The sequence below is a fragment of the Empedobacter sedimenti genome (genome assembly GCF_030005555.1).
GTDB lineage: Bacteria > Bacteroidota > Bacteroidia > Flavobacteriales > Weeksellaceae > Empedobacter > Empedobacter sedimenti.
This window is the reverse complement of record NZ_JASCQG010000007.1, coordinates 1-57,671: the sequence shown is the minus strand read 5'-3', so window position 1 is coordinate 57,671 and position 57,671 is coordinate 1. Positions and strand designations below refer to the sequence as shown.

Genomic DNA, 57,671 nt, shown 5'->3' with positions numbered 1-57,671 from the left:
AAACAAAAACAATCACAATCATTTAATCTACAAATCTTTAATAATCTATTTACGTGAAATTTATAATGAAGATTACAAATACATGATTAGAGTGATTTTGGATAATCTAACAAATATAAATCCTACAAAATATTCAAATGTTGAGTATAATAATTGTCGAAATACTTTTAATATTAACTTATCAAAAAAAGAGAATTTATTCAAATTATATGCAGTATTATCATTTTTAAAAGATTCGGAATATCTGGAAGGATTATCTAAACTACTTCCTAAATTATTGGCAAAATATCTAAATGTTAATTCAGCAAGCGAACAATCAATAAAAAATTACATTTTTTTGAATAAAAATTCCAATCAAATAATTGATAATTATAAAAACCATCTTTGTAAATTAATCAATTAATACACTGATTACTTGATAATTAAAAACTAGGTGTAATATAGGTGTAAGCTTTATTTTTGAAATCATTCTAAGTTTGACTCAGTTAAAAACAATTAAAACTTTTTATTATGAGTAACAGATTTGTAGACAAAGGAGTTGATAATAATTCTGCTCCTGAAAGAAAAAATGAAGCGATAAAATTTATTGAAAAAACTAGTTTTCCTATAAAGGAAGATCGATTGAAACAGGCAGAAGTAGCTGAAATGTTTGATACAACTGTTCAAACTATTATTAACTGGAGAAAAGCAGGGAAATTACCATTCTATAAGATTGGACGACATATTATCTATTCAAGAAGTCAATTAATCAAAATCGCTTCACAAAATCAAGATTTAGTAAAAGCATAAAAAAAGAGTTTAATCCCAAATTAAACTCTCATTTATACAAATAACTTACGTTATGTTTTGCCTAAATCCTATGGCAAATATAAGACATAACAATTAATCAAACAATTTATTATGAACTTAGATTCTGCCGAATTTATTCGAGTGGGCACATCATATTTTGCTATAATTGAGCGTCCTACCATCTCAAAAGATACCGAGAAAATTATGATTTCTTGGAACAAAGAAACCATTGTAAATGATCTTGGTAAAGATTATATATCCGCTATCAAAAAGTATTACGGATTTTGCTGTATTCCTCAACACATCAATTATGAACGAGAAATAGGAGATTTCTATAACATCTATCATCCTTTAGATTATGATATCGAAATTGAATCAGAAATTGATTTACAAGAACTACAATCAAAGATTCCTTATACACTTCAATATATCAAACATATATTCGGAGAACAATATTTATTAGGTTTAGATTATCTCAAAATATTGTTAGAAAATCCAACACAAATTTTACCTGTTCTTGTATTGGTTTCTTCAGAACGTGAAACAGGAAAAAGTACTTTTCTTAAATGGCTTCGTAAAATTTTCTCTTTCAATGCTACTTTTATCAATGCAGATTCGTTTGTAAACAACTTCAATTCAGATTTAAATGGTAAACTCTTAGTTTTGGTTGATGAAATTATTACCGATAATCAACAAGTAACAGAACGTATTAAATTTCTTAGTACAGCAGACCGAAATAAGATTGAAAGCAAAGGAAAAGATAAAGAAGAAGTCGAGTCATTCTACAAATTTGTGATGACTTCCAACTTTGAAAAGAACTTTATCAAAATAGATAAGAAAGAAACTCGATTCTGGGTTCGAAAAATCCCTTCGATTATTAAAAACCCTGAATTTGATAAGCATCTATACAAGGAAATCCCTTTCTTTTTGAACTATTTGATTAGAATACCACATTCAACACCAAAACAAACTCGTATGTGGTTCACTCCTGAGCAAATTCGGACAAAAGCATTAACAAGATTAATGGATTATGAGAATGAAAATGCGAAGCAAAAAGTATTTGAAATTTTGAATGAAATTCATGAAAATTTTAATGAGGATGAGATTTTGATTGCTCCGAAAGATATTCAATCTATTTCTAAACGAATTCATGGACGAAACTCTATTGAGATAAATGACGCGAGAAACATATTAAAAAATCTTGGTTTGATACCTTCAAATAATTCAAATAAATATGAAGGATATGAATTTTTACCACATGGTGAATTCGTAAAAATTGATCGTAAAGGAAGATACTATTCTATAATTTTCAGCGAAATACGTCATTTTTTTGATGACAGTGATGACAGTTATATAACTATTTGAAATATAATAAAATACTGTCATCAAAACCATCATCAAACTGTCATCAAAATTTAGTTTGATGACAGAAATAGGAAAATAAATTTTGAGTTTGATGATTGATGACAAAGTGATGACGGCTTATTTTGTTGATAATAAACTTAATACAAGCTTCTGTCATCAATCATCAAAAATTTTGTAAAATCTTAACCACACAGAAAATGAATTGCAAAACAATAAATAAACAAATAAGAATAATTGATTATTTAGCTCAAAAAGCTATTTATCCAATAAGTATTAAACAGAATATTTATTGGTTTTTAAGTCCATTCAGAAATGAAAAAACAGCTTCATTTAAAGTTGATATTTCTACCAATCATTTTTATGATTTTGGAGAAGGTTTTGGAGGAACTTTAATTGATTTAATTTCTAAACTTGAAAAACTTTCTATTAAAGAAATCATTCAAAAATTCAACGATAATTATTTTTCTTTTCAAAAGCAAAATGATTTTCAATATCAAAAAGTTCAAACAAAAAATGAATACGAAATTTTGGAATTGAAAGAAATTTCATCGTTTCCTTTGATTCAATATTTGGAAGAAAGAAAATTGCCTTTAGAAATTGTAAAACGATATTGTAAAGAAATTCATTACAAATTGAATGAGAAAAAGTATTACGCAATTGCATTTCCAAATGTTCAAAAAGGTTTTGAAATACGTAACAAATATGTCAAAATGTGTTTGGTCAAAAAAGATATTTCTTTGATAAAAAACAATCAAAATCAATTAAAGATTTTTGAAAGTTGGAGCGATTTTATAAGTTATCTTTTTCTATTTAAAACCAACGAATTTGAATCTGATTTTTTGATTTTAAATTCAATTGCTTTACTTCGAAAGAATATAGAATTGATAAAAAAATATGAATCTATTCTGACTTATTTTGATCACGATGACGCAGGAAAATCAGCAACAAATTTCTTAGAAACGGAAGTAAAAACTAAAGTAAAAGATGATTCAAATTTCTATAAAAATTATAAGGATTTGAATGAATTTATAATTTTTGAAAAATAGCCAAAAATTATAGTTTTTAGTAAAATTAGGAAATAGCAAGCAGTAATCGCGGGTAACCGATTCTAATTGCATATTTCCTTAATTTTCATATAATTATAAAATAAAAGTAGTATTAAGATTCTTTTAAAAATACTACTTTTAGATATAATACATTAAATATCAATAGTATTAACAATGTTAACAAAATAGTAAAATGAAAAATAAGTTAGTAACTTTTAAATTAGATGAGTCAATAAGAGAGCATGCAATTAAGATGAAAAGATTATATGATTATCCAACTTATGATGATCTTTTTCGAGATATTTTTAAGTTTTTTATTGACAATGAAACCTCTCCAAGAGATGCTAATATTTCTTTGCACAAACAAATTTTTGAACTCAAAAGAACTATATCAAAAATTCATTGTGAGTTTATAAATAAACGTTTAAATCCTACACTTTTTGAAATAAAAACGCAGTATATAAACACAAATAAAACGATGATTGACATGATTAATCAGACCAATTCCAATACACATAAAGTAATTGAAATTGCAGAAAGTTTGAGCGTTGTTCCTCAAAAAGAAATTCCTCAAAAAAATATTAATTTAGATGATATAAAATCTAAAATTTTGGAATTAGATCAGTCCAAAAAAAGTAAATTTAATGGAGAAAAAAATGTTGTAGAAATTGATTTGGTTGAATATAATCGATTGATGGATCAGCTCAAATTACAATTAAATAAGATTTAAAATCGTGTTAAAGAAAACTAGAATATTCATTTGATTTATTCAAAAAATAATCTAATTTATTTTCATATTCTTCTTTAGAAATACGCTCATTTTCAAATTTGATATCATAAACATCATGAAAATAAAAGTATAAAAACATTTTAATTCTATAATCTTGTTTATTATTATTTAGAAAATTTTCAAAATCATCGAATGTATAAGAAACTAAAGAGTCAAAATTTAAAGAATTTCGAATTAGTAAATATTCTGTAATCGTCATTAATTTTGGCGATTTAACTATTAAATATGTTATCGCAGTTTTAATTGAAGGATTATCAATTAATAAGAATTCATTAACTTTATTAAGTAGATATTGATTATCAACTCCAATATCATTGGTTTTTTGATACAATTTTACTTCGCTTATAAAATCAGGATTGAGTTTAGTATAATTTTCTTTTTCTATAGATTCGTTGTGCTCTTCAAATAAAATACGATTGAAAATAAGATTGATTACTTGCAATGGACTTTTTCCTTGTTCAGATAATTTTTGTAAATATTCCATAAATAAAAATGGCGTGAAACTAAATTCAATCCGTTCAAGAGGTACTCGGATACCCTAAACCCAGAAAGACTCAGCCCACGCCACTATATGGCATGAGCGTAAGCCTATCGAAGAATTTAGGTTTATGAAGATTCCGAGTTTTCTTGAACCAATTTCCGACAGCTTACGCGTACGTAATTACTATTTTAATGATGTAAAGATAGAAAATCCTTATCTTTAATCCAAAGTAGAATATTATGTGTTTTCATGTTAAAGTTACCAAGTCAAAGGAACAAATTGAGAAGAAATCAAGATTGAAATTCAAGCCTGAAGTGACATTTACTCCAAATCTGCATTTCAAAGGATTTGATCACCCTAAACTTCCTGTTATTACAAATCAACAAGATTACATTCACTTATTTGAGTGGGGATTAATACCACATTGGGCTGGTAATGATTATAACTCAAATAATACGTTGAATGCAAGAATAGAAACACTCGAAGAAAAACCATCTTTTCGTGATGTTTTCCATAATCGTTGTGTAATTTTAATAGATGGTTTTTATGAATGGCGACACGAAGGAAAAGACAAAATCAAATATGATATTGGAATCAATCATAATTTGATGTGTTTAGCTGGTTTATATTCAGATGAAACATTTACTATCGTGACAACTGAAGCAGTCGGATTTATGGACTTTATTCATAACACAAAACATAGAATGCCTGTTGTATTAAATGATGGTGAAAATTTAATGAATTGGCTTAATTGTAAACCTGTTGTCCCTTTCAGTGACTTTAGTTATCAACGAGAAAATGGGCAAGTATCATTGTTCGGATAAAATTTAACACATTTCCGCGACACTATGTAGCGTTTAAAATCTTCAACTTTGTAAGATGATGTATGCTTTAGTTGATTGCAATAATTTTTATGCTTCTTGCGAACGTGTTTTTAATCCAACATTAAATGGAAAGCCTGTTGTTGTGCTTTCTAACAATGACGGGTGTGTTATTGCTCGATCAAATGAAGCCAAAGATTTAGGTATTCCGATGGGTGCTCCTGCATTTGAATTTGAAAATAATTTTAGATTAAATCAAATCAATGTTTTTTCTTCAAACTATCCATTATATGCCGACATGAGTAATCGTGTAATGACGATTCTGAAATCTTATTGTCCTGATATTGAAATCTATTCGATTGACGAATCTTTTCTTCTTTTTAAAGGATTTGAGAAATATGATTTGGTAAAATATGCACAAGAAATCAAGCAAAAAATATATAAAATTACCAAGATTCCAGTCTGTATAGGAATTGCACCAACCAAAGCATTAGCAAAAGTTGCTAATCGAATTGCAAAAAAGTTCCCAATCCATCACAATGGCGTTTATATGATTGATTCGAAAGAGAAAATACATAAAGCACTAAAATGGCTAAAATGCGAAGATATTTGGGGAATTGGCAGACGATTATCAAAGCGTTTATCATATATTGGATGTAAGAATGCTTATGATTTTACATTACTTGAAGATGAATATATTAGACGTAATTTTTCTGTAGTAGAATTACGTTTGAAAAAAGAATTATTGGGTGAAAGTGTTCTTAAATTGGACGAAGTACAACGTAAAAAATCAATTGCAACAACGCGAAGTTTCGAGAAAACAATCAATGATTATGAAAACTTGAAAGAACGAATTTCTACATTTGCAGTTTCTTGCGCAGAAAAACTGAGAAAAGAAAAGTCGAAATGTAATATTATTTCAGTTTTTGTGATGACAAATCGTTTTGATGACAAACAATCTTTTGTTTCAAAAACATTGAGTACAACGATTGATTTTGACTCAAATTCGAGCATTGTATTATCTAAAACTGCATTGTTTTTACTTGATAAATTAGTTCCATCAGAAGGAAAAGTTCCAGATTATAAAAAAGCAGGTGTTATTGTTTCTGCAATTACGCCCGATAATCAAGCTCAAATGAATTTATTTCAAACCGAATCACCTAAACACAAAGCATTGATGAATGTAATGGATAAATTAAATTCTACTTATGGCGATCATATGTTGAAATTGGCTTCTCAAGATATAAGAAGAAAATGGAAAATGAAGCAAGAACGTTTATCCCCTTGCTATACAACACGATTTACAGATATTTTAAATGTTTATTAATATGGTTCAGTTTATTAAAGCACCTAAATTTTCGGAGGAATTGGTAAATATTCCGATCAAAACAGATGGAGAAAAGCGATTTGTTCAATTTTTTGGTGATGTTTCAGCTGGTTTTCCTTCACCTGCTGCCGATTTTGTTCAGAATAATATTAGTTTAGATGAAGTTCTACTTAGTTATCCTGAAGCAACTTATCTTAATCGCGTCGGTGGAGATAGTATGTTTCCTGAGTATTTAAAAGGAGATTTATTAATTATTCGCTCCGATTTTGAACCCAAACATCATGATGATATTATTGTCTCTGTAAACAATTCAGAATATACTTTTAAACGCTATGATGCAATTAATAAACAGCTTATAGCTCTCAATCCAAAATACAAAAATTGTATTCAATTACAAGACGAAGATGTCGTAGTTATTTTGGGTGTTGTTACAAGTTTGGTTAGACAGAAAAGGAAGTGATCCTTTTACTTTAATTTAAAAAATGTTTATTACAACACACAATTAATGCAATTATTTTACTTTTGTGTAATATTATTTACTTTTATGCTTGATTCTATAACAATTAAAAATGTTAAAAAAACGAGCCAATTAGAAATACTAATCGGCTTAACTATTATTTTATAAATTAAAATTTTGTGTAATATCTGCAAACATTTCTCTATAAGTTATTTGAAACAATATCATTTCTGTATAATTCATCAAGAATCAGAGAAAGATAAATAGATTAATCATGAAAGCTCAAATCCAACTTACAAATAAATTATATTATAACTAAAAGTCCAATTCAATTATGAAATTTTTCACAACAATAATATTACTATTAAGTAGTATAATATCTTATTCTCAATCAATTAAAAATTCCGATAAATTTATTGGATTTAATTCAGAATTAATAGAAAATAATCTTATCAATTCCTTTGGTTTTCTTAAAGCCAATCCTAAAGATGGTTCTCAAGAATATTATATTAAATACAAAGATATTAATGTAAATGAGGAAGTGGAAGAATTAATATATCTAAGAAAGGATGAAAATAATATTTTAACAGGTATAAGATACATACCAACTACTCCAGCCATTTTATTAACTTACATTAAATACCTTAAGGATAATGGATTTATTCAAGTTAGTCTGGATGATCTAAATTATGATAAGGATTTGAATCCCGACATATTTGTTTTATTTATTAATAAAGAAAGTATAATAGTAGCCATTGACGGTAAAAAAAGTGGTATACATGCTGCTAATATTTACAAACACAAATAATAAATCAATCTAAATCAACATCACTTTAACGCATTTTAATTCTTTTTAATTTAAACTAAAATATTGTAATTTTATCACAACACATATTTTACAATAAATGTCTCTATTTCAAAAGGCTGTACTTAATAAATATTTAAAGTCAGCACATCAAAATATATTAAAAGAAAAGTATTCTATTTTCTCAACTCATTTTCTGAATTCTAATATTCAAGAAAATATTCGCAATAGTAAAGAAGAACAATATCAAGAAGGATTTCTGAATGATTTGTTTGTAAATATTTTTGGTTATACAAAAAATCCAACCCCAAATTTTAATCTTACAACTGAGCTTAAAAATATAAAAGACAGTAAAAAAGTAGATGGTGCTATTATTATTAACAATAATACAAAAGCTGTAATCGAGTTAAAAGGTATGAATACAACTGATCTTTCTTCGATAGAAATACAAGCTTTTGGATATAAGAACAATCACCCTGAATGTACCTATGTTATCACTTCTAATTTTCAGAAAATTAGATTTTATATTGATAATGCAATTGAACATTTAGAATTTGATCTTTTCAATTTGACTTTTGAAGATTTTCAGATTTTGTATTTATGTTTAGCTTTTGAAAATATTAACAAGGATATTCCAAAACGCATAAAAGATGAATCTTTAACAGAAGAAAGTGACATTACAAAGAAACTTTACAAAGATTATTCAACTTTTAAAAGAGAATTATATCAGAATATTTTAGAACAAAATTCGACTTTTGAACCTTTACTTCTTTTCAAAAAAACGCAGAAATTAATCGACCGATTTTTATTTTTATTTTTTGCGGAAGATCGTGGTTTATTACAGCCAAACTCAGTAAGAACAATTGTAGATCGTTGGAAAAAATTAAAAGATTTAGATGCCTATTCTCCTTTAATTGATAATTATAGAAAATATTTTGGATATCTAAACACAGGTTACACCTCTAATGACTTGGTAGTTTTTGCATATAACGGTGGTTTGTTCGCTCCTGACGAAGTTTTAGATGTAATTAACATTGACGATGATTTATTAAAAAAACATACCTTAAAACTTGCTAAATACGATTTTGCATCAGAAGTTGATGTAAATATTTTAGGTCATATTTTCGAAAATTCATTAAATGAATTAGAAGAAGTTCAAGCAGAGATAAAAGGTGAAGTAGTAGAGAAAACAAAGACGAAGCGTAAAAAAGATGGTGTTTTCTATACGCCAAAATATATCACAAAATACATAGTAGAAAATACAGTTGGTAAACTTTGTGATGAAAAGAAAGCTCAATTAGAACTTATAGAAAGTGAATATCACAGCGAAGTTACAGCCAAAAAACTAACGAAGAAACAAAAGGAGGAAAAGAAACATTTATTAGATAAATTAGATGTTTACAGAAACTGGTTATTACAATTAACTATTTGTGATCCAGCTTGTGGTTCTGGAGCTTTCCTTAATCAAGCCTTAGATTTTTTAATTGCGGAACATAGATACATAGACGAATTACAGGCTAATTTATTTGGGGATTCTTTGATACTAACAGATATAGAAGGAAGTATCTTAGAAAACAATTTATATGGTGTTGATATTAATGATGAATCCATAGAAATTGCAAAACTTTCGTTATGGTTGCGTACGGCTGAACCCAATCGTAAACTAACCTCTTTATCTAATAACCTAAAAAGTGGAAATTCATTAATCGATGATCCTACGGTTGCAGGCGATAAAGCATTCAATTGGGAACAAGAGTTTCCACACGTATTTGCCAAAGGTGGGTTTGATGTGATTATTGGGAATCCGCCTTATGGTGCTCAATTGACAGATAAGGATATCAAATATTATAGAAAAGAATATAAAACAGTAGTAGGTCATAGTGAGATTTATTATTTATTTACAGAATTATCTTTGAGTAAGATTTCTCATAAAAAAAGTCTAATAGGTTTCATCACACCTAACTCTTGGATGTCAAATAAATACGCTAAAGAGTTGAGGAGGATTATGTTGTTTGATAATAATATATATAATTTAATCAATTTCAATAGGAAAATGATTTTTGAAGATGCAAATGTAGAAACTTCAATTTTTATTCTAAATAAAGATTTAGATAATGACAATTGTTTAGTAGGACAAGATCTTGATAATAAGTTTTTTTATGATAAAAATGAATGGAGAAATAATTTGAATTATATAATAACATTTGCTGAAAATGAACATATTAATAGGATAATTCAAAAACTGAATAAATCGGAATATAAGTTATCTGATATATTAGATGTTTCTAATGGTTTTAAACCTTATCAAGTAGGTTATGGTAAGAACTTAGAAAATCTACCACTAAATAAACTTGATGTTGAAAATAAGATATATCACAGTAGTCAGAAACTAAATGATAATTATAAAAAAGAAATAAAGGGTAAAGGAGTAAAGAGATATAATCTAATTTGGGAAGAAAATTATATAAATTTTGGACCTTGGTTAATGTCCCCAAAAGATTCTCGATATTTCGAATCTAATAAAATACTTTTAAGACAAGTTATTAGTGATTATTTATTTTCTTATGTAGATTCTGAAAAATATTATGCTGATCAAACTTTATATGTTATAACTAATTATGAGAATAGGAATGAGAATTTACATTATTATTCAGCACTTTTAAATAGTAGATTATATGGGTTCTATTTTCGAAAATTTTATTCAGAAGAAGATGACTTATTTCCTAAAATTAAAGTTAATGAATTGAAAAATTTACCATTTAAACACACTACTTCTGAATATCAGAAACCATTAATAGAAATGGCAGAAAAAATGTTGGCTTTAAACAAAGACTTACAAAATACAAGTACTAAATTCAGTAAACTATTAGCATCAGAATTAGGATTAACAGAACCATCTAAAAAATTACAAGAATGGTACAATTTAGAATTTGCTGATTTCGCTAAAGAACTTAAGAAAAAGAAAATTGAATTATCTCTTGCCCAAAAAGCAGAATGGATGGATTTCTTTGAAACTGAAAAGCAAAAAGTAAATCAAATTCAAGCAGAAATCCAAGCTACTGACAAACAAATAGACCAAATGGTGTATGATTTATATGAACTTACCCGAGAAGAAATAGAAATAGTTGAAAACGCTTAAAATTTTTATATGAAAAAAAAATATATCATTTCAAGTTTTATTCTAACTACATTATTTTGTATTTTTTTATTTTTATGTATTCTTGACTCATTTATTCATAAAACAGAGTTAACTAAAAATGGTATGATTGATCCTTCTATTTGGGGACAATTTGGAGATATTATAGGAGGGGTTATAGGTACTATTTTTGCATTATTGAGTTCATTATTAATTATTTTCACTCTATTATACCAAATAAAATCATTTAAAATTCAAGAGATTGAAAATAGATTTTTTCAATTATTACTTATACATAGAGAAAATGTAAATGAAATAGAAGATAAAAGAAAATTTTTTAAAAATGTAATTGATACATTTTGGGAAATTAGAGATTTTGTTGATGAATGTTATGAATCGAATTTAGAAAACTATGATATAACAAAAGAAAATCAATATCAATTTGATAGTTTTGAAAGAAGTAACATAGCTTATTTGATTTTATTTTTTGGAACAGATTTAGTTAAAAATGATAATTTAAAAGATCGAATTTGTTCAATGTCATATTGTTCAGTATTAATTACTGATGTACTCAATAAATTAGATGAATTAAATATTTCAACAAAAAATAATCTAGATATTAAAGAAGGTATACAATATGCTTTAGGACATTATTTTAGACATTTATTTCAGACAGTTAATTATATTAATGATTGTAAGAAGAAATTAAATTTTAAAAAAAAATACTCCTATATTAAAACTTTAAGATCTCAGCTTTCTACTTATGAGCAGATGTTATTATATATAAATTCTATTTCTAAATTAGGTTTAGAATGGGAAAATTCCATTGATAATTGGAATGAAAATCTAATAACAAAGTATAATTTAATTAAAAATATTCCGCTTGGTTGTATGAAAGATATTGAGCCTAACGATATATATATTCTTGTACAATTTGAAAATATGTATCAAGATGAACTTGATCAAATTCTTGCTACAAGAAAAAAATTAGATTTTAAGTAATAATACTCTCAAATGAACAATTATAATTTTTCAACTTTAAATGACAAAGAGTTTGAACAAATAACAAAAGATTTACTTAATGCAAAATTTGGTATCAATCTACAAGATTTTAAAGTTGGTAAAGATCAAGGGATTGACTTAAGATTTTCATCACCAACAAATGATAACTCTATAGTTGTTCAAGTAAAACATTTTTTAAAGTCTGGTTATTCACAACTAAAAAATAAACTAAAAAATGAAGAATTAGATAAAGTTAAAATTTTAAATCCTGATAGGTATATCATAGTTACATCTCTGCCATTAGCTGCAAAGCAAAAAGATGAGATTAAAGAAATTTTTGGACCCTATATTTTATCTTCTAATGATGTTTTTGGTCAAGAAGATTTAAATGGATTTTTAAATGAATTTCCACAAATTGAAAAGAATTATTATAAACTTTGGTTTTCAAGTTTAAATATTTTATCTAATCTACTAAATAATGCTATTGAAGGACGTTCAAGATATTTACTTGAAAGTATTCAAAAAAAAATTAGTTACTATGTAAATACTAAAAACTTACAAGAAGCTTTAAATATTTTAGATAATGAAAAACTATTATTGATTACTGGTCAACCTGGTGTTGGTAAAACAACTTTAGCTGAAGTTATATTATTTGAAAAAGCTAATAAAGGTTTTAAAGTATATCAAATAAATAAAATTAGAGATGCTGAAGATGTATTTTCTGCTTCTCTAGATGATAAACAATTATTTTATATCGATGATTTTTTAGGATCGAACTATTTAGAAATTTTAAAATATTCAGGTTCAGAAAGTAATTTATCTTCTTTTATAGATAGAATTAGAACAACACCAAATAAATATTTATTATTAACAACTCGTACGATTATTTTAAATCATGCTTTAGATAACTTCGAAAAACTTAAAAGATCAAATATAGGAAATCAAAAGTTTGAGATTGTTTTAAGCGATTATAATAAGTTCGAAAAAGCTTCAATTTTATATAATCACCTGTACTTTTCAGAATTAAATGAAACATATTTTAATAGAATTGTCAATGATAATTTTTTTTTAAATATTATAAATCATAAAAATTATACACCTCGTTTAATAGAGTTTATAACAAACCCTATAAACATTAATCATTTAGATGTAAACTCATATCGTGAGTTCATAATTAAGAACTTAGATAATCCTGAGGAAATTTGGAGAGAATCATTTAAAAATCAAATAGATTATTTTGATAGAAGCCTTTTATTTACATTATTTACTTTTCAAAAAAAGATAGATGAAAAAAACTTAATAAAAGCCTTTGAAAAACGATTGAATTTTGAAAGATTACATTATGGACAAGCAATTCTGGGTGATCAGTTTGAAAAATCAATAAGAATATTACTAAATGGGTTTATAAAACGTGCAATGTATGATAAAGTTATTCCTGTTATAGAATATGATTTTATTAATCCTTCATTAGTAGATTTTTTGATTGGTTATTTGAATGATTCTTATTCTGAAAAGAAAAATATAATATCAAGTTTTACATATTATGATCAATTAAGAACATTTGATCCTAGAAAAAATATTATTTCATTAAATGAAGATTTACAAAAGATAATTTTTGAAAAGTTAAAATCTAATGAGTTAGAATACATGCAAGAATTAAATGCTTTAGATAAAATTTTAAATGAAATAGATATATTACAAGTTTATTGTAAAAATTTAAATACCGATGAATATCAATTAAAACTGTTTCATAAATTAATTGCAATAGAAAAGTGGTGGAATGCTGAGAGTAACATTATTGAACTATTATTAAATGTTATTAAGTCTTCGAATACATTCAATTATTTAAAATCTATTTTTATAGAAATTATTCAAAGATTAATGAATGAAGTTTGTTCACATAACGATGCAAGTAATATTATAGAGCTATTTCAAAAATTTGAATATGATTACATTAATTATCTTACTAATTATTCTGATGGTGTACAATATGTAAAAGATATGATATATAATATTTTATATACGAGTGAGCAAGAAATAATCAATCAAGATAAAAATGAAATTAGAAAAATTGAAGTTATAGAAACTTTGTATGAAGAGCTAAATTATTTTGAATATGATTTAATAGATGAACTTTTACCCGTTAAATTTGATGGAGTTGAGTTTAATTTCGAGCTAGATTATCCATATTGGAAGGATATTATTCAAGATAATTTATATCGTGATGAATTGAATAAATTTCGTTACGATTATTATGACAAAGAATATTATAAAGAAAAATATAATATAGATAGAGATGATGCTAGTTCTATTGACAATTTATTTAATTAAATCACTCCCCCTTTTAACCCCCAATAAAAAAATAATCCCGATAAACAGTGTGTTTATCGGGATTTTCAGTGGTCCCACTTGGTATGAATTTAAGTTTTATAACTATTTGTTTTTGTTATAGTTATACTTTAATTCCGATTTTTGGTATCAAAATGGTATCAAAATTTAAAATTATTTCATATTTACAACTATTTAATAAGATCTTTTTTGCAATATGATTACCAAATTATATAGAAACAGTTAAATAATTTACATCTCCTATTTCTTGTAAGCCGTAAATAAGGTAATATGAAATAAGTGGAACAATAATTGGCTCAAAACTTCCTTCACGATCTCGTGGAACTTCTATCGTAGATTCTCCATATTGACTTTTTAAACGCTTTGAAGTTGTGCCGTTGCGTGCATTTGGATTATCACTCTTCTCATTTTTTGAATAGCCTAAATGTGCTTCAAGTTCGCCATGAATCATAGCTTCCAATAGATCACAATGTAGTTCTTTTAGTAATTTACTTAGGTCTTCTTGGGTTTTAATCCCTTCTAAATGATCTTGATCTTGGATGAATTGTGCTACAGATTTTTTCATAATAAACTGTGTTTTACAAAGTTAATAAAATAAATAAGGTGGGATTTATAAACCCACCTTATTTTATGTTTACACAATTTTTGGGAGACTGCCACTTTTATTTATTAAATAAAATTTCATACACTTTTAGGTTATTAATAAATCCCAACCTTGTAATAGGTTGGGAAAAACAATTATTATTTAAGTAATTTTTAAAAAAATAACTTTTTTAATTGATCACTTGAATTTTGATGTAAATAATTGTATGTACAAAAACAATATCCGCATTTTTCTCTAGTAAAAAATTTATTTTTTAATATATGATTTTCAGAAACATTTTGCTTTAGTTTATTCTGAGCAGTAATAAAAACATTTTGTTTTTTACCTCCTATTTCATTTATTATTACATTTGGATCATCAACCACTACTTTATTAACATATTCAAATAAAATCGGTGAATTTGCATTCCTTATTGTGATCATTTTCTTTTGTCTATCAATAGAATCCCATTTATCTCTTAATTCTTCTACAGAAACAAAGTAACGCTCTTCATTATTCATCACTATATTCCAATACAGAGGATTATCCTTCGTTATCCATATTTCGAATTCTTCATTCAAAAGAAGTTCATTATTTAACTCAAAAAGAACTGGTCCATAAAGATTACCTCTTTTAAAATGTTTATGTAAATCAGCAGTATCAAGGAAAATATCATCCCATACATTTACTTGTTTATCTTTAAAATCTGATGACTGATTAGTTTGATATAAATTCATTTTCTCAACTGTACCCCTAGACATTAAACCAATATTCTGTAAAAAAGTACTGGAAGTACTTACAGTATTAGCATGATATAGCTTATGAATATTTTTTTCTACAAAAAAATCGTATAAATCTTTATTGTTTAATCTCATTACTTTTGTTTGTTTGTTTTAATAAAAAACTCCAATATAATTGGAGTCAAAAAAAATTAATTATTCAAATTATTTAGATAATTGTTGTTAATGAATCTAAATCATCTTTCTTTGTAACAAGAAATTTTGATAACTCATTTCTCCAAGAATCAAGATTATGATGTATTATACGAGCTTTAAATGCAGGATTATTACGGGCTGACTTTTTATCTGTAATTTCATCAATATTAAATGTTGATAAATCAAAAATAAATGTTGCATTCTTATCCATTAAATGCTCCATTATTACAATATTATCATTTTCAAAATAATAAATAAAATAATCATTAAAACCCCTTTAGCATTCTTCACATCTGTAATAACGAATTCATTCAAAACCGAAAATCGATAACTGTTTGCTTCTGATTCTTTATTAGTTTGATTAGCTAAAAATTCTTTTACGATTTCTAATTTCTCTTTTATATTCCCTCCCACATTTTTAAACATATCACGATCTAAAGTTTCTGAAACTGGTACAATTAATTCTAAATTTTTATTATACAGAGAAAAAACACCTCCTAAAATATTTGCAATATTCATTTGAGCTTTTACCTTAAGCATCAACATTTCATCACTTGAATCATAGATTAGCTTTTCAAAATGTACTATTCTCTCATCTTGAGGAGATACCCCTGTAAATAGCTTAAAATTAAACTTGTGTACTAATTCTTTTTCCCATACTTCAAATATTCTGTCAAAAGAAATATATTTTCCTTTTTTATTATAGTACGAAATATGTTTCAACTCCTCTATTTTTTTTGGAGGAATTGTTCTTTGATATTTACCTGATATATTTTCTCTTAGACTCGATTTTTTTCCTCTTACAAGCAGTTCGCTAATTTCTTCTTTTATTAATTTTGTAAGGTCACTATACAAAACTCCGTCTGTGGTTAATGATTTTACACCAAAACCAATAATAAACTCATCACCATTTTCTAATAGTGGAGCTAAATGTTTTCTTGGATTTCTTATATTTCCCATACTACCTCTCTTTCTTTACTCCCCTAAAAAGTTCGCCATTCTGTTTAACATCTATAAATTTTCCTGTATTTATGTCTCTTTTAACCCATTGTTCTGTTTTAGGGTTAAAAACTTGACAGCGTTGTTTTACTGCACCATGACGTCGATTATCGCCCGGTATTCCATTTGTAGCCATAGACTATATTTTTTATTAATCATTAAAATATCCTACGTGAAGCAAATCAGGAATGGATTTGTAGTAATTGAAAAGAAGTAATATTTATAATTAAATGTAATTTAATCAATTTTATTTATTGATTTTTTACATTATTGTTATATATTGTTACATATATTTGTTAACACATTTTGAAAACTCTTCTTTTTATATTTCAATTATTAAGAACTGTTTAAATTTTTAACTCAGAAATCGTCGGCAAACTTTTCTGAGTTTTTTATTTAATAGATCTCTTCTTTAAATAACACTATATCATACTTTATTATTTTTAAATTTAATTGTCATCTATTTAAAATACACAATAGCTCTATACGCAAACAAACCCTATGCCGTTTTAACACTTTGTATAGGTCTTTTAACAATCTATGTATTTTAAAAATTGACTGCCATATTTATTGATAAATTGTCATGAATATTGACGTATATCATTTTTTAAGAAAAAAGATTAATATAGCCCAAAGTGGCTAATAAAGAGTAGTTTACAAGAACCGAAAGTGCTATCGGTAACGATTTAGTAATGGTGCTTACTGCACTCGCTTTCATCTGATTACCTTGTAAATCATTATTGCAAATTTAATAAAAAAAGGGTTAAGTCGTAGTGTACTTAACCCTTTTTCTGCTTTTCCAATATACATCAAAAAGCGTAATTGGAAATAAATCTTTCCCAATATGGGGACACAATGTGATAATGGTTTACATATTATTTCCAAGTTTTGGTATATCAATTAAAATGTGGTTCCGAAACAAGTAGTGATAACTTTTAACAGACTAAGCTATGGAAATCGTGTTGAGTAAAATATTATCGCAAATTCAGCATCAGGAAGATAATCTTTCTTCTCAAATTATGCAAACTGCTGATGAGGCTTACCAAATGACCTTATTCCTGAAGGAAATGCTATTTACCATAAAGATGAAAGTCTTACAAACCGGATTTAAGGACGAACGGCAGGAAATCAATTTTTTCAAGAATATCAAACCGCAGATTTTAGGAAAACTTATTTATTACAATAAGGTATTCCGCATTGAAACTACCTGCCCCGTAAGTGCAGGGAGAATACACCAAAGTTATTTTGAAAACCAACTTAAAATCCTCAAATCCGAATACAAGGAAAGCATATCCAATGAGGATTTTTACAGGTACTATCGTGCAGGCAGAACTGACCGTGACCACAGTTATTTCAGGCTCGGAAAAATCAATTACCACGATGGTCTAAAAAGTAGTGTATTTGAAATTGACCTTAGCTTTTCTACTTATTACGATAACAAAGTTGCCCATATTATAGCCAATGAATTACTTTATACTTTCTTGCTTACCAAAATAAACCCTGAAAAAAATCCCGATACCATTTCAATAAACGGTGATGGAAACAAAGACATTTCGTGGACGAACTCGCAAAATGCACTGATAGAATTGATTTACGCCCTGTATGTTTCCAAATCTATTGCATACGGGAAAATAGGCATCAGGAAATTAGCATTGATTTTCCAAATCCTCTTCCGAACGCCCTTGAACGATATACATCATTCTTTCCACCGAATGAAAACAAGGGCAGGCTCCCGAACGGTGTTTTTAGACCAGCTCAAAATTTCCCTCGAAGAGTATATGGATAAAGACCTTTAGCAACATCAGCACGGGTGTTTGAAAGCAGTACACAAAATGTACTGCTTTTTCTTTGCCCATATATGCCAATTGGCATATATGGGCAAAAGGCTACTACAAAATAACCGAAACACGCTAAAACCCTTATTAAACAAGGGTTTTTCTCATTGCAAAAAATTTGAAAAAAAGTGCCAAACCAATGGGTACGCATTGGCAGACAAACACTGCCACACTTCTGAATTTTGTACTGTGAATATTAAACAATAGTGCAATGAACATTATAACAGTTGACGAAGAAGTGTGGAAGCACCTCAACGAACGGTTGAAAGCCATTAGCGAATATATCCTCAAACTGGAAGATACAAGCTACGATAGCTTATGGCTCAACAACCACGAAGTCTGCCAGTATCTCCACATCAGCGAAAAAACGTTGTGGCGTATGCGCACCAACGGGCAGATAGCTTTTTCAAAAATGTACGGGCAGTATTACTATACGATTGGTGCTATCAAGGAAATGCTCAACGCTAACGCCGTGCAGACGACCGATGAATATGTGGAGCAGCTTATGGCGAAAGGCAAAAGCTATATCGAGAAAGGCAGAAAGCTGAAATCAGGTAATCATTAAAAGCGTACCCGTATGAATATCGACAAAATGGAATTTGTGGCGTGGATGGAACGCATAATGGACAGGCTGGACATTCTTGGTAACCACATAGACGATTTACAAAAGAAGCGCAACAGCATAGACGGCGAAGAGTTACTGGATAATCAGGATTTATTGCAAATGCTGAAAATCAGTAACCGTTCCCTGCAACGGTATCGCTCCATAGGTAAGCTCCCTTATTATACCATTAGCGGAAAACTGTATTACAAACTGTCCGATGTGCATCAATTCATCAGGGAAAGTTTTAACCCGCCCCTGCCTAAACTGGATGCCAAGAAGTGACAAACACTGCCTTTGAGTGCCACATAACGCAAATCAGTGAAGGCTTCCTTTACATTCGACCGTGAATTTTAAAATTTCAGATTATGAGCGAAGAAACAACGAATAAACAAGAAATGCCGGAACAGCTTTCGGACATATTACTCGTACTGGATAAAGAGAAAATGAAAATCCAGGCGGTAAAGAGTATCGACGAAAACGGGAAAATGGAAACCGTAGAACCCACCAAGAAGAACCAAAACCAGTTTATGCGTGTGGACAAAAGCGGCGATTTCTTTTCCAACTTCTTTTCCAATTTTTTCAGCCAGTTAAAGAACCCTACAAACTTTACTTTCTTCAAAGTGCCTGCCCCTGTTGCTGCTGAAAAAGCGGAGGAACTGCAAAAGCACGTAGATAAGCCCACTCCACAGGGCGAGAAAGTGCTGAAAGAACACGAAGTGAAAGCAGAACTCCAACCGGATAAAAAACAAGAAAATCAAAATAATATGGCAACAGCACAAACAACAACAGAAACAAGCGAATACCGCTACAAGCCGGAGCAGATTGATTGGGACACAATGAAAAACCTCGGATTAAGCAAAGAGTATCTTGAAAAAAGAAACCTGCTCGACCCTTTGTTACGAGGTTATAAAACCAATGAACTTTTACCGATAGGTATTAACCTCGGTAGTTCCATCCTCCGCACAGATGCCCGCTTGTCTTTGCAGCAAGCGGAAGACGGCAATGTTATCGTGGCAATACACGGTATCAAAAGAGAACCTAACCTCCACTTTGAGTTTTTCGGTCACAAGTTTACGGACGAAGACAAGAAAAACCTGCTCGAAACGGGTAATATGGGGCGTGTCGTCAATTTGGTAAATTCTAAAACAGGCGAACTGATGCCGTCCATTATCAGCATTGACAGGCTGACCAATGATGTGATTGCACTGCGCACGGAGTTTATAAAAATTCCCGATGAAATTAAGGGCGTAAAGCTGAATGACGAACAAAAGCAAACGCTGATGGAGGGCAAACCGCTCTATTTAGAGGGTATGATTTCCTCGAAAGGAACGGAGTTTTCGGCAACTGTACAATTCAATGCGGACAAACGGTATGTTGAGTTCCTGTTTGACAGAAGCAACAACAATCAGCAGGCGCAAACGAACCAACAGAATACCCAACAAAGCAATCAGCAAAGCCAACCGCAAGAAGCTCCAAGAACTTTCAGGGGCAAAGAACTGGATGATGAGCAGTACAACAAGTTCAAAGCTGGACAAACCATATACGTTGAACTGAAAGACAAAAAAGACCAACCGTATAAGGGTTATATCACGTTCGACAAAGATAGCGGAAAGACCAATTTTGAGTTTCCCGGTCAGTACAAAGCACGGGTAGAACCTGCCGAAACTCATAAAACACAAACTGCCGTCAATTCGGAGGGTAAAACCAACGAAGCGACCAAGAACGTCCAAGAGCCTTTGAAGTCCGGGCAGCAAAGACCGAAAAACGAGAAGCAGCAGGAGCAACAGGATAACAAGCCTGAAAAATCCAAAGGCAGAAAAATGTAATACAGTATGAAAACAATCATTGCAGAAAAACCAAGCGTAGCAAGGGAAATAGCCGGACTTGTGGGAGCATCCGATAAAAAGGATGGCTACCTGACAGGTAACGGCTATTTTGTTACGTGGGCATTCGGTCATTTAATAGGACTGGGAATGCCCGAAGATTACGGCATTTCGGGATTTGATAAAGCATCCCTGCCGATATTGCCCAACCCGTTTTTATTGACCGTCCGCAAGGTCAAAAAAGACAAAGGGTACACCGCCGATACTGGCGCATTAAAGCAACTGAAAGTCATTGAGCAGCTTTTTAAGCAAAGCAACAGCATCATCGTTGCTACCGATGCAGGTCGTGAGGGCGAACTCATTTTCAGGTACATTTATGAATACCTGAAATGCAACAAACCTTTTGAACGCCTTTGGATAAGTTCGCTTACCGAAAAGGCAATAAAGCAAGGCTTCAACAACCTAAAAGACGGGGCAGCATTTGACGGACTGTATCAGGCAGCGCAAGGCAGAAGCCGTGCCGACTGGCTTGTAGGCATCAATGCTACACAGGCATTGAGCATTGCCGCAGGCAATGGTATCTATTCGCTTGGAAGAGTGCAAACGCCCACACTGGCTTTGATATGCAAACGTTACCTCGACAATAAGAATTTCACGGTAAAGAAATACTGGCAGATACAATTAACGCACAACAAAGCCCAGGTTGATTTCAAAAGTATTTCCGCAACCAAATGGGACGAAAAGCAACTTGCTGATGATACCCTTAAAGCTATTCAGCGTGGCGCAACGGCAACCTTTACATCAGTAGAAACCAAAAGCGTTACAGAACAACCGCCCTTGCTTTTCGACCTGACAGGCTTACAAAAGGAAGCCAACAAAAGGCTGAAATTATCTGCTGAAGCAACGCTCAATATTGCGCAAAGCCTGTACGAAAAGAAGTTTATCACGTACCCACGTACCGGGAGCAAATACATCCCTGAAGATATGTGGGCAGAAATTCCAAACCTCGTGCGGGCATTGCAAAATCGTGAGGATTGCAAGCAAGCCCTTACCAAAATCAAATGGGGACGGTTCAACAAACGTATCGTGAATGACCTCCGTGTAACGGACCATCACGGTTTGTTGATTACGGACAAAGTGCCGTCCGTACTTAATGCAGACGAAAACAAGATTTACAATATGATTGCGCTTCGCTTGCTTGAAGCCATATCGCAAGCCTGTGTCAAAGAAATAACCGATGTATCATTACAGGTATTGCATTACGACTTTACGGCAAAAGGCTGTAAAATTCAGGAAGCGGGTTGGCGTTCCATAAAAGGAAGTTTTACCGATGACGGCGAAGAGCCAGTGCAGGAATTACCTGAACTGCATAAAGGCGACGAACTTGCCATAAAGGAAGCCGCAGTTTTGGAAAAGCAGACCAAACCACCAGTGCTTTACACCGAAGCCGGGCTTTTGTCGGCTATGGAAACCGCAGGGAAAGAAATTGAGAACGAAGAAGAACGCAAAGCCCTCAAAAATATCGGCATCGGTACTCCTGCAACAAGAGCCGCCATTATCGAAACCCTGTTTACCCGTAATTATATCCAACGGGATAAACGTTCTTTAATCCCTACGGAAAAAGGATTGCAGGTGTACGGGCTTGTAAAAGACCGGAAAATTGCAGACGTGGCAATGACTGCCGAATGGGAATTGGCGTTACAGAAAATAGAAAATAACGAAGCGGATGCCGGAACATTCCAAAAGGAAATGGAAACCTATGCCAAATCTATTACCGATGAATTGCTACAAACCTCTATTGCAAGCACCAACCAACCCAAACTAACCTGCCCGAAATGCAAAAGTCAGCAGCTTATTATCCGTGACAAGATTGTGAAATGCCCTGATGAGGCTTGTAACTGGGTACAGTTCCGCACCGTCTGCGGTGTACAAATCAGTATCGAAAATGTAACAAACCTTGTCAATAAAGGCAAAACCTCTCTTATCAAAGGAATGACAAGCAAAGCCGGAAAGAAATTCGATGCTTACATCATTCTGAAAGAAAACGCTGAAAGTTCCTTTGAGTTTGAGAAAAACAAAAGCAGTAAACGCAATGGAAAATAAACCGTCAATCGTACCCAAAAAAATCAGGAACCTGATTTATACCATTCGGGGCAAACAGGTAATGTTGGATAGCGACCTCGCCGCCTTATATCAGGTGGAAACAAAGAACCTGAACAAAGCCGTAAAAAGAAATATTGAGCGTTTTCCTGTATCATTCTGCTTTCAACTGACCGAAGAGGAAGTTGAAAACTTGAGGTTCCAAATTGGAACCTCAAGTTTAAATTACGGCGGCAGACGTTATTTGCCCTATGTTTTTACCGAACAAGGCGTTGCAATGGCATCTGCCATACTCCGTTCAGATATAGCCGTTAAAATGAGTGTGGAAATAATGGAAGCCTTTGTAGAAATGCGGCGTATGCTCATTAGCAACGCTTCTTTGTTTCATCGTTTGGATAATATCGAGTTAAAGCAACTGGAAGCCGACCAAAAATTTGAAGAGATTTTTAAGGCTTTGGAAAGCGACAAGCTCCACAGTGAAAAAGGCATTTTCTACGACGGACAGGTATTTGATGCCTACGCCTTTGTTTCCGATATTATCCGAAGTGCCAAAAGTTCTATTATCCTGCTTGATAATTATGTGGATGATACGGTGCTTACTTTGTTGGGTAAGCGTAAGACTAATGTAACTGCTACAATTCTTACCAAAAGTTTCAGCAATCAGTTACGGTTAGACTTACAACGCTATAATAGTCAATATCCTCCGATAGAAATTGAAGTGTTTTCCGATGCCCATGACCGTTTTTTGATTATTGACCATACAGAACTCTACCATATCGGGGCATCACTCAAAGACCTGGGCAAAAAATGGTTTGCTTTTTCAAGAATGGATATTGAAGTCGGCAGGATGCTTCAAATCCTAAATAAGCCATAAAAGAAGCCCTCCGAATTTTCGGAGAGCTTCTTTGCTATTTGACACCTAAAATACCCTTATCGTTCTTAAATAGCTTTAGTAGTATTTCTTCTTTAGCCATAAACTTGCTCTTACTAATAATATCAGTACCGGAACTTCTACTAACGGTCCTATAACGCCTACAAACGCCTGTGGAGAATGAATACCGAAAACCGCTATTGCTACGGCTATTGCCAATTCAAAATTGTTTCCTGTGGCTGTAAATGCGATTGAGGCGTTTTTGTCGTAAGGAACATTTAAGGATTTATTGATAAAGAAGCTGACGAAAAACATCAGTACAAAATAGATTACTAACGGTATGGCAACTTTTACTACATCCATTGGCAGTTCTAATATTTTATCTCCTTTCAGACTGAACATTAATACTATCGTAAACAGTAAAGCATACAATGTAATGGGCGATATTCGGGATACAAATTTCCTGTTATACCATTCTATACCTTTTGATTTCACCAATGCGTAACGGCTTATAAAACCTGCTAAGAATGGAATGCCTAAGTATATCAATACGCTTTCGGTTACGTCTTTCATTGATACGCTTACATTGAAGTTAGCTATTCCTAATTTTTCAGGTAATACATTGATGAATAACCAAACTAAGAAGCTATAAGAAAGTATCTGGAAGATACTATTTAATGCAACTAACATAGCTGTATATTCTCTGTTTGCTTTAGCTAAGTCACTCCAAACGATTACCATTGCGATGCACCTTGCCAAACCTATCAATATCAGGCCTGTCATATAATCGGGTTCGTTCCGTAAAAACAAAACTGCTAAACCGAACATCAGTACTGTGCCGATAACCCAGTTCAGCAATAAGGATATACCGATTACTTTTTTGTCCTTAAATGCCATAGGTAATAATGAATAATCAACCTTTGCCAATGGTGGGTACATCATCAATATTAAACCTATTGCCAACGGAACATTTGTAGTGCCTACGGATAGAGCATTTGTAATTTTTGATATATCCGGAAAGAAATATCCCAATCCTATGCCTAATGCCATTGCAAGGAATATCCATAAGGTTAGGTAACGGTCAAGGAATTTTAGTTTTGATTGCATTGCGTGGTTAATTTGTGAGTTCTTTATATTGATTTGAGGTAAGCAGGTTTTCTAATTCTGCGATGTCCTGTATTTCTATTTTAATAAGCCAACCGTCTTTATAAGGATTGTCATTTATGAGTGTGGGCACTTTCAATAGCAGTTCGTTCGTTTCAACGATTTTACCCGATACAGGCATAAATAAATCACTGACCGTTTTAACCGCTTCAACAGAGCCGAATACTTCGTCCTGCCGAAAACTATATCCAACATTGGGTAAATCTGCATATACGATTTCGCCTAATTCGCTTTGTGCAAATTCGGTAATGCCTATTGTACCTGTGTTGTCCTGTACGCTTATCCACGTATGTTCTTTTGAATACTTTCTATCGGTTGGAAATTCCATCTTTATAAATTCTTTGATTAGTAACCTCTCCTTAAATTCTCTGCGTATTCGTTTGGTAAAATGCTTTCCTCTACTGCTTTTGCGGCTCTTTCAATATCATAATCAAATCGTATAAATTCCACACTGATACTGTCTTTGTCCAATACAGAACTTTGCTCATTGATAGTAAGCATTACATAACCGCCTCTTACATCGCTGTCTTTCGGCTTTCCTACCGAACCTATATTGATGGCGTGTCTGAAATGGTCTTGTCCGTCAATGCCCGAATTTAAAATGCGGTGGTATGGCTTGTGTGTATGTCCGAAACACATAATGTCTGCGTCCGCCTGTTCCATAATTCTAAGCATACTTTTTTCTTCCCTGTCCTCAAATAAGTATTCGTTTATTTTTCTTGGGCTACCGTGTACCAATAGCAAATTGAGCTTATCCTCGTTCAACTGAAATTCTACTTTGATATGTGCCGGAAGTGTACGCAAATAGGCTCTTTCTTCATCTTTCATAATAGAGTTGGTAAAAGAAATAGATATACTGCCGTTGTCTTTTTCGGGTTCAGTTTTATACGCACATCCGCAATCGTTGCTCATACGTCCAATACCAAAATCATAATTCCCTGCAATGGTTGGTATTTTGCGTTTACGGATTTCGTTCACTACTTCATTTGCCCAAATATTATAACCGACCAAATCGCCTAAGCAATAAATACTATCGGGATTTCTTTTTTCTACATCATCAAAGAATGCTTCTAATGCAGGTAGATTGGCGTGAATGTCGCTGAATAATGCAATTTTCATTTTTATTGATTTTAAGAATTATATTTTTAATGTTTCATTAATTTTAGCAACATCCCGAATTAGGTGTACAGCAAGCATTATTCAGGTCTGATAATTTTACTTTCTGTTTTTCGGCAGGAATACCGCAAGCATCTTGAGCTAAACAGGCGGTTTGTTTATTCTTCAGTATAAAATGATTTCCGTTAAAATCCAAATCAAATTTACCAATCGTTTCACTTTGGTATTCTACTTCTATTTCGGCATCTTCAATACCCAACTTTTCTTCGGATAGCTTAATGATGTTTAATAGCTTTGTTGGCTTTAATCGGTGTTCAAAATCGTTGGCATTCCATAATTGGAAATTGACAACTTTTTCGTTTCTAATTGTTCCGCCACAATCAATAAAATGTTTTGTAATAACACCTATCTCGGTAACGTGAAAGTGTTCGGGTACAAATGTTCCGTTCTCTAATTGAAATTCAACATTATCCAATGCTGGTAAGATTTCTTTGATGTTTGATAGTTTCATTATTTTTTTATTTAATTGTTATATTGCTTTATTGCGATTAATGTGCTTAAAAAAAATGCTTAACAGCATTTATCAACCTCTACATTATCTATAAAGAAAGCATTGAGTTCCTTTTTAATCTGCTGCCAAACATTTTCATCAATACAGTAGCACACACTTGTCCCTTCTATATTGCCTTTGATGATACCAATGTTTTTAAGCTCTTTTAAATGTTGTGAAATCGTAGCCTGCGCCAATCCTAATTCTTCCACTAAGTCATTACAAATGCAAGCATTCTGCTTGATGATGTATTGCAGGATAGCTATACGGGCAGGATGAGCCAGTGCCTTTAAAGTGGTTGCCAAGCTGTTTTGCTGTTCTGTAAATATTTCTGTTTTTGTTACGCCCATCTTATTTGTAATAATATATCGCAATATTACGATAAATATTTAAACCACAAAAGTAGTTTGTGAAAAAACATATAGCCAAGCACCAATTCTGTATAAATAATCAGTTCAATTTTCTATTGTAAATCGCCAAATCCTGCCTTTCAAAGCCAAACGCTGCAACATTATCAAAGGCAATTGCTCCTGCTTATAATTTTAGGATTTAAGTAAAATTCTAATCAAAATAAGTATGGATGTACAGCAAAAAGACCTGTCGTATTTCAGATTACGACTGCAAGAATTATTAAACAGCAGCTTTCCCGAAAAGGCACACGACCAAAAATTTATTGACCAACGGTCTTCGTGGGCTGCCAATGCTTATGAGGGTGCTTTCCGTTCGGGAAACGCCGTTGAGCAATGCGACGAAATAGCCAACTACATACTTTTTGAGGGCTTGCACTTCTCCAAGTTCGACACGGTTTTCAAAGTGGTATGCAATGAATTTGATACCATAATGGCAGACGAGGAACTGCGACCGTTCGCCCTGAAAATGTTCCCCGTTTGTGAGCCTGTTTTCGCAGGATATGAATTAACCGATGATTTCGCCAACGGAAATGAGTTTGATGTACTCTACACCGAACTGACCGGAACCATCTCAATATGGATTGAGGAAAATGGGCTTCAGTAAAAAGCAACATCTCCAACTGAATATTGATGCCCTGCGAATTGCTTTTAAACTGGAAAAGGAGAAACGCCAAGCCACCGTAGGCGAAAGACTGCTAATGATGCGATACAGCGGATTTGGCGGTCTTAAATTCGTTCTGAACCCCGTAGAAAACGAAATAGACATCAATCATTGGAGAAAAACAGAACACGACCTTTTTCCATTAACGCAGGAACTCCACCAATTACTCAAAGAAAATTCCGAAGACGATAAGCAGTACCGCAGGTATGTGGACAGTATGAAAAGTTCCGTACTGACGGCTTTTTATACCCCGCCAAAGGTTATAGATGCCATTTCATCCGCCTTGCGGGATAAGGGTCTGCATATTGATAAATTCCTCGAACCCTCCGCAGGTATCGGCTCATTCATCCAATCCTTTTCGGAAAATCAGAAAGCCAGTGTTACCGCCTATGAAAAAGACTTGCTCACAGGTAAGATTTTAAAGCAGCTTTATCCTGAAAGCAATATCCGTATCAACGGTTTTGAGGAAATTCCCGAAAGGGAACAAAACAACTATGATATAATCGCCAGTAATATACCGTTCGGCGATACTTCTGTATTTGACCTTTCTTATTCACGCAGCAGAAACAGCGCAAAGGAACAGGCTGCCCGAAGCATACACAATTACTTTTTTCTGAAAGGTGCTGATATGCTCCGTGAGGGTGGTTTGTTGGCTTACATCACTTCGCAGGGCATTCTGAATAGCCCTAAGAACGAACCCATACGCAGGGCGTTGATGCAGGATAATAATTTGGTTTCGGTTGTAAGACTGCCCAACAATCTGTTTACCGAATATGCAGGTACGGAAGTGGGCAGCGACCTGATTATCCTGCAAAAAAATACGGCAAAACAAAATCTGACCGACAGGGAAGATCTGTTTTGCCAAAGCAAGCCAACCGAATACAATACGCCGGGCAATGCGCTCTTTCAGGACGGTACAAGAATTATCCATACCGACCAAAAATTAGATACCGACCCATACGGTCAACCTGCCTTAATCTATACGCATAAAGACGGTGTTGAGGGTATTGCCAAAGATTTGAAACAAATGCTTTCCGAAGATTTTGGGAACCATCTGAATTTGAATTTATACAAAGGCGAACGCAATGATCAGCCTATGATACAAATTCCGATTGAACCAAAGGTTACACCTCCGGTCATAGACCCTGCAATCGTTCAGCAAAAACCGCAGCTTATAACCACTCCGGTAGTCCATCAGGAAAGCCCACAGGAACTAAAACAACTAAGCATTTTTGACCTGTTTGAAAGTGCGGGTGAGCCTGTAATGGTGCTTGCTCCACCTAAAAGAACTACCCAAAACAAAAGGCAAAGTAGTAATAAAAGAAGAGGCACAATAGGTCGTCAACCCGACCTGTTCAGCAGTGCCAGGCAGCAACCTTATACACCGCTAAAATCCAATGGTGCTACCAATGGAAAAAGCCAAGTAAACAGCAAAAAACAGGAAGCCATCGGCGACCTGTTTTCACAAATAAACGGCAATGGCCAGTCTGATAAGACTGCCATTCCCGTTACCGATATTAACACCGTTCCTGAACCTGCTCCGTATAGCGGCGAACTGCAATTATTCCACCGGAATGATTGCCTTGTGGTGGATAACGGTTGGGTCGGCTATTTGCAAGAGGTGGATAAGGAAGACAAAAAAGCTATCTTTCATCCATTGCAATTGCCGTCGGCACAGAAAGCAAGAGCCGAAGCCTACATAGCCGTAAGGGACAGTTATATCAACCTGTACCAAAAAGAAGCTGAAAAACAGACCGAACACAGGGAAGAACGGGAAACCCTGAACCTGCTGTACGATGCCTTTACCAAAAAATACGGCAATCTCAATACTGCCGACAATGCCAAGCTGATAAAAACAGACAGTGCAGGTAAAGAAATCCCCTATCTGGAGCGTGTCATTGGCGGCATAATCCATAAAGCGGATATTTTCAGCCGTCCGGTCAGTTTCTCTACTACCACGTTAGCAACCGACAATCCCGAAGAGGCTTTAGCTGCCTCCCTGAACAAATACGGAAATGTGGATTTGGACTTTATGTCCGAAATCAGCAGCCTGCCTGCCGATACCCTGAAAGAAGCCCTGCACGGGCGGTTGTTCTACAATCCGCTACAACAGGAATATGAAATAGCCGAACGTTGGATTGCAGGCAACGTGGTGGAGAAAGCAGATGAAGTAAGAGCCTATCTCGAAAACTATCCCGATGATACCGAAGCCAAAGAAAGCCTTACCGCTTTAGAGGAAGCCCGACCAAAACGTATCGAATTTGAGGAACTGGATTTTAACCTCGACGAACGGTGGATACCTACCGGAATTTATGCCCGTTTCGCTTCGCATTTGTTCGATGCGGATGTACTGGTTCATTACTCCGAAAGCTCCGACGACTTTTCCGTAAAGTGTCATCAGGGCAATATGCACATTTGGGAAAAATATGCGGTCAAAGCGGAAAGCCGCACGTTTGACGGTATTGCCCTGCTTAAACACGCCCTTGTCAATACCACGCCTGATATTACCAAAAAAGTAATGGTTGGCGACCAAGAGGTTAAAGTACGGGATATGGAAGCCATACAAATGGCGAACACCAAGATTGACGAAATCCGTACCGCCTTTACCGACTGGCTACACGCACAGAACGATGAGTTTAAAAACAGGCTGACCGACCAGTACAACGATACCTTTAATTGTTTCGTTCGCCCAAACTATGACGGAAGCCATCAGGAATTTCCGGGATTAGACCGCAAGGGAGCAGGCATTGAAGACCTGTATTCAAGTCAAAAGGACACCGTTTGGATGATAAAGCTGAACAACGGTGCTATCTGCGACCACGAAGTAGGCGCAGGAAAAACGCTGATAATGTGTACCGCAGCGCAGGAAATGAAGCGTTTGGGATTAGCCCATAAGCCGATGATTATCGGGCTGAAAGCAAATATACCTGCCATTGCCGAAGACTACCGTAAAGCCTATCCACACGCCAAAATCCTTTATCCGGGTATTGATGATTTTACGCCGAAAAAACGCCTGCGGATTTTCGGGGATATTAAAAATAATGATTGGGATTGCGTGATACTTACGCACGACCAGTTCGGAATGATACCGCAATCGCCCGAAATACAAAAGGAAATCCTCGAAATAGAACTGGACAGCGTAGAGCGCAATCTCGATGCCCTGAAATCGCAGGGCAAGGAAGTGACAAGGGGAATGCTCGCCGGGGTAATCAAGCGGAAAGAAAATCTTGAAGTAAAGCTGAAAACGCTGCAACACGATATTGAAAACCGTAAGGATGATATTGTGGACTTTAAGATGATGGGCATAGACCATTTGTTTGTGGACGAAAGCCACCAGTTCAAAAACCTGATGTTCAACACCCGTCATACACGGGTTGCCGGACTGGGGAACGTGGACGGCAGCCAAAAGGCACTGAACCTGCTGTTTGCAATCCGCACCATTCAGGAGCGTACCAATGCGGATATGGGTGCAACCTTTCTTTCGGGTACAACCATCAGCAATTCATTAACGGAATTGTACCTGCTGTTTAAATACCTGCGCCCCCGTGCATTGGAAAAACAGGGTATTCATTCCTTTGATGCGTGGGCAGCTATCTATGCACGGAAAACGACCGATTATGAATTTTCGGTAGCTAACAATATTGTAGCAAAAGAGCGTTTCCGCTACTTTATCAAAGTGCCGGAACTGGCACAGTTCTATTCTGAAATCACGGATTACAGAACGGCTAAGGATATTGGTATTGACCGCCCCACTAAGAACGAGGTATTGTACAACATACCGCCAACGCCCGACCAAGAAGCCTTTATCCAAAGCCTGATGCAGTTTGCCAAAACGGGCGATGCTACTTTGCTCGGTAGAGAACCATTATCGCAAAGGGAAGAAAAAGCAAAGATGCTCATTGCGACGGACTATGCCCGTAAGATGTCGCTCGATATGCGTATGGTAAGTGGTATATACGACGACCATCCCGACAACAAGGCTTCGCATTGTGCGGTAAATATCGCCAAGTATTACAACCAGTTCAACGCACAGAAAGGAACGCAGTTCGTTTTCTCCGATTTGGGAACCTACAAGCCCGGCGAATGGAACGTGTACTCCGAAATAAAACGCAAACTCGTGGAGGACCACGGCATACCTGCGCACGAAGTAAGGTTTATTCAGGAAGCGAAAAATGATAAGCAACGTAAGGAACTTATCAACGGAATGAACGAGGGCAAAATCCGTGTACTGTTCGGTTCTACAAGTATGCTCGGAACTGGCGTAAACGCACAGAAAAGAGCTGTTGCCGTTCATCATTTAGATACACCGTGGCGACCGTCTGACCTTGCCCAAAGGGACGGGCGGGCAATCAGAAAAGGCAATGAGATTGCCAAATTCTTTGCCGATAATAAAGTTGCTGTGATTATCTATGCAGTTGAAAAATCGTTGGACAGTTACAAATTCAACCTGCTGTATAATAAGCAGCTTTTCATCGACCAGTTAAAGACTAACAACCTGACCAAAAGAACGATTGACGAGGGAAGTATGGACGAAAAATCGGGAATGAACTTTTCGGAATATGTGGCAATCCTGTCAGGAAATACAGACCTGTTGGATAAAGCCAAACTGGAAAAACAGATTGCCGGACTGGAAAGCGAAAAGCAGGCGTTCAACCGCTCTAAATCCAGTGCCAAATTTAAGGTACAGGATTATATGGAAATGTTGCAAAGCACTCAATCCCGTTTGAGCCGGATGAGTACCGACTGGGAAAACTTACAGCAACGCCTGCAAAAGCGTTCGGACGGTACAATCGAAAACCCTGTGCTGTTAGATGGCTTGCCGCCCAATGCAAATCCGAAACAAATAGGCGCAAAACTGAACGAGATTGCGAACAAAGCCCGCACGGCAGGCGACTATCGTGAAATAGGCAACCTCTACGGGTTTCAATTATTGGTTAAAACAGAACTTCCAAAGGATAATTCAACACTCGAAAGGGTCAATAGATTTTTTATAACTGGCGAGGGCAATATCAAGTACACCTACAATAACGGTCTGATGGCAAAAGACCCCGAAACCGCCGCAATGAATTTTTTAAGGGCTTTGGAAAAACTGCCGGGCTTTGTGAAGCAGGAGCAGGAGAAAATCGCTGAAATACAAAAAGACCTGCCGATACTTCAGGAAGTGGTTAACGGTACTTGGGCTAAGGAAAGTCGATTGAGTGAGCTTAAAACGGAACTGGCTGCCGTAGAAAGAAAGATACAGCTATCTATTACGCCGGAAACCAAACAAGATGCTTCGGAGCAGGCAGAAAAGCAGAATGAAGCCCCAAAGGTGCAGGAAAGCATTATACGGACAAAAGGCGTTCATTCACCTCGTGGCGTATTATAATAGTCGTTACTTTTCGTCCATTTTTTTTATTAGGGCTTCACACAGGCTGTCAAGGAATTTGGTTCGGTTTATCTTACGGGCTTTCAGTTCCATAAACGTGTGGTAAAAATCGCCTAACTCAATATTAAAGGCTTCTTCAAAAGTTTTAGCTATCAATTTTATGTCTGTATTCCCATTGTTAAATACACCGTGGGAGTACAGTGCATATATGAGTTCCGTCAGTGCCGTTTTACTTGCCGTCCATTTCAATGAATTGTCCGAACCCCTTTTCACATTGATGTTATTGAGCCTGTCTTCCAAATAAACTTGTATCAGGTCATTGGCAATAATCTTGGCAACCTTATAATCGTGTGAAGTAGAAAAACGATGGTCTGCTTCAAAATAAAATGTGTCTAACCACAGCCTTATATCGTGCTTGCCACGCACAAAGAATTTTTCGTCAACGAAAGAATTATTGCTGCGGTAATACTTGTAAAAATCAAGGTTGTTTTCAAAGAACCTTTTTAGCTTTTTCAGTTCTTTGGTAAAATATTTCTTGGTACGCTTGTTCCCGTAGGGTCTTCTTGTTTCGATTTTATAGATGGCATTGTAGTAGATGAGCTTTGAAACAATAACAGGTTTCTGATACTTGAAAAAATGGATTTCTTCTTCCATATTCTTAAAGTCATTTTTCAGTACAAAGTCCTTTAAGTCGGCAAGGCTTTGTATGATATGGTGTATAACGGCTTCAATTCTTTTTATGGGGCAGTCGGTTTCAATCTCCAGTTCCTGGATTGCAGTTTCCAATTTAAGATATGTTTCATTGTAAAATTTATCCATTCGCTTCATTTTGATGTAATATATTATTGGTTAATACAGAAAAGCTAACACTGTTCGTATTAGCTTATGATGCAATTACTGCTTAAAAAAATTCAACCTCTACCGTATTGATGATGGAACGATAGATAGATTTTTGTTGCATACTTTAAAGGGTTGTAGTATGATGCAGGTTAGTCTTTGCGAATTACACCTGCATCACCTCCTTTTTTTTACCGATATTTTTTTACGGTTATGCAGTTTACAACCCTTAGTTATTTAATTTTAATAAGTCAATGCCAGCCCCACACCAAAGCCCATATCGCTATCATAGTGGGTACGTATACCTATATTCTTATTAATGATATACCTAAGTTCTCCCATATACTCTAAGTCGGTATTCACCATAAAACCACCTCTTAGTCTTTTTGAAATTGGTATATCTTCACGCATTAACTGCAATCTCACAATTCCATCATGATATACTTCTGCCTGAAAATTGACCAGCATAGGTAACGTATACATAAACCCTAAACTGAACGCCCTGCGGGTGTCTTTCTTGTTGGTTTGTCCAAATATGTTCTTTTCGTGTTCATCTTCTCCCATTTTACGGTAGCGGTAATCAAAACCTACAAAGGGCATGAACCATTGCATCTTTCCAATGTATCTACCTAAATGGGTTTCTACTTCATAACCGTGCATACTATTATAGCCTAAACGCCATTCTGTTCCTAATTGGTAGCGTGCATTCATTAGCATAGCTTCTCCATCATTACCATTGGTTGCAAAATCGTTTTGTGCCATAAAATGAGGCATATTACTTTCTCTTTGCAATTCTTTATAGGCTTTTGCCTTGTCGGGTAGATAGGGGTTATTGTAGTCTCCAACTTCAAAGACCCTGTTCATTCCCGCCATCATGTGATATAATATATGGCAATGAAAGAACCAATCACCTTCCTCATTTGCTAAAAACTCAATGGTATCTGTTTCCATAGGCATGATATCCAACACATTTTTAAGCGGCGATTTTTCGCCTTTTCCGTTTATCACCCTGAAATCAAATCCGTGAAGATGCATTGGATGCCGCATCATTGAATTATTATAAATGGTAATCCGTAGAATTTCTCCTTTTTTTACAGGTATTTTGTCAGTTTCCGAAAGTATTTTATTATCCATGCTCCATACATAGCGGTTCATGTTGCCAGTAAGTGTGAATTTCAACTCTTTTACAGGCGCATCATTTGGAAGAGAGGTGTTATAAGGTGATTGCAACATAGCATAATTTAATGTTTTGATGTCTCCCAAGGCATTAGCGTTGTAACGGTTAGCGTCGTTATCCATATCCATACCCTCATGCTTACTGTGGTCTGCTTTTTTTGTTGCATCTCCGGTAATTTCGGGATACATCACTACATTCATGTCCATTTGGTTAAGGCTCATCTTCATGCCCATATCGTCCAAATCGCCATTCATTTTCATCATATCGTTCATCATCTTCATCCCCTCGAAATACTTCAATCGTGGGAGTGGAGAAATAAGCTGTTTGACCCCATCACCTATAAAGTAACTCGCAGATTGTGTCCTGTCTTCGGTTGTTGCTAAGAACTCGTAAGCCAAACCATCTTGAGGGATAGTCACTACAATATCGTAAGTTTCAGAAACGGCAATGATTAACCTGTCCACCTCTACAGGCTCAACATCATTCCCATCATTCGCTACTACTGTAATTTTTCCTCCAGCATACCGTAGCCAGAAATATGAAGACGCCCCTCCATTGGAAACACGCAATCTGACTTTGTCGCCTGCTTTTAGCTTTTTACCATCAATTGTTTTCAAATCGGTGCTATGGCTACCATTTATTAGGATTTTATCATAGTAAACGTCACTGACATCCATCGCCAGCATCCGCTTCCACTCGTTTTTTACCTTTACCCCTAATTTTCCCTCCTTTATAGCTTCAACATATGATTGTGTTGCGCCTTTCTTAATGGCCGCCCAATCATTTGCATTGTGTAGCATACGGTTGATATTATCGGGGTTAAGATTTGTCCACTCACTTAAAATAATTGGAACGGTCGGCAAATCGTCAATTCCTTTTCTGAATGTCTTATCATCGCTTCTTTTCTTCATGATAAAACTTCCGTACATGCCAATCTGCTCCTGCAATCCTGAGTGGGAATGGTACCAGTGCGTACCATGCTGGATAATCGGAAAACGGTAGGTGTAGGTTGTGCCCGGTGCGATGGGTTTTTGTGTAAGCCAGGGCACACCGTCTTCTTTATTGGGCAGGAACACACCATGCCAGTGAAGTGATGTGCTTTCTTTCAATTGGTTGTGCACCACTATTTCGGCAGTGTCGCCCTCGGTAAAGGTAAGGGTGGGCATGGGGATTTGCCCGTTTACGGCAATTGCCCTTTTTTGCTTACCTGCATAGTTGACAAGCGTATCTTTTACATACAGCTCGTAATGCACCACTCTCTGTGCAAACAGCGTTTGCGTGCAAAGCAGTATCAGCACTGTTTGCAAAATTCTTATAGGTATTTTATTATATCTGTTCATGATTTGAAAAATTTTATTTAATGCTGTCTTCCATTGTGCTAAACCACGCTATCAAAACCTGCTTATCCTCCGGTGACAATACTGCATTGCGATGAATTAGTGTGTATGATGACAACGGCATTTCCCCGTCCTTAACCTGCCCGGCCATAGCCCTGAACTTGTTTCGCTGCCTGCGGACAGAATAGTCGCCAAATTCGCTAAAGTTGAGTTCCTCTTTCCCCTTTTTTATATGCTCTGCCATGTACCATGCGCCGGGCTGGATACGGCTGTACCACGGATAATGGGTATTGTTGCTATGGCAGTCATAACAGGACTGAACAAGGATAGCCTTTACATTTTGGGGTACGGCGTACACCCTTTCGATATGGGTGGCTGGCACTTCAACCGCCTGGTTCCGTAAGGGCTGAAAGAACTGTATGGCAATCAGGACGACAGCCAGCCCCAATATGATTTTCTTCTTTATGGTCATAATTATTTTATTGTGGCTTCATCTTTTTGTGTCTACTGTTTTTTCACATACTTGGCATAATTCTCCTTGTTTTCAAAATAAGAAACTTCACCGTTATTTCCTGTCACAGCAATCACCGCATTAGCTTTGTCTACCTGCTTATGGGAATAGGGGTCTATCGCCATCCGCACGGTCGCATCTTTTGGAATACGTTCCTTACACATTTCGCAACATCCGTAATAGGTTTTACCATCAAATTTTACTTCAAACTGCTTTTTGCCCATATAGGCATCGTTGACCATGCAGACTTCATCCGATGGAACCAATTCACCTATTTGGTTACTATGCCCGTGGCTTTCCGGAGTTGCCTGCGAATGCTGTGTCGCTTCATCCTTATTTGACCCTACCTGTCCGCAAGCGGTGAATAGCAGGGCTGATAAGGAAATAAAGCCAATTATTATTTTGTTCATGTCCAAACTTGTTTTTTTAAATTTTATTATTTACTTTCTTCAAACTCTTTTAGCTTGCGCTTCATTAGTTCAATTTCTTCCGCTTGGGTTTTAAGTATATTTTTTTGCAGCTCTATCAGTTCCGGGTCGGTCAGGTGTGCCTTTTCGGACATCAATATGGCTGCTGCGTGATGGGGTATCATACCCTTTGCAAACTGCTTGTCCCCGACATTGATTTGTTCCCTGATACCAAACCATGAAAAGATGCCAACAGCAACCGAGATGATGGCTATCGCCCAATTCATCTTCCTGTTGGGGTACATTACTTTCATTATCGCTAATTCGATAAGCAGCATTGCCGAGGTCATCAGCAGGGTCATGTACAAATTGTTGATATTGGGTATCAGGTTCTGCCACCCGTCAATCATGGCGTACATGATAAAATACATCACTGCGAACATTGCGACAGCCATCACCGCAAAGCGTTTGTACATGGCCGAAGCATGTTTTGTATTGTGCGTGCCATGCTCCGAGGAATGACCCGCATGGTGACTGTTTTGCATATTTTCCATAACCCTGAATTTTATTTGCTGTTAATTGTTTTTTCCACCTTACCGCAGGTCAGCATTTTAGAACCGTAGTAAGGGTTTTTGATTTCCTTGTTTTCGCTAAACCAAACAGCACCCTTACCGTCATTGAACATCGGGCAATGGTCTTGATACAATGTTTGCGATGTACCGAACAAATCAATTAGGTCTTTCAAATCTTCGCCAAGCGAGGCTAAATGTTCCCGCTGGTGGTGAATGTTGCCAACATTTTCCCCGATATGTTCTGCGTGTTCTTTAGCATCGTCCGCTATGTCCATGTACTTTTTGTGCTTATCAGCAGGAACGGCTTTCATGTCCACTTTATTCAGGGTAGCTAACAGCTTTTTCCCTGAACTGGCGGCAGCTTTGTCATCGTCCGAAACAAGGGCGTTCTTTAAGGACAGATAATCGGTAACTATGGGCGCAATAGAAAAGTTTTTTGCTTCTTCTTTTCCTGTTGCTTTTGCTTCCTGACCGCTCGGAGTTTCACTCACAACGGGCGCAGCTACCGTATCATCCTCTTTTGGTTGGGAAGCTGACTGTTCTTGTGATACAACAGCAGTATCACTTGAAGACTGCTCGTTTTTGTTGGATGCCTGATTGCATGATACTGTTACAAATGCCATGATAACAGCAATGATTGATAATGTTAGATTTTTCATTTTTATTTATTTTTTGATTTTTAAAAAACTTGCGTTAATAGCCACTACAATGGTGCTTACACTCATCAGCACAGCACCCATAGCGGGACTTAAAACAAAATTCGGATAGAGTACGCCTGCCGCAAGCGGTATTGCCACCACGTTGTAGCCAACCGCCCATATCAGGTTCTGTACCATCTTTTTGTAGGTAAGTTTGCCGAAGTCAATCAGTTTGACCACATCCCTCGGGTCGCTGTCTACCAATATGATATCCGCTGTTTCGGCAGCCACGTCCGTACCGGAACCCACGGCAATTCCAATATCTGCCTGTGCCAGTGCAGGTGCATCATTTACACCATCACCAGTCATTGCTACGATTTCGCCTTTTGCCTGAAACTCCTTTACTTTCTCCTGCTTGTTATGCGGAAGCACATTGGCCAAATACCCGTCCATACCCAATTTTCCGGCTACGGCAGCAGCAATCCTGTCGTTATCCCCCGTGAGCAGAAAGGACTTGATGCCCATTTTTTTGAGTTCCTCAATCGCCTGTGCCGACCCCTCACGGATGCTGTCTGCCAAAGTAATGAGGCCGATTACCCGGTCATCAATGAGAACAAAGTTTACTGTTTCGGCTTCCTGATTAATTTCGGTTGGAATTTCCGGCAAAGAAAGGTGGTTTTCGGTGAAGTAATTCGGGCCACCAGCTACAACACTCTTTCCGTTTACAACACCTTTTACACCTATACCCTGCATATAGCTAAAGTTTTCAGACTTCCATAACGCAAGCCTCTTTTCTTTCAATGTAGCCATAATGCCTTTTGCGATATGGTGTTCCGAATTTTGCTGTACTGCGGCAGCATACTGGATAACTGCATCGGCATTGTATTCGTCCGTAAAGGGAATAACCTTTTCCACGGCATGGGAACCTTTGGTGAGCGTTCCGGTTTTGTCAAAAATGATGGTAGATAGCTTACGGGTGGTTTCAAATGCTGTGCGGTTGCGGATGAGCAGACCATTGGTCGCCGATAGCGTTGTGGAAATGGCGACCACCAACGGGATAGCCACGCCCAATGCGTGCGGGCAGGCCGTTACCATTACCGTCACCATTCTTTCAAGCGCAAAGGCAATATCTCCACTGCTTGCATACCAATAGGCAAATGTGCCTATGCCCACGGCAATGGCAATAAAGGTGAGCCATTTGGCAACTTTGTCCGCAAGGTTTTGCGTATTGGACTTAGTAGCTTGTGCCTCCTGCACAAGATTGATAACCCTGTTCAGGTAGCTGTCTTTTCCAACGGCTGTTACCTTAACTTTCAGCGCACCATCGCCATTGATAGAGCCTGCGATGACCTTTCAGTCCTTTTCCTTTTTTACGGGAACACTTTCTCCGGTAAGCATACTCTCGTTGATATATGAAAGCCCATCCAGAACCAATCCGTCGGCTGGAATTTTTTCACCCGGTTTTATGATAGCCGTTTCACCGCTTTGCAGGTCTTCGAGCTTTATCTTTACAGCTTCTCCGCCTCGTTCCACGGTAACATCGTTGGGCAGTAACGCTACCAATGACTGTAATGCCCGTGAAGCAGCCATTTGGGAACGCATTTCCAGCCAATGCCCTAACAGCATGATGTCAATTAGGGTTGCCAGTTCCCAAAAGAAATCCATACCCTGCAAGCCAAATACAACGGCTACGGAATAGACATAGGCTACGGATATGGCGATAGCAACAAGTGTCATCATCCCTATGGCTTTGGCTTTCACCTCGCCAATCATTCCCTTTAGGAATGGTAAGCCTCCATAGCAATAAATCACCGTACCCAATGCCAGCAACACATATTTATCGCCATTGAAAGCAAGCGAGAAACCTAACCATTGCTGTATCATGTGCGACAGGAGCAGTATAGGGATTGTAATGACAAGGCTTATCCAAAAACGAGTGAGGAAATCACCTGTATGATGTCCCTCATGTTTATTAAAGTTTTCGTCAGCATGGCCATGTTGAGAATGCCCGGAATGCCCATGTTCTGATGTGTGTTCATGAGAAACTGACGCACCGCCAACGGGAACCAATGCCATGCCACAGAGCGGGCATTTGCCCGGTTCGTCTTTTAGCACCTGTGGGTGCATAGGACAAGTATATTTTTTCATAACAAGGGGTTTTAAAAGTTATGTTGCACTTAATTTTTTTGCCATCTCATGGGTCATTTCTTCGGCATAAGTACCATAGGGATCAACAAGTACGCCTTTATTCTTACTATCATTAGACGATATGGCATAAATTACGGCATTGTTATCAGGACTGCTGTCGAGGCTTTCAAACCTATGAGTTTCCGTAACCGTAAAATCCTCCGGTTTTAGTTTCAGGCTCCTTGACGTACAGTACAGACAGTCCGGCAACAGACTAAAGTCCATACTGTACCCACGTTGTCTTAGGTCTTTAAGCGCCTGCACCATGTCATTGTACTGTACCATAGCTTTCAGACCTGTTATTTAATGGTTTCGACCGTACTTCCGCAGGTGAGCATCTGTGAGCCGTAATATGGATTTTTAACCGCATTCTCTTTACTTAGCCAATTGGCTCCCTTACCTCCGTTGTACATAGGGCAGTGCTGGTAATAAATGGGGGTGTCCTGTTTAGAAACTTTGGCAAGTGTGTAGATGCTTTCCGAAAGTGCCGCAAAAGAACTTCTTTGTTTTGCAACATCTTTTGATTTTGAAATGCTTTCCGCATTGGCCGTCAAATCCTGCATCACTTTCATCCAAGCCGTATGTTCCTCTGCCGATAGCTTGTTCATATCGACTGCTTTAAGGGATGCAGCCAATTCAGCGGCTTTGGCAGATGCGGTCGCCGCATCGGTTTTTATCAAAGCGTCTTTCACTGAAAAGTAGTTGTCAAATACAGCTTTTAGCTGTGATTGGTTTTGAGCTGCATCTTTATTAGCTGCCATTTGGCTATGGTCGTGATTGCCATGTCCGGCATTCATGTCCATGCCAGCCTCTTTGTTTTTGGCAACCGTCTTCACGGGTCTATCATACTGGCAGCAACCAGCCAGTTTAGCATATACGTCATCCGGCGCACGGAACTTCTCACTGTCATAACCAGCCAAAGCAATACGTTTCAGGATTTCATCCTGATTTGTTTTGTCGCCGTCATAGGTGAGCGTAGCCATCTTGGTATCTTTGTTCCAGTCCACGCTGGCTACCTTTTTTACGTTACCTGCTTTTTCGATGGTGGTTTTGCACATACCACAATTGCCGTAAATCTTTACGGTTTCTGTTTTCGCATTCTTGATTTGTGCGAAGCCGTTTATTGATGATAGTAACACGGCGATTACCATCACTATTTTTGATAATGATTTCATAATAATTACATTTTGAGAAACGGGGGATTGATAAACCCGTTTCTGTTTTAAATTTTAAGTAAATGATACAAATAGGGGATTTGCAAAAGCCGGAACAGCTTCTGACAGGACACACCTATGGCTATCAGGCCATAGTTTTAGCTTATTTTAGGCGGTAGCCAAATGGAGAAAAAGCCCGAAGAATAATAGGCTTCTTTGAAACCGAATTTTTGCTTTTTACTTGCTGCAAATTGATTTTTTGCTTTTAATTCGATTATAACTGGTAAACTTAAAGAAGTGATTGAAGCACCGCACCTGCAAGAGCTGTGTGAACAACCGCCCCCGCAATTGTCACTTTTGCATTTTTTACAGGATTTGCCCTTGCAACCTTTTTTATGTTCTGATTTTTTGGATTTTTCTTTTGAGCAGGAAGACTGCTCGGTTTGTGTTGATTTTTTGGAACAAGCATAACTCTGATTGGGCATCAGGAAGAAACCCAAAAAGAAAAGTGTTAAAATGCTTATATGTATTCTCAAATTTTTCAACGCTACAAAGTTACAAATAAGATTGGTTTTTTTTTATCGTTTTGCCTTTTTTTTGCTATATAAACAAAAAATACTACATCCGCAATAGCCTTTCAGTCTTTTTTCAGAATTGATAAAATACCCTTTCCTGAAAGCCTACCCTTGTAAAAGTTCGGTCAGAAAAGGGCATTTTAAAAGACTTTGGATTAGACGTTCAAAGGCTCTATTTTGAAGCCTGCCTTTTGCACAGTGGATATTACTTCTTGCTCGGTAATTCCCTCGGACTTCACGGTAAGCACCTTGTCCTTATTGTTGGTGTCCACGTCCCAATGGCAGATGCCCTCTGCCTTGTCCAAGTGTGGTTTTACAGATGCGATACAACCGCCGCAATTAATGTTTGTCTTGAATTGAAATTGTTTATTTTCCATTGCTAATAAATTTAAGAGTTATTGATAATGCAAATTTCAGTGCTATTTGGTTCAGAATTGTTGTGTAATTTCTTATTTGATTTGTGATTTTTACTGTTTTACTTCTTCCACTTCAACCGCAGGCTGTTACTTACCACGCTCACGCTGCTCAACGCCATTGCTGCGCCCGCTATCATCGGGTTTAGCAAGAAGCCGTTAATTGGGTAAAGGATGCCCGCTGCCACCGGAATACCGATTAGGTTGTAAATAAACGCCCAAAACAGGTTTTGCTTAATGGTGGCTACGGTCTGTTTTGACAATCGTATTGCCTGTGGTATCTTGGTAAGGTCTGATGAAATGATGGTCATTTTGGCTACCTCCATTGCGATGTCCGAACCTTTGCCCATTGCGATACTTACATCGGCTGTTGCCAATGCGGTGCTATCGTTGATACCATCACCTACCATTGCCACTATTTTACCTTTGCTTTGTAGCTCTTTCACAAAATCGGCTTTATGCTGTGGTAATACCTCGGCTCTGTAATGTTTAATGCCAGTATGCGCAGCAATGGCTTTGGCGGTTGCTTCATTATCTCCGGTCAGCATATACAGGTCTATACCCATATCCTGCATTTCCCGGATAGCTTGCACCGATGTTTCTTTAATCTTATCGGAAATGGCAATTACAGACAGAGCCTGTTTGCCGTTTGCAAACCAAATAACGGTTTGGGATTGTTTGCCCCATTCTTCGGCTTTGTTTTGTAATTCGTCAGCAATAGCGATGTTGTTTTCTGCCAATAGCTTTTTATTTCCTACATAATAGGTTTCGTTGTTATGGTCTGCTTTTGCGCCTTTACCTGTAATGCTGTCGAACAATGATAAAGTTGCGTTTCCTGCTCCGTTCAAATGTTTTACTACTGCTTCCGCTAATGGATGTTCCGATTGCTTTTCGATGCTTAATAAAATATTTTTGGTCATATCGTCATTGTTCAGCCAGGCAATATCTGTTACTTGTGGTCTTCCCTCGGTAATGGTTCCGGTTTTATCCAATACAATTGCGTTTATCTTTTTAGCCAGTTCAAGGCTTTCCGCATCCTTAATCAAAATACCGTTTTCAGCACCTTTGCCAACGCCTACCATAATGGCGGTCGGGGTCGCTAAGCCTAAAGCACAAGGGCAGGCAATAACCAATACCGTAACGGCTGCCAGCAAGCCTTGCACAACTCCGTTTTCGCCCCCTAACACCAACCATAAGATAAATGTAAGGATAGCAATACCCATTACTACCGGAACAAAGATGCCTGCAATCTTATCTACCAGCTTCTGTACTGGAGCTTTGCTTCCCTGTGCATCCTGTACCATTTTGATGATGTGTGCAAGCATGGTTTCTTTGCCAACTTTCACCGCTTTAAATTGAAAGCTGCCTTTTTGGTTAATCGTTCCGGCAAATACCTTTTCATTTTCCTTTTTCAACACAGGCACAGGCTCACCGCTTAGCATACTTTCGTCCACATAGGAATTACCTGATGTTACCATACCATCCACCGCAATTTTTTCGCCGGGCTTTACGAGTATAATATCACCTGCACTTACATCTTCAATAGCCTTCTGTCTTTCTGTGCCATCAGCTTCTATCACAATAACCGTTTTAGGCTGTAAGCCCATTAGCTTTTTAATGGCTGAAGATGTATTTCCTTTGGCTCTTTCCTCTAACAGTTTCCCCAAGAGGATAAATGCGATAATTACGGCAGCGGCTTCAAAATAAACGTGAGAGTGTAGCCCTCTTTGATGCCAAAAGTCTGCAAATAACATATTGAATACACTGAACAGGTAAGCAATACCAGTACTTAATGCAACCAGTGTATCCATATTGGCAGAACGATGTTTTGCCTGCTTCCACGCATTGATAAAAAAGTCTTTTCCTAACCAGACAAGTACCGGAGTTGAGAAAAGCCACATTATCAGGTTTGCATAAGGCATATCCATAAAGAACATACCGATTACCACCACAGGCAAAGAGAGGATGATTGCCCAAATGGTTTTGTTTTTGAGTTTCCTGAATTTCTCGGTGTGAATAGCTTCTAACGTTTCCTGCTGTGTGGTTTCGTCTTCAATCAATAAGTCATAACCAACTCCTTGTACTGCTTTTTGCAGCGTTGAAGCATTGGTCATGTTTGGTAGATATTCTACCGTAAGATTACCCGTTGCAAAATTCACGGAAGCATCAACTACTCCCGATTGGTATTTAACAATGCTTTCGGCACTGCCCGCACAGGATGCGCAGGTCATGCCCAATACCGGAAAAGCACTTTTAACCGTAGGAACTCCGTAACCTAAATCTTTAATTGCCTTAACAGCTTCGCCTACTGTTTCATTGCTATCTACTGTAATAGCTGCCCTGCGGTTATTTAGCTCTACTTTGTGGGTTTCTATGCCTTTTACTTGTGTCAACCCTTTTTCAACGATTAATGCACAATGTTCGCTTTCCACATCCTCCAATGGAATGTATATTGTTTCTTTATTATTAGTTGCCATATTCTGCTTGCTTTAATTAACAATGCAAAATTGGCTATTATATCAACGGGTGCTATTGTGAAATTTTGGAATTGATTTGTAAAATTTATTTACACTTTATCCAATGGCTTTCTTTTATCTTCTTTTATCTGTTTGAAATAGCTCGGTGTCAGTCCTGTTACTTTTTTGAATTGATTGCTTAGGTAGGATACACTCGAATAGTTCAGACGAAAAGCAATTTCACTCAAAGACAACTCATCGTACACCAGCAATTCTTTTACTTTTTCAACCTTTTGGGCAATAAAGTATTTTTCAATAGTAGTACCCTCTACCTCTGAAAACAGATTGGACAGGTAATTATAATCGTGATGCAATTTATCGCTCAATACATCTGAAAGATTGATTTTTACATCATTATCTTGATGGTGTACCAAGTCAATGATAGTGTTCTTTATCTTCTCTATTATCCTACTTTTTTTATCGTCAATTATCTCAAATCCCAATGGCTCTAAAGTTTTTACCAAAGCATCTTTTTTTGTAGGGGTTATCTCTTGTGCTAAGGTTACTTCGCCCAATTTTATATTCTTAATGCCTAAACCGAGTTTTTCCAATTCATTTTGCACCACTATAATGCAGCGGTTACAGACCATATTTTTTATAAAGAGTGTATTCATATTTATTCTCTGCCCACATTTTGTATTTAATATAAAAGCAATAAACAAATTTACGATTTAAGTTTAATTACTTTGACTTCTTGTCACGAGGAATAAAGGCGTTGTACATATATGTTTACTGTTTTTCGTCTTGTTCGTCCATTTTTTTAATCAGTGCTTCACATAGATTGTCAAGGAATTTCGTTCGGTTTATTTTGCGGGCTTTCAGTTCCATAAACGTGTGATAGAAATCACCTAATTCAATATTAAAGGCATCTTCAAATGCTTTAGCAATCAATTTTATGTCTGTATTCCCATTGTTAAATACACTTTGGGAATATAGTGCATAAATAAGTTCCGTCAGTGCTGTTTTGCTTGCCGTCCATTTCAACGAATTTTCTGAAGTCTTTTTTAGATTAAGGTTATTCAACTTGTCTTCCAAATAAACCTGTATCAGATCATTGGCAATTATCTTGGCAACCTTATAATCGTGCGAAGTAGAAAAAGTATGGTCTGCCTCAAAATAAAAGGTATCTAACCATAGCCTTATATCGTGTTTTCCCCGTACAAATATTTTTTCATCCACAAAAGAATTATTGCTTCGGTAATACTTATAAAAATCAAGGTTGTTATCAAAGAACCTTTTTAGCTTTTTCAGTTCTTTGATAAAATATTTCCTGATGCGCTTATTCCCATACGGTCTTCTCGTTTCTATTTTATAAATGGCGTTGTAGTAGATGAGCTTTGAAACAATAACAGGTTTCTGATATTTGAAAAAGCGGATTTCTTCATTAGTATTCTTAAATCCTTTTTTCAAAACGTATTCCTTTAATTCCGAAAGGCATTCGAGAATAAGGTGTATGGCAGCTTCAATACGTTGTAAGGAGCAATCGACTTCAACCTCCAATTCGCTAATTTCTAATTCCAGTTTAGAGAGTGTTTCTTTGTAGAATTTGTCCATTCCTTATCTTAAATCTATTAAAAAAATAATTGAGAAGCCTAAATACTGTAATATTTGAAAAGAATTTACATTTTCAGGCTTCTCTTTTGAAACTTTGGTTTTTGCTTGATAACTTATAATTCCACTTTTAGTGATAGTGATAGATATAATAGTGTCTAATTTTTATGTATATCAAAGCAATAAGGCACACAGCTAAAAATATCCCAAAAAGTATCATAAAGAGCGAAGGTTTTTTCGACTTCAACAAATTACCATTTGAGGGTTTAGAAGCTTTGTATCTTTTGTACGGAGGTACTTTTTGATAACTTTTGCCTTTCCTATGCATTGTTAGTTTTATTCATTATTAGAATAAGCTTAATTCTAAAATTTCATCCTCTGTATTCTTACAGCATTCAAAATTGCCAATAATGCTACACCTACATCTGCAAAAACAGCTTCCCACATTGTGGCTAAACCACCTGCTCCTAAAACGAGAACGACAGCTTTTACACCAAATGCTAAAATGATATTCTGCCAAACTATTTTCTTGGTTTGCTTTCCGATATTGATTGCCATTGGGATTTTACTTGGTTTATCATCCTGAATTACAACATCTGCAGTTTCAATAGTGGCATCGCTTCCTAAACCACCCATTGCAATTCCTACATCGCTCAAAGCTACTACAGGCGCATCATTCACGCCATCGCCAACAAATGCTACGGTTTCGTTTTTGGCTTTGATTTCTTTTACTTTATTTACTTTGTCTTCCGGCAATAAATCGCCAAAGGCATTATTAATTCCTAATTTATCGGCAACAAATTTTACCACGGTGCTTTTATCTCCGCTCAACATTGTAGTTTTTACGCCTAATGCTTTTAGTTTGTCAATTGTAATCTGTGCATCTTCTTTAATACTGTCGGCAATGGTAATGTAGCCTGCAAATTTTCCATCGTAAGCAATGGCGATTAAAGTGTAAACAATCGTACTTGGGTCTAAATCATAACTGATATTGAACTTGTCCATCAATTTGAAATTACCTACCAATAATTCTTTTCCGTTTACGTTGGCTTTTAAACCGTGACCTGCTATTTCTTCTGTGTTTTCTAATTTTAGGGAATTGTCAATTTCTCCTACATATTGATGAATGGCTGTGGCAACAGGATGTGTACTTTGACTTTCTAAGGCATTTACCAATTTCAGAATTTCGTCTTTATTTAATTCAGGTTTCAAATTAACTTCCTGTACTTTGAAAACGCCTTCGGTCATTGTTCCGGTTTTATCCATCACAACATTCTGAATACCTGCAATCACATCTAAAAAGTTACTTCCTTTGAATAAAATCCCATTTTTTGAAGCGGCACCAATTCCACCAAAATACCCTAAAGGAATACTGATAACCAAAGCACACGGACAAGAAATAACCAAAAACACTAATGCTCTGTATAACCATTGACTGAACAAATAATTATCAACAAAAAAGTAAGGAACAACAGTAATAAGCACTGCTAATAACACAACAATTGGTGTATAGATTTTTGCGAATTTTCTGATGAATAACTCTGTTGGTGCTTTTTGTGCAGTAGCATTCTGAACCAATTCCAAAATCTTTGAAAGCTTGCTATCGGTATATGCCGTGGTTACTTTTACCTGTGCAACTGTGTTTAAATTTATCATTCCTGCTAAAACAGTTTCGCCTTTGGTTTTGGTGTCGGGTTTGCTTTCGCCAGTTAATGCTGCGGTGTTGAATGCTGCCGTTTCGGATAATAATTCGCCATCTAATCCTAATTTCTCTCCGGGTTTTAATTGAATGATATTGCCGATGCTTACAGTTGCTGCTTTTACAGTTTTAGGTTGGTTATTTTCTAAAATCGTTACTTCATCGGGTCTTTGGTCGAGCAGGGTTTTAATGTTGGCTTTGGCTCTTGTTACGGCTAATGTTTGGAACACTTCGCCAACGGCGTAAAACAGCATAACGGCAACACCTTCGGGATATTCGCCAATGGCGAAAGCTCCGATAGTGGCAATGCTCATCAATAAAAACTCTGAAAATACATCGCTTTTGCGGATGCTCTCAAATGCTTCTTTAATTACAGGAAATCCAACAGGTAAATAGGCTATTGCATACCAAATAATTCTTACCCAACCTGTAAACCAGGATTGCGGTAGCCAATTATCAAAAGCAATAGCAATCATCAGTAAAACAAAACTGATAATGGCAGGTAAAAACATTTGAAAGGTAGATTTGTCGGTACTTCCGTGGTTGTGACCGTCATCATCGCTGTGTTCGTGGTTGTGACCGTCATTGTTGTGATGCTTTTCTAATAATTTTTTAGCATTAGCATCGGTATATATTTTTTCTTCCTGTGGTGTGCAGCAAAGCTGTTTGCCTTGTGCATCGTATTTATGTTTGTGTTCCATTAGAGTAGTCTTTTAGTTGTTTTTTTATAAATTAAATATTGTTCTCCGTGTTGTTTTTCCAAAAACTCTTCTTCCAGTCTTATCTGAATTTGAATAACGATATAGGTAGTAAGCATCAGGAAAAATGTAAGTGTATTGGGTAGTATAAAAAATATTCCTGCAACACTGATTATCATTCCCAAAAAAATCGGGTTCCGGCTGTAAGAGAATAATCCTTTTGTGATTAATTCGGTTTTGTTATTTTCATCAATACCGACACGCCAACTGTTACTCATTTGATATTGCGCTACTGAAATCCATAGTAATGAAAGGTGTATCAGTATTAATGCAATGATTAAAAACACGTCTTTCATTAAATAAGAAATCGGTACTAAATATTGATACATTTTATCGCTGAACGAATAGATGAATACCGCAACGAAAAGCAATGCTATCAATACTTTCATCACAAAACCGATATAGTCGTGTGCAATATCTGTTTTGCCAAAAGTTATGGGATTGATGCCCGTTTGCTTGTAGGTTCGGTATTATGGTAGCACAAAAGCTACCATAATATACAACACCAAATACACCGGCAAATAAAATTTTAACCAAACCATAGCGTTCAATTTTTAATGTTCGTGACCACCTGCATTGCTTAGTTTTGCATTGACGAAAAACGCACCTTTAACTACAATTTTAGCATTGGCAGGAATTTCATTTACAAAAGTTACAGCGGTGTAACCCATATCAGATACGCCTTTCAGCACTTCTACCTTTTCAAAATTCTTAGCAGTTTTATCTTCTTTATGGTCTTTTTCTTCGCCCTCTTTGTGGTCGCCTTCTTTTTCGCCTTCTTCGTGATGGGCTTCTGCTTCTTTATTGGTTTGTACAAAAATGTAGTATTTGCCATCGGCATTTACAATCGCATCAGTTGGTACAGCAGGCGTTGTTACATTATTAAGGCTTACAATTCCTGTGATATTCATTCCATCAATTAAACCACTTTTATTACCATTTACACGACAATGAACGGCGATGGTTTTGCTCTCGTTTTCAAAGGATGAACCAATGCTGAAAACTGTAGCATCATACTCAGCAGTAGGATTATTGGTTAAAGTAAAATGAATAGTTTGTCCAACTTTTACCTGTGGTAAATCTTTTTCAAACACCTGTAAATCTAAATGCAATGAACTGTTATCTACAATTTCGATAACCGGCGAAGAAACATCTACATAACTTCCAATTTTGGCAAAAACGTTGCTAACCGTACCATTCAGCGGACTGGTTACGACCAATGCGGATTTTAAATTTCCGTTTGATACCGAACCTGGATTGATGCCCATTAATTGTATCTGCTGTTGCAAGGAAGCTCTGCGGGTTCTTAAACTGCTTAATTCGGCAGTAGCACTTTGCAGATTTTTCTTTGCACCTGCATTGCCTTCATTCAGTTCTTTTTGCCTTGCTAATTCCTGTTCTGCAAACGTAATTCTGCTTGCTGTACTCAAATATTCTTCCTGCAATTGGATGAACTGCGGATTGGCAATGGTTGCAATAACCTGACCTTTTCTTACATAATCTCCAATTTGAACTTTCAGTGTTCTTATCACACCGCCATACAAAGAAGTGGCGTTGGCTTTATTGTTATTGGGAACTTTCAGATTTCCGTTTGCTTTGATGGTTGCTGTTAATTCCTTGTGTTCAATGGTGCCTAATTGTATGCCTACCGTTTTTATTTGTTCTTCGGTAAGTGTGGCAATGGTTGGCGTTTCTTCCTCGTGTGGTGCTTCTTCTTTTCCTGCAGTTTTGGTTTCGGCAGATTTATCTTCTGCTTTCTTATCATTTTTACAGGCAGAAAAAGCAAATAGTAAAACAGCTATGGCTGTCATCAACGTGATTTTTTTTATATTGAATTTCATTTGTACTTATTGATTGATGAATGAATAAATATTGATTACAGATTGGTTGACCTGCTGAATACTTTTGAGGTAATTCAACTGAATATCGGTTGCGGTTTGCAAGGCAAAAAGATATTCTACATAACCGATGTCGCCTGTTTTGTAACCTAATTGTGCTGCTGAAACAATTTCTTTAGCATTAGGCAAAGCTTCTTGCTGAAAATAATTGAACTGCTTCATATCCTGCTGGTATTGCAACAAAGCATTTTGCATTTGCGTTGCCAACGTTCTCTGTTGCTGTTGTGCATTGGCTTCGGCTGCTTGCTTTCTATAATCCAAAGATTTTATTCTGGCTTTGGTAGCACCGTAAGTAATGGGAATTGCAATGCCGATGTTTACAGAATTAAACCGGTTTCCGCCATTGAAAAACTTCTCAGCTCCATTCACATTTTGAAAACCAATTAAAGACTGATTGACATACCCAATCGTAAAATCGGGTAAACCTTGTGCCCGTTCTACTTTTTTGGTTTTTTCCGCAATAACTGCTTCCTGATACAAAGATTGAATAGCAGGATGATTGGCTACTGCATCATTATCCAACAAATTTGAAATTTGTAAAGGCTGAAAATTTCCATTTCCTGATATGGTAAAATCTTCTTTCGTATTCATCAATGTTTTCAGATTGGCAACGGCATTATTTAAGAAAACTTCATTTTGTTTTAATAACAAATTGATTTCGCCTTTCTTGGCTTCTGCCGTACTGATGTCCACTTTTTTGGTATCGCCGGTTTTGTAACGAAGCTTTGCAATGCCTATGAAATTGTTGTACAAACTGTCTAATTCCTGTAGTTGTTTTTGATTGTGTTGCAAGTACAAAATTTGATAATAATAAGTACGTACTTGGTTTTTTAATTCTAAAACACTCAAGTTCTTCTGCAATTCTTTACCTTTAATTTCAGCATTAATCAACTCCTTTTTTGCTCCGAATAATGACGGAAAAGGAATGGTTTGTGACACCTGAAAAGACTGGTCGAATTTGGTGCTGTTGTACTGTCCCAACTGTGCATTAATATCCAACTTAGGTAATTCTCCGGCTGTTTTTTTCAACGCTTTGCTGGCATCAATTTCTAAATCTGAAGCTTTAATGGCTTGATTATTTTGAAGCGCAATATTTATCGCATCATCAACACTTGATAAATGCTGTGTTTGTGCATTTGCTGTAAAGCCTGTTAATGACAGAAGCAATACAATGATAGTTGCAATAGGTTTCACTTTGGGTTTTCTTTTTAAATTAATTTTTGAATTGAAAATGATGTAGAGTAAAGGCAGAACGAACAGCGTAAGGAAAGTTGCCGTAACCAAACCACCGATTACTACGGTTGCTAAAGGTTTTTGAACTTCTGCACCTGCACTGCTACTTAGTGCCATCGGTAAAAATCCTAAGCTCGCAACGGTTGCCGTCATCAATACAGGTCGAAGTCTTATTTTTGTTCCTTCGATTACTCGTTTGAAAACATCTTTTATTCCTTCTTTTTCCAATTGGTTGAAAGTGCCTATCAATACAATTCCGTTAAGAACGGCTACACCAAACAAGGCGATAAAACCAATTCCTGCACTGATGCTGAAAGGCATTCCACGAAGCATTAAAGCCAATACGCCACCAATGGCGCTCATCGGAATTGCGGTAAATATTAAACCTGCTTGCTTAAAGGAACGGAACGTGAAATAGAGCAACACAAAAATTAATAACAAGGAAATAGGAACGGCTATCATTAATCTATTGCTGGCTTCTTTCAGATTTTCAAACTGACCGCCGTAAGTGAAATAATAACCTGGTGGTAATTTTACCTGTGCATTTAATTTTTGTTGAATTTCTTCAACCACACTTTGCACATCTCTGCCTGCAACGTTGAACCCGATTACAATTCTTCTTTTTCCTGCTTCACGACTTATTTGCGCCGGACCTAATTTATAATCAATCGTAGCAACTTGTGATAACGGAATTTGATTGCCTGTGGAAGTTGGTATCATTAAATTATTTACATCTTCAATACTGCTTCTGTGAATACTATCTAACCGAACCACCAAATCAAATCTTCTTTCATTTTCGAAAACCACACCTGCACTTTTCCCTGCAAAGGCGGTACTTACAACGTTGTTTACGTCTTCTACATTAATGCCGTAATTGGCTAAACGAGTTCGGTCATATTCTACATTAATTTGTGGTAATCCGCTTACACGTTCTACTTGTGGAGCTGTAGCACCTTCTACGGTTTGAATAACTTTGCTTACTTTATCGGCATTCAACGCCAATGTATCTAAATTTTCTCCGAATATTTTTACTGCCACATCTTGTCGAATGCCTGTCATCAATTCATTGAAACGCATTTGTATCGGTTGGTTTTTTTCAAAAAATACTCCAGGTATTGCTTCTAATTTTTCATTAATGGCATCTGCTAATTCATCGTAAGTTCTGCCACTTTTCCATTCGCTTTGAGGTTTCAGCAAAATCATCATATCGGTTGCCTCGGGTGGCATTGGGTCGGTGGGTACTTCTGCTGCTCCTGTTTTACCGACCACCATTTTTACTTCATCAAATTCTTTAATAATTCTTGAAGCTTGCATTGATGTTTCGATACTTTGGCTTAATGAACTTCCTTGTGGTAAAATGCAGTGAAAGGCAAAATCGCCTTCCTGCAATTGTGGTATAAATTCGCCACCCATTCTGCCAAATAGAAATAGTGTAAAAGCAAATACAGCAACGGTTATGCCCACTAACCAATATTTTATTTTGATGGCTTTTTCTAATAAAGGCTGATACATTTTTTGCAACCAATTCATCATTTTATCTGAAATGGTTTCTTTGTGCATCGGCTTTTTAGATAAAAACAAAGCACACATCATCGGAATATAAGTAAGGGATAAAATCAATGCGCCAAATATTGCAAAACCTACTGTTTGCGCCATAGGACGGAACATTTTTCCTTCAACACCTACCAACGTCAAGATAGGAATGTAAACGATTAAGATAATGATTTCGCCAAAAGCTGCACTGCTACGGATTTTAGAAGCGGATGTAAAAACTTCGTTATCCATTTCCAATTGTGTAAGTTTTTGCTTAGATTTTCTTAAACCCAAATGATGCAAAGTGGCTTCTACAATAATTACCGCACCATCTACAATTAAACCAAAATCTATCGCACCCAAACTCATTAAATTGGCACTCACGCCAAAGACATTCATCAAGGCTAAAGCAAATAGCATCGCTAAAGGAATAGCGGAAGCGACAATCAATCCCGCTCTGAAATTTCCCAAGAAAATAACCAATACAAAGATGACAATCAATGCACCCTCTATCAGGTTTTTTTCTACGGTACTCATTGCTCTGCCTACTAAATCGGTGCGGTCTAAATAAGGTTCAATGATAATATCATCGGGTAAAGATTTTTGAATAACGGGTAGTTTTTCTTTGATACGATTGACAACCTCGTTACTGTTTTCGCCTTTCAGCATCATTACCACACCGCCCACTGCATCTACTTCGCCGTTATAAGTCATTGCGCCATATCTTACCGCACTTCCAAATCTTACATCGGCTACATCTTTAATAAAAATAGGAATACTGCCACCGTCATTTTTTACACTGATATTTTTTACATCATCTAAAGAAGTAACCAAGCCAATTCCACGAATGAAATAAGCATTTGGTTTTTTATCAATGTAGGCACCGCCTGTATTTTGATTGTTTTTTTCTAATGCCGTAAAAATATCAGTAACACTTACACCCATTGCTCTAAGGCGGTTCGGGTTCACGGCTACTTCATATTGTTTCAGCTCGCCACCGAAGCTATTGACTTCGGCAATTCCTGGTGTTCCGTACAATTGTCGGGCTACAATCCAATCCTGCATTGTGCGCAATTCTTTGGCATCGTATTTTTTCTCGCTTCCTTTTTTGGGATGGATGATGTATTGATACACTTCGCCCAAACCTGTACTTACGGGAGCCAGTTCCGGCGTACCAATTCCTTTCGGGATTTTCTCTTCGGCTTCTTTTAATTTTTCATTGATTAATTGCCGGGCAAAATAAATATTTACATTGTCTTTAAATACAACCGTAATTACCGACAAACCAAACCTCGAAATGCTCCGTGTTTCTTCTAAATCTGGAATATTGGCAATACTTTGTTCAATAGGAAAAGTTACTAATTGTTCTACTTCTTGCCCCGCCAATGTGGGACAAACCGTAATTATTTGTACCTGATTATTAGTAATATCGGGTACGGCATCAATGGGTAATTTTGTGGCGCTCCACACTCCCCAAATAATGAGCAACAAGGTCATTATACCAACGACAAGCTTGTTCTTGATACTGAATTTTATAATGTTATCTAACACGTATTTCTGTTTAATATTTTACAAAAAATATACTTGCCACTTGTGGTAAGCAGCCAACAGATTTATGAATGTCTATGGAATGGAAAACGTACTATTTGCCTATTATCACAAAAGCAAAAGCTTTATGGATTTATCTGAAACAAACAGGAAAACTTAAATGGATTGCACATATCATTATAAAATGAATGACAGGAGCATCATCAGTTAAGGCTAAACATCAGCCATCAACAGCATTTGGAAAATCTGTAAAAATTAAACATTAAACTTGGGTGGGTTCCAGATATTTCCTTGGTAGCGGGAAATTAAGGTGTAATCACGGATTGTGATTTTTTTAGTAACGAAAGCAAGTTTAGGTTGCTTGATTTCAAAAGGCTTGAAATTAAAAGACCCGATGCTTACACTGCAACAACTGCAATAGCAAAAAGGACTACAATTGTCGTCGCTATCCTGGTTATGGTCGTGAGATTGGGCGGTTTCAAATTTAGGAACGGTATCTTCACACTGATTGCTTGCATCGCTGCAAGGCAACGCTGCGAGTACCATCAGGTAAAAAGTCCATATTGTGAGAAACCATTTCATTAGGGTACAAATATAGAAAAATAATTTGTGCAATCGGATTGCAAAGTTTCAGATTATTTTAATTGCATCTGTCACACCTTCCTTTAAGCACCAAATTGATACCTTCTAATTTGAAGTTTAGAGGAATATTGATGTTGGGAATTTCTGCATCTGTAAGGCAAAAAGTTCGTTTGCATTGTGAGCAATGGAAATGCGTGTGCTGCTCCGAAGGATTACAACTGCAGCCGGATTGGCAAAGTGCATATTTTACAACACCCGTTCCATCATCGATTGTATGGATAAGTTTGTGCTCTAAAAATGTTTTTAAAGTTCTAAACAAAGTGACATTATCTGCATTTTCGAACTGTTCTGCCAATTCTTTATGACTGATGGCGTATTGTTGCTGCATCAATTTTTCTGCCACCAACAAGCGCATTGCGGTAGGTTTTATATTTCTTTGTTGTAAAACATTTTCTAATTCAGTCATTCTAATTCAAATTTCTATTGTCCAATCATCCTTGTCATCTTCGTTAACTGCTATTTGCTTTATGATGCTGTTCGATACACTGTCGGAGTACGTGCCATAGCCATTTACGAAAATCCCTTTTGCTCCGTCTTTTTGGTTTCTCATCGCATACAAGATAGCTTCATCTTCCAAGTCATTCAGTCCTGTAAAACGATAAATTTTATCAATAACTATGTCACTTAAATTGACCTTTTCGCCTCCTATTTTGTATGAGATATTTTCTTCCAATAGGTTAAAATCTTCGGTATAACCTCTTAGTCTTAATATTTCAATTACCTCTGATAATGTTTTTTCTGTTGATAGCATAAGTTATTTTTATAAGTGTTTACAAATAATTAGTAAAACCTACCGATTTTTTATGTGATTTCTATAAAATGCGTTCTATTTAGCAACATTTTTTATCCTGTTGTATTGGTGGACAAGGAACACTGGCATAGCTACAATACACACAGCAGTCGCCTTGTAGTGGTTTTAACCTTGTTTTGCAATTTTCACATTCATAAAAATACTGACAAGCATCAACTGGCATTGTTTCCTCTTTTTTGTGCCCACATTTTGGGCAAGTTATTATTGATTGTGTAATCTTCCCTAAAAACCGGACCGTTTAAAAATATAGTTTATTAACTTAGGGATAATTATGAAACAGAGCAATT

General features: G+C 35.9%; 51 protein-coding genes and 1 pseudogene (1 of these 52 running past the window's edge). 20 read left to right on the top strand and 32 right to left on the bottom strand.

What is annotated here, in order from left to right; translation table 11 throughout:
• From QHG34_RS08155 to QHG34_RS08135, 5 genes are all read left to right on the top strand, one after another.
• A protein-coding gene (locus QHG34_RS08155; RefSeq protein ID WP_282629684.1) for a hypothetical protein crosses the window boundary here: on the top strand, window positions 1-403 show its 3' end. Its footprint begins 575 nt before the window's first position; the window shows 403 of its 978 coding nt (coding positions 576-978); the start codon falls outside the window, past its left edge; it ends in the stop codon at window positions 401-403.
• Window positions 404-510: 107 nt separating this feature from the next.
• Window positions 511-789 (top strand): helix-turn-helix domain-containing protein, encoded by a 279-nt coding sequence (locus tag QHG34_RS08150; RefSeq protein WP_282629683.1) that lies wholly within the window; start codon window positions 511-513, stop codon window positions 787-789.
• A gap of 111 nt (window positions 790-900) precedes the next feature.
• Window positions 901-2,154: a primase-helicase family protein gene (locus tag QHG34_RS08145; protein ID WP_282629682.1), complete on the top strand. Its 1,254-nt coding sequence runs from the start codon at window positions 901-903 to the stop codon at window positions 2,152-2,154.
• A 197-nt stretch (window positions 2,155-2,351) separates the two neighbouring features.
• The gene (locus QHG34_RS08140) at window positions 2,352-3,200 is read left to right on the top strand and encodes a toprim domain-containing protein (protein WP_282629681.1); all 849 of its coding nucleotides are present in this window, start codon (window positions 2,352-2,354) and stop codon (window positions 3,198-3,200) included.
• Window positions 3,201-3,393: 193 nt separating this feature from the next.
• On the top strand, window positions 3,394-3,930 hold the full coding sequence (locus QHG34_RS08135) for a hypothetical protein (protein ID WP_282629680.1): 537 nt from the start codon (window positions 3,394-3,396) through the stop codon (window positions 3,928-3,930).
• 7 nt (window positions 3,931-3,937) lie between these two features.
• Here the strand turns inward: QHG34_RS08135 and QHG34_RS08130 are convergent, their stop codons facing one another.
• On the bottom strand, window positions 3,938-4,474 hold the full coding sequence (locus QHG34_RS08130; RefSeq protein ID WP_282629679.1) for a hypothetical protein: 537 nt from the start codon (window positions 4,472-4,474) through the stop codon (window positions 3,938-3,940).
• 236 nt (window positions 4,475-4,710) lie between these two features.
• Between QHG34_RS08130 and QHG34_RS08125 the strand changes: the two genes are divergently transcribed.
• The 7 genes from QHG34_RS08125 (at window position 4,711) to QHG34_RS08095 (ending at window position 14,350) form a co-directional block, all read left to right on the top strand.
• Window positions 4,711-5,295: an SOS response-associated peptidase gene (locus QHG34_RS08125; RefSeq protein WP_282629678.1), complete on the top strand. Its 585-nt coding sequence runs from the start codon at window positions 4,711-4,713 to the stop codon at window positions 5,293-5,295.
• A gap of 55 nt (window positions 5,296-5,350) precedes the next feature.
• Complete coding sequence (locus QHG34_RS08120) at window positions 5,351-6,619, top strand: Y-family DNA polymerase (protein ID WP_320416883.1); 1,269 nt, start codon at window positions 5,351-5,353, stop codon at window positions 6,617-6,619.
• Window position 6,620: 1 nt separating this feature from the next.
• The gene (locus tag QHG34_RS08115; RefSeq protein ID WP_282629677.1) at window positions 6,621-7,079 is read left to right on the top strand and encodes a LexA family protein; all 459 of its coding nucleotides are present in this window, start codon (window positions 6,621-6,623) and stop codon (window positions 7,077-7,079) included.
• 331 nt (window positions 7,080-7,410) lie between these two features.
• Window positions 7,411-7,884, top strand: a complete 474-nt coding sequence (locus tag QHG34_RS08110) for a hypothetical protein (protein WP_282629676.1) — start codon at window positions 7,411-7,413, stop codon at window positions 7,882-7,884.
• Window positions 7,885-7,981: 97 nt separating this feature from the next.
• Entirely contained in the window at window positions 7,982-11,020 is a 3,039-nt protein-coding gene (locus QHG34_RS08105; RefSeq protein WP_282629675.1) for an Eco57I restriction-modification methylase domain-containing protein, read from the top strand.
• Between the two features lie 9 nt (window positions 11,021-11,029).
• On the top strand, window positions 11,030-12,019 hold the full coding sequence (locus tag QHG34_RS08100) for a putative phage abortive infection protein (protein ID WP_282629674.1): 990 nt from the start codon (window positions 11,030-11,032) through the stop codon (window positions 12,017-12,019).
• A 12-nt stretch (window positions 12,020-12,031) separates the two neighbouring features.
• On the top strand, window positions 12,032-14,350 hold the full coding sequence (locus QHG34_RS08095; RefSeq protein ID WP_282629673.1) for an nSTAND3 domain-containing NTPase: 2,319 nt from the start codon (window positions 12,032-12,034) through the stop codon (window positions 14,348-14,350).
• 226 nt (window positions 14,351-14,576) lie between these two features.
• On the opposite strand, the gene QHG34_RS08090 is transcribed toward QHG34_RS08095, so the two are convergent.
• The 5 genes from QHG34_RS08090 to QHG34_RS08070 form a co-directional block, all read right to left on the bottom strand.
• Window positions 14,577-14,933 carry a transposase gene (locus QHG34_RS08090; RefSeq protein ID WP_282629672.1) on the bottom strand — a complete coding sequence of 119 codons (357 nt, stop codon included), beginning with the start codon at window positions 14,931-14,933 and terminating at the stop codon, window positions 14,577-14,579.
• 191 nt (window positions 14,934-15,124) lie between these two features.
• On the bottom strand, window positions 15,125-15,826 hold the full coding sequence (locus QHG34_RS08085; protein ID WP_282629671.1) for a hypothetical protein: 702 nt from the start codon (window positions 15,824-15,826) through the stop codon (window positions 15,125-15,127).
• 73 nt (window positions 15,827-15,899) lie between these two features.
• The gene (locus QHG34_RS08080; protein WP_282629670.1) at window positions 15,900-16,097 is read right to left on the bottom strand and encodes a hypothetical protein; all 198 of its coding nucleotides are present in this window, start codon (window positions 16,095-16,097) and stop codon (window positions 15,900-15,902) included.
• A gap of 14 nt (window positions 16,098-16,111) precedes the next feature.
• A complete protein-coding gene (locus tag QHG34_RS08075; RefSeq protein WP_282629669.1) occupies window positions 16,112-16,846 on the bottom strand; it encodes a hypothetical protein in 735 nt (244 codons plus the stop codon).
• Window position 16,847: 1 nt separating this feature from the next.
• Window positions 16,848-17,021 carry a hypothetical protein gene (locus QHG34_RS08070; protein WP_282629668.1) on the bottom strand — a complete coding sequence of 58 codons (174 nt, stop codon included), beginning with the start codon at window positions 17,019-17,021 and terminating at the stop codon, window positions 16,848-16,850.
• A gap of 814 nt (window positions 17,022-17,835) precedes the next feature.
• Here QHG34_RS08070 and QHG34_RS08065 point away from each other — a divergent pair.
• The 6 genes from QHG34_RS08065 (at window position 17,836) to QHG34_RS08040 (ending at window position 24,121) form a co-directional block, all read left to right on the top strand.
• Window positions 17,836-18,681 carry an RteC domain-containing protein gene (locus QHG34_RS08065; protein WP_084018966.1) on the top strand — a complete coding sequence of 282 codons (846 nt, stop codon included), beginning with the start codon at window positions 17,836-17,838 and terminating at the stop codon, window positions 18,679-18,681.
• A gap of 250 nt (window positions 18,682-18,931) precedes the next feature.
• Window positions 18,932-19,285: a helix-turn-helix domain-containing protein gene (locus QHG34_RS08060; RefSeq protein WP_013632656.1), complete on the top strand. Its 354-nt coding sequence runs from the start codon at window positions 18,932-18,934 to the stop codon at window positions 19,283-19,285.
• A gap of 12 nt (window positions 19,286-19,297) precedes the next feature.
• Window positions 19,298-19,606: a helix-turn-helix domain-containing protein gene (locus QHG34_RS08055; RefSeq protein WP_084018968.1), complete on the top strand. Its 309-nt coding sequence runs from the start codon at window positions 19,298-19,300 to the stop codon at window positions 19,604-19,606.
• Window positions 19,607-19,689: 83 nt separating this feature from the next.
• A complete protein-coding gene (locus tag QHG34_RS08050) occupies window positions 19,690-21,150 on the top strand; it encodes a DUF3945 domain-containing protein (protein ID WP_087709277.1) in 1,461 nt (486 codons plus the stop codon).
• A 6-nt stretch (window positions 21,151-21,156) separates the two neighbouring features.
• Window positions 21,157-23,250 (top strand): type IA DNA topoisomerase, encoded by a 2,094-nt coding sequence (locus tag QHG34_RS08045; protein ID WP_013632654.1) that lies wholly within the window; start codon window positions 21,157-21,159, stop codon window positions 23,248-23,250.
• Entirely contained in the window at window positions 23,240-24,121 is an 882-nt protein-coding gene (locus QHG34_RS08040; protein WP_130914547.1) for an ORF6N domain-containing protein, read from the top strand. The genes QHG34_RS08045 and QHG34_RS08040 overlap by 11 nt, the downstream gene beginning before the upstream one ends.
• Before the next feature lie 75 nt (window positions 24,122-24,196).
• Here the strand turns inward: QHG34_RS08040 and arsB are convergent, their stop codons facing one another.
• Genes arsB through QHG34_RS08015 form a run of 5 tightly spaced genes read right to left on the bottom strand, consistent with a single transcriptional unit; the run spans window position 24,197 to window position 27,298 of the window.
• Complete coding sequence (arsB, locus tag QHG34_RS08035) at window positions 24,197-25,225, bottom strand: ACR3 family arsenite efflux transporter (protein ID WP_084018974.1); 1,029 nt, start codon at window positions 25,223-25,225, stop codon at window positions 24,197-24,199.
• Between the two features lie 7 nt (window positions 25,226-25,232).
• Window positions 25,233-25,610: a glycine cleavage system protein GcvH gene (gene gcvH, locus QHG34_RS08030; RefSeq protein ID WP_084018976.1), complete on the bottom strand. Its 378-nt coding sequence runs from the start codon at window positions 25,608-25,610 to the stop codon at window positions 25,233-25,235.
• Window positions 25,611-25,627: 17 nt separating this feature from the next.
• Window positions 25,628-26,401, bottom strand: coding sequence for a metallophosphoesterase family protein (locus QHG34_RS08025; RefSeq protein ID WP_084018978.1), 774 nt, complete (start codon window positions 26,399-26,401; stop codon window positions 25,628-25,630).
• 43 nt (window positions 26,402-26,444) lie between these two features.
• On the bottom strand, window positions 26,445-26,909 hold the full coding sequence (locus tag QHG34_RS08020) for a DUF6428 family protein (protein WP_084018980.1): 465 nt from the start codon (window positions 26,907-26,909) through the stop codon (window positions 26,445-26,447).
• 59 nt (window positions 26,910-26,968) lie between these two features.
• On the bottom strand, window positions 26,969-27,298 hold the full coding sequence (locus QHG34_RS08015) for an ArsR/SmtB family transcription factor (protein ID WP_047094742.1): 330 nt from the start codon (window positions 27,296-27,298) through the stop codon (window positions 26,969-26,971).
• 226 nt (window positions 27,299-27,524) lie between these two features.
• Between QHG34_RS08015 and QHG34_RS08010 the strand changes: the two genes are divergently transcribed.
• Window positions 27,525-27,962, top strand: coding sequence for a DUF1896 domain-containing protein (locus QHG34_RS08010; protein ID WP_048499054.1), 438 nt, complete (start codon window positions 27,525-27,527; stop codon window positions 27,960-27,962).
• On the top strand, window positions 27,949-33,387 hold the full coding sequence (locus QHG34_RS08005) for an N-6 DNA methylase (protein WP_282629667.1): 5,439 nt from the start codon (window positions 27,949-27,951) through the stop codon (window positions 33,385-33,387). Before QHG34_RS08010 ends, QHG34_RS08005 begins: the two co-directional genes overlap by 14 nt.
• 6 nt (window positions 33,388-33,393) lie before the next feature.
• Here the strand turns inward: QHG34_RS08005 and QHG34_RS08000 are convergent, their stop codons facing one another.
• The 21 genes and pseudogenes from QHG34_RS08000 to QHG34_RS07905 form a co-directional block, all read right to left on the bottom strand.
• Window positions 33,394-34,206 carry an RteC domain-containing protein gene (locus tag QHG34_RS08000; protein WP_084019043.1) on the bottom strand — a complete coding sequence of 271 codons (813 nt, stop codon included), beginning with the start codon at window positions 34,204-34,206 and terminating at the stop codon, window positions 33,394-33,396.
• Window positions 34,207-34,467: 261 nt separating this feature from the next.
• Window positions 34,468-36,741 carry a multicopper oxidase family protein gene (locus QHG34_RS07995; protein WP_028069432.1) on the bottom strand — a complete coding sequence of 758 codons (2,274 nt, stop codon included), beginning with the start codon at window positions 36,739-36,741 and terminating at the stop codon, window positions 34,468-34,470.
• Between the two features lie 13 nt (window positions 36,742-36,754).
• A complete protein-coding gene (locus tag QHG34_RS07990) occupies window positions 36,755-37,210 on the bottom strand; it encodes a heme-binding domain-containing protein (RefSeq protein ID WP_070566710.1) in 456 nt (151 codons plus the stop codon).
• Window positions 37,211-37,242: 32 nt separating this feature from the next.
• The gene (locus tag QHG34_RS07985; RefSeq protein ID WP_282629666.1) at window positions 37,243-37,659 is read right to left on the bottom strand and encodes a hypothetical protein; all 417 of its coding nucleotides are present in this window, start codon (window positions 37,657-37,659) and stop codon (window positions 37,243-37,245) included.
• A gap of 26 nt (window positions 37,660-37,685) precedes the next feature.
• Window positions 37,686-38,210 (bottom strand): DUF305 domain-containing protein, encoded by a 525-nt coding sequence (locus tag QHG34_RS07980; protein WP_002993268.1) that lies wholly within the window; start codon window positions 38,208-38,210, stop codon window positions 37,686-37,688.
• A gap of 11 nt (window positions 38,211-38,221) precedes the next feature.
• Window positions 38,222-38,887, bottom strand: a complete 666-nt coding sequence (locus QHG34_RS07975) for a DUF3347 domain-containing protein (protein ID WP_002993266.1) — start codon at window positions 38,885-38,887, stop codon at window positions 38,222-38,224.
• A 6-nt stretch (window positions 38,888-38,893) separates the two neighbouring features.
• A pseudogene (locus QHG34_RS07970) lies at window positions 38,894-40,993 on the bottom strand (heavy metal translocating P-type ATPase).
• Window positions 40,994-41,352: 359 nt separating this feature from the next.
• Window positions 41,353-42,228, bottom strand: a complete 876-nt coding sequence (locus tag QHG34_RS07965) for a DUF3347 domain-containing protein (RefSeq protein ID WP_084018991.1) — start codon at window positions 42,226-42,228, stop codon at window positions 41,353-41,355.
• 268 nt (window positions 42,229-42,496) lie between these two features.
• Window positions 42,497-42,676 (bottom strand): hypothetical protein, encoded by a 180-nt coding sequence (locus QHG34_RS07960; protein ID WP_084018992.1) that lies wholly within the window; start codon window positions 42,674-42,676, stop codon window positions 42,497-42,499.
• Between the two features lie 261 nt (window positions 42,677-42,937).
• Entirely contained in the window at window positions 42,938-43,159 is a 222-nt protein-coding gene (locus QHG34_RS07955; RefSeq protein ID WP_084018993.1) for a heavy-metal-associated domain-containing protein, read from the bottom strand.
• Between the two features lie 98 nt (window positions 43,160-43,257).
• Window positions 43,258-45,672, bottom strand: coding sequence for a heavy metal translocating P-type ATPase (locus QHG34_RS07950; RefSeq protein ID WP_084018994.1), 2,415 nt, complete (start codon window positions 45,670-45,672; stop codon window positions 43,258-43,260).
• Between the two features lie 89 nt (window positions 45,673-45,761).
• Entirely contained in the window at window positions 45,762-46,325 is a 564-nt protein-coding gene (locus QHG34_RS07945; protein WP_070566701.1) for a helix-turn-helix domain-containing protein, read from the bottom strand.
• A gap of 115 nt (window positions 46,326-46,440) precedes the next feature.
• Window positions 46,441-47,265: an RteC domain-containing protein gene (locus QHG34_RS07940; protein WP_084018995.1), complete on the bottom strand. Its 825-nt coding sequence runs from the start codon at window positions 47,263-47,265 to the stop codon at window positions 46,441-46,443.
• Window positions 47,266-47,625: 360 nt separating this feature from the next.
• A complete protein-coding gene (locus QHG34_RS07935; protein ID WP_084018996.1) occupies window positions 47,626-49,662 on the bottom strand; it encodes a heavy metal translocating P-type ATPase in 2,037 nt (678 codons plus the stop codon).
• The gene (locus tag QHG34_RS07930) at window positions 49,662-50,108 is read right to left on the bottom strand and encodes a methyltransferase family protein (protein WP_198418292.1); all 447 of its coding nucleotides are present in this window, start codon (window positions 50,106-50,108) and stop codon (window positions 49,662-49,664) included. The genes QHG34_RS07935 and QHG34_RS07930 overlap by 1 nt, the downstream gene beginning before the upstream one ends.
• 165 nt (window positions 50,109-50,273) lie before the next feature.
• Complete coding sequence (locus QHG34_RS07925) at window positions 50,274-51,560, bottom strand: efflux RND transporter periplasmic adaptor subunit (protein ID WP_084018997.1); 1,287 nt, start codon at window positions 51,558-51,560, stop codon at window positions 50,274-50,276.
• A gap of 6 nt (window positions 51,561-51,566) precedes the next feature.
• Window positions 51,567-55,934, bottom strand: a complete 4,368-nt coding sequence (locus tag QHG34_RS07920) for a CusA/CzcA family heavy metal efflux RND transporter (protein ID WP_282629665.1) — start codon at window positions 55,932-55,934, stop codon at window positions 51,567-51,569.
• A 252-nt stretch (window positions 55,935-56,186) separates the two neighbouring features.
• Complete coding sequence (locus QHG34_RS15855; protein ID WP_084018999.1) at window positions 56,187-56,513, bottom strand: DUF6660 family protein; 327 nt, start codon at window positions 56,511-56,513, stop codon at window positions 56,187-56,189.
• A gap of 58 nt (window positions 56,514-56,571) precedes the next feature.
• The gene (locus QHG34_RS07915) at window positions 56,572-56,979 is read right to left on the bottom strand and encodes a Fur family transcriptional regulator (protein ID WP_084019000.1); all 408 of its coding nucleotides are present in this window, start codon (window positions 56,977-56,979) and stop codon (window positions 56,572-56,574) included.
• A 6-nt stretch (window positions 56,980-56,985) separates the two neighbouring features.
• The gene (locus QHG34_RS07910; protein ID WP_282629664.1) at window positions 56,986-57,324 is read right to left on the bottom strand and encodes a hypothetical protein; all 339 of its coding nucleotides are present in this window, start codon (window positions 57,322-57,324) and stop codon (window positions 56,986-56,988) included.
• A 79-nt stretch (window positions 57,325-57,403) separates the two neighbouring features.
• Window positions 57,404-57,601, bottom strand: a complete 198-nt coding sequence (locus QHG34_RS07905) for a GDCCVxC domain-containing (seleno)protein (protein ID WP_282629776.1) — start codon at window positions 57,599-57,601, stop codon at window positions 57,404-57,406.
• Between the last annotated feature and the right edge of the window lie 70 nt (window positions 57,602-57,671).

Coding starts and splice junctions, on each gene's coding strand:
- QHG34_RS08150 (WP_282629683.1), top strand. CDS start 511: ATGAGTAACAGATTTGTAGACAAAGGAGTTGATAATAATTCTGCTCCT.
- QHG34_RS08145 (WP_282629682.1), top strand. CDS start 901: ATGAACTTAGATTCTGCCGAATTTATTCGAGTGGGCACATCATATTTT.
- QHG34_RS08140 (WP_282629681.1), top strand. CDS start 2,352: ATGAATTGCAAAACAATAAATAAACAAATAAGAATAATTGATTATTTA.
- QHG34_RS08135 (WP_282629680.1), top strand. CDS start 3,394: ATGAAAAATAAGTTAGTAACTTTTAAATTAGATGAGTCAATAAGAGAG.
- QHG34_RS08130 (WP_282629679.1), bottom strand. CDS start 4,474: ATGGAATATTTACAAAAATTATCTGAACAAGGAAAAAGTCCATTGCAA.
- QHG34_RS08125 (WP_282629678.1), top strand. CDS start 4,711: ATGTGTTTTCATGTTAAAGTTACCAAGTCAAAGGAACAAATTGAGAAG.
- QHG34_RS08120 (WP_320416883.1), top strand. CDS start 5,351: ATGATGTATGCTTTAGTTGATTGCAATAATTTTTATGCTTCTTGCGAA.
- QHG34_RS08115 (WP_282629677.1), top strand. CDS start 6,621: ATGGTTCAGTTTATTAAAGCACCTAAATTTTCGGAGGAATTGGTAAAT.
- QHG34_RS08110 (WP_282629676.1), top strand. CDS start 7,411: ATGAAATTTTTCACAACAATAATATTACTATTAAGTAGTATAATATCT.
- QHG34_RS08105 (WP_282629675.1), top strand. CDS start 7,982: ATGTCTCTATTTCAAAAGGCTGTACTTAATAAATATTTAAAGTCAGCA.
- QHG34_RS08100 (WP_282629674.1), top strand. CDS start 11,030: ATGAAAAAAAAATATATCATTTCAAGTTTTATTCTAACTACATTATTT.
- QHG34_RS08095 (WP_282629673.1), top strand. CDS start 12,032: ATGAACAATTATAATTTTTCAACTTTAAATGACAAAGAGTTTGAACAA.
- QHG34_RS08090 (WP_282629672.1), bottom strand. CDS start 14,933: ATGAAAAAATCTGTAGCACAATTCATCCAAGATCAAGATCATTTAGAA.
- QHG34_RS08085 (WP_282629671.1), bottom strand. CDS start 15,826: ATGAGATTAAACAATAAAGATTTATACGATTTTTTTGTAGAAAAAAAT.
- QHG34_RS08080 (WP_282629670.1), bottom strand. CDS start 16,097: ATGGATAAGAATGCAACATTTATTTTTGATTTATCAACATTTAATATT.
- QHG34_RS08075 (WP_282629669.1), bottom strand. CDS start 16,846: ATGGGAAATATAAGAAATCCAAGAAAACATTTAGCTCCACTATTAGAA.
- QHG34_RS08070 (WP_282629668.1), bottom strand. CDS start 17,021: ATGGCTACAAATGGAATACCGGGCGATAATCGACGTCATGGTGCAGTA.
- QHG34_RS08065 (WP_084018966.1), top strand. CDS start 17,836: ATGGAAATCGTGTTGAGTAAAATATTATCGCAAATTCAGCATCAGGAA.
- QHG34_RS08060 (WP_013632656.1), top strand. CDS start 18,932: ATGAACATTATAACAGTTGACGAAGAAGTGTGGAAGCACCTCAACGAA.
- QHG34_RS08055 (WP_084018968.1), top strand. CDS start 19,298: ATGAATATCGACAAAATGGAATTTGTGGCGTGGATGGAACGCATAATG.
- QHG34_RS08050 (WP_087709277.1), top strand. CDS start 19,690: ATGAGCGAAGAAACAACGAATAAACAAGAAATGCCGGAACAGCTTTCG.
- QHG34_RS08045 (WP_013632654.1), top strand. CDS start 21,157: ATGAAAACAATCATTGCAGAAAAACCAAGCGTAGCAAGGGAAATAGCC.
- QHG34_RS08040 (WP_130914547.1), top strand. CDS start 23,240: ATGGAAAATAAACCGTCAATCGTACCCAAAAAAATCAGGAACCTGATT.
- arsB (WP_084018974.1), bottom strand. CDS start 25,225: ATGCAATCAAAACTAAAATTCCTTGACCGTTACCTAACCTTATGGATA.
- gcvH (WP_084018976.1), bottom strand. CDS start 25,610: ATGGAATTTCCAACCGATAGAAAGTATTCAAAAGAACATACGTGGATA.
- QHG34_RS08025 (WP_084018978.1), bottom strand. CDS start 26,401: ATGAAAATTGCATTATTCAGCGACATTCACGCCAATCTACCTGCATTA.
- QHG34_RS08020 (WP_084018980.1), bottom strand. CDS start 26,909: ATGAAACTATCAAACATCAAAGAAATCTTACCAGCATTGGATAATGTT.
- QHG34_RS08015 (WP_047094742.1), bottom strand. CDS start 27,298: ATGGGCGTAACAAAAACAGAAATATTTACAGAACAGCAAAACAGCTTG.
- QHG34_RS08010 (WP_048499054.1), top strand. CDS start 27,525: ATGGATGTACAGCAAAAAGACCTGTCGTATTTCAGATTACGACTGCAA.
- QHG34_RS08005 (WP_282629667.1), top strand. CDS start 27,949: ATGGGCTTCAGTAAAAAGCAACATCTCCAACTGAATATTGATGCCCTG.
- QHG34_RS08000 (WP_084019043.1), bottom strand. CDS start 34,206: ATGGATAAATTTTACAATGAAACATATCTTAAATTGGAAACTGCAATC.
- QHG34_RS07995 (WP_028069432.1), bottom strand. CDS start 36,741: ATGAACAGATATAATAAAATACCTATAAGAATTTTGCAAACAGTGCTG.
- QHG34_RS07990 (WP_070566710.1), bottom strand. CDS start 37,210: ATGACCATAAAGAAGAAAATCATATTGGGGCTGGCTGTCGTCCTGATT.
- QHG34_RS07985 (WP_282629666.1), bottom strand. CDS start 37,659: ATGAACAAAATAATAATTGGCTTTATTTCCTTATCAGCCCTGCTATTC.
- QHG34_RS07980 (WP_002993268.1), bottom strand. CDS start 38,210: ATGGAAAATATGCAAAACAGTCACCATGCGGGTCATTCCTCGGAGCAT.
- QHG34_RS07975 (WP_002993266.1), bottom strand. CDS start 38,887: ATGAAAAATCTAACATTATCAATCATTGCTGTTATCATGGCATTTGTA.
- QHG34_RS07965 (WP_084018991.1), bottom strand. CDS start 42,228: ATGAAATCATTATCAAAAATAGTGATGGTAATCGCCGTGTTACTATCA.
- QHG34_RS07960 (WP_084018992.1), bottom strand. CDS start 42,676: ATGCTTGTTCCAAAAAATCAACACAAACCGAGCAGTCTTCCTGCTCAA.
- QHG34_RS07955 (WP_084018993.1), bottom strand. CDS start 43,159: ATGGAAAATAAACAATTTCAATTCAAGACAAACATTAATTGCGGCGGT.
- QHG34_RS07950 (WP_084018994.1), bottom strand. CDS start 45,672: ATGGCAACTAATAATAAAGAAACAATATACATTCCATTGGAGGATGTG.
- QHG34_RS07945 (WP_070566701.1), bottom strand. CDS start 46,325: ATGAATACACTCTTTATAAAAAATATGGTCTGTAACCGCTGCATTATA.
- QHG34_RS07940 (WP_084018995.1), bottom strand. CDS start 47,265: ATGGACAAATTCTACAAAGAAACACTCTCTAAACTGGAATTAGAAATT.
- QHG34_RS07935 (WP_084018996.1), bottom strand. CDS start 49,662: ATGGAACACAAACATAAATACGATGCACAAGGCAAACAGCTTTGCTGC.
- QHG34_RS07930 (WP_198418292.1), bottom strand. CDS start 50,108: ATGAAAGTATTGATAGCATTGCTTTTCGTTGCGGTATTCATCTATTCG.
- QHG34_RS07925 (WP_084018997.1), bottom strand. CDS start 51,560: ATGAAATTCAATATAAAAAAAATCACGTTGATGACAGCCATAGCTGTT.
- QHG34_RS15855 (WP_084018999.1), bottom strand. CDS start 56,513: ATGAAATGGTTTCTCACAATATGGACTTTTTACCTGATGGTACTCGCA.
- QHG34_RS07915 (WP_084019000.1), bottom strand. CDS start 56,979: ATGACTGAATTAGAAAATGTTTTACAACAAAGAAATATAAAACCTACC.
- QHG34_RS07910 (WP_282629664.1), bottom strand. CDS start 57,324: ATGCTATCAACAGAAAAAACATTATCAGAGGTAATTGAAATATTAAGA.